This window comes from Pseudoalteromonas sp. SR41-8, assembly GCF_014163915.1.
GTDB classification, from domain to species: Bacteria; Pseudomonadota; Gammaproteobacteria; order Enterobacterales; family Alteromonadaceae; genus Pseudoalteromonas; species Pseudoalteromonas rhizosphaerae.
Genome location: NZ_JACJEE010000011.1, coordinates 115,344 through 157,157, shown reverse-complemented (window position 1 = coordinate 157,157; position 41,814 = coordinate 115,344). Strand labels below are relative to the sequence as shown.

At 40.4% G+C, this 41,814-nt stretch carries 35 protein-coding genes and 1 tRNA gene (1 of these 36 cut by a window edge); 10 read left to right on the top strand and 26 right to left on the bottom strand.

From position 1 onward, the window contains the following. Nucleotides 1–400: 400 nt before the first annotated feature. From H5162_RS09890 to H5162_RS09840, 11 genes are all read right to left on the bottom strand, one after another. The gene (locus H5162_RS09890; RefSeq protein ID WP_182778392.1) at nucleotides 401–1,339 is read right to left on the bottom strand and encodes a DUF4268 domain-containing protein; all 939 of its coding nucleotides are present in this window, start codon (nucleotides 1,337–1,339) and stop codon (nucleotides 401–403) included. A 552-nt stretch (nucleotides 1,340–1,891) separates the two neighbouring features. Beyond that, nucleotides 1,892–2,404 (bottom strand): AAA family ATPase, encoded by a 513-nt coding sequence (locus H5162_RS09885; protein ID WP_145241240.1) that lies wholly within the window; start codon nucleotides 2,402–2,404, stop codon nucleotides 1,892–1,894. A 337-nt stretch (nucleotides 2,405–2,741) separates the two neighbouring features. Beyond that, complete coding sequence (locus tag H5162_RS09880; RefSeq protein WP_145241241.1) at nucleotides 2,742–3,041, bottom strand: type II toxin-antitoxin system RelE/ParE family toxin; 300 nt, start codon at nucleotides 3,039–3,041, stop codon at nucleotides 2,742–2,744. Further along, nucleotides 3,029–3,286 (bottom strand): type II toxin-antitoxin system Phd/YefM family antitoxin, encoded by a 258-nt coding sequence (locus tag H5162_RS09875; protein ID WP_149981240.1) that lies wholly within the window; start codon nucleotides 3,284–3,286, stop codon nucleotides 3,029–3,031. Before H5162_RS09875 ends, H5162_RS09880 begins: the two co-directional genes overlap by 13 nt. Nucleotides 3,287–3,742: 456 nt before the next feature. Further along, the gene (locus tag H5162_RS09870; protein WP_182778390.1) at nucleotides 3,743–4,285 is read right to left on the bottom strand and encodes a hypothetical protein; all 543 of its coding nucleotides are present in this window, start codon (nucleotides 4,283–4,285) and stop codon (nucleotides 3,743–3,745) included. Between the two features lie 87 nt (nucleotides 4,286–4,372). Next, nucleotides 4,373–6,055, bottom strand: coding sequence for a hypothetical protein (locus H5162_RS09865; RefSeq protein ID WP_182778388.1), 1,683 nt, complete (start codon nucleotides 6,053–6,055; stop codon nucleotides 4,373–4,375). A 367-nt stretch (nucleotides 6,056–6,422) separates the two neighbouring features. After that, a complete protein-coding gene (locus H5162_RS09860) occupies nucleotides 6,423–6,974 on the bottom strand; it encodes a cytochrome b (protein ID WP_145235009.1) in 552 nt (183 codons plus the stop codon). Nucleotides 6,975–7,485: 511 nt separating this feature from the next. Continuing rightward, nucleotides 7,486–7,947 carry a GNAT family N-acetyltransferase gene (locus tag H5162_RS09855; protein ID WP_145235007.1) on the bottom strand — a complete coding sequence of 154 codons (462 nt, stop codon included), beginning with the start codon at nucleotides 7,945–7,947 and terminating at the stop codon, nucleotides 7,486–7,488. A gap of 187 nt (nucleotides 7,948–8,134) precedes the next feature. Further along, on the bottom strand, nucleotides 8,135–10,570 hold the full coding sequence (locus tag H5162_RS09850; RefSeq protein WP_182778386.1) for an ABC transporter permease: 2,436 nt from the start codon (nucleotides 10,568–10,570) through the stop codon (nucleotides 8,135–8,137). An 87-nt stretch (nucleotides 10,571–10,657) separates the two neighbouring features. Continuing rightward, nucleotides 10,658–11,395, bottom strand: coding sequence for an ABC transporter ATP-binding protein (locus H5162_RS09845; protein WP_182732533.1), 738 nt, complete (start codon nucleotides 11,393–11,395; stop codon nucleotides 10,658–10,660). 17 nt (nucleotides 11,396–11,412) lie between these two features. Beyond that, nucleotides 11,413–12,663, bottom strand: a complete 1,251-nt coding sequence (locus tag H5162_RS09840) for an HlyD family secretion protein (protein ID WP_145235000.1) — start codon at nucleotides 12,661–12,663, stop codon at nucleotides 11,413–11,415. Between the two features lie 344 nt (nucleotides 12,664–13,007). Between H5162_RS09840 and H5162_RS09835 the strand changes: the two genes are divergently transcribed. The 3 genes from H5162_RS09835 (at nucleotide 13,008) to H5162_RS09825 (ending at nucleotide 16,260) form a co-directional block, all read left to right on the top strand. Next, nucleotides 13,008–14,357 carry a sigma-54 dependent transcriptional regulator gene (locus H5162_RS09835; protein WP_182734584.1) on the top strand — a complete coding sequence of 450 codons (1,350 nt, stop codon included), beginning with the start codon at nucleotides 13,008–13,010 and terminating at the stop codon, nucleotides 14,355–14,357. Next, on the top strand, nucleotides 14,354–15,649 hold the full coding sequence (locus H5162_RS09830) for a PAS domain-containing sensor histidine kinase (protein ID WP_259398201.1): 1,296 nt from the start codon (nucleotides 14,354–14,356) through the stop codon (nucleotides 15,647–15,649). The genes H5162_RS09835 and H5162_RS09830 overlap by 4 nt, the downstream gene beginning before the upstream one ends. A gap of 227 nt (nucleotides 15,650–15,876) precedes the next feature. Further along, nucleotides 15,877–16,260 carry a DUF1842 domain-containing protein gene (locus H5162_RS09825; protein WP_145234995.1) on the top strand — a complete coding sequence of 128 codons (384 nt, stop codon included), beginning with the start codon at nucleotides 15,877–15,879 and terminating at the stop codon, nucleotides 16,258–16,260. 461 nt (nucleotides 16,261–16,721) lie between these two features. On the opposite strand, the gene H5162_RS09820 is transcribed toward H5162_RS09825, so the two are convergent. Continuing rightward, complete coding sequence (locus H5162_RS09820; RefSeq protein ID WP_182759604.1) at nucleotides 16,722–18,659, bottom strand: BspA family leucine-rich repeat surface protein; 1,938 nt, start codon at nucleotides 18,657–18,659, stop codon at nucleotides 16,722–16,724. A 296-nt stretch (nucleotides 18,660–18,955) separates the two neighbouring features. Further along, nucleotides 18,956–19,040: transfer RNA gene (locus tag H5162_RS09815), tRNA-Leu, on the bottom strand. 253 nt (nucleotides 19,041–19,293) lie between these two features. Here H5162_RS09815 and H5162_RS09810 point away from each other — a divergent pair. Next, a complete protein-coding gene (locus H5162_RS09810; protein WP_145234991.1) occupies nucleotides 19,294–19,794 on the top strand; it encodes an RDD family protein in 501 nt (166 codons plus the stop codon). A 32-nt stretch (nucleotides 19,795–19,826) separates the two neighbouring features. On the opposite strand, the gene lptG is transcribed toward H5162_RS09810, so the two are convergent. Both lptG and lptF read right to left on the bottom strand, forming a co-directional pair. Continuing rightward, nucleotides 19,827–20,894 (bottom strand): LPS export ABC transporter permease LptG, encoded by a 1,068-nt coding sequence (gene lptG / locus H5162_RS09805; RefSeq protein WP_145234989.1) that lies wholly within the window; start codon nucleotides 20,892–20,894, stop codon nucleotides 19,827–19,829. Next, nucleotides 20,891–22,003, bottom strand: a complete 1,113-nt coding sequence (gene lptF, locus H5162_RS09800) for an LPS export ABC transporter permease LptF (protein WP_182732528.1) — start codon at nucleotides 22,001–22,003, stop codon at nucleotides 20,891–20,893. The genes lptG and lptF overlap by 4 nt, the downstream gene beginning before the upstream one ends. 264 nt (nucleotides 22,004–22,267) lie before the next feature. On the opposite strand from lptF, the gene pepA reads away from it, so the two are divergent. From pepA to H5162_RS09785, 3 genes are all read left to right on the top strand, one after another. Then, a complete protein-coding gene (pepA, locus tag H5162_RS09795) occupies nucleotides 22,268–23,779 on the top strand; it encodes a leucyl aminopeptidase (RefSeq protein ID WP_145234985.1) in 1,512 nt (503 codons plus the stop codon). 174 nt (nucleotides 23,780–23,953) lie between these two features. After that, nucleotides 23,954–24,400, top strand: a complete 447-nt coding sequence (locus H5162_RS09790; RefSeq protein WP_145234983.1) for a DNA polymerase III subunit chi — start codon at nucleotides 23,954–23,956, stop codon at nucleotides 24,398–24,400. A gap of 60 nt (nucleotides 24,401–24,460) precedes the next feature. Further along, a complete protein-coding gene (locus H5162_RS09785) occupies nucleotides 24,461–27,316 on the top strand; it encodes a valine--tRNA ligase (protein WP_182734581.1) in 2,856 nt (951 codons plus the stop codon). Between the two features lie 97 nt (nucleotides 27,317–27,413). On the opposite strand, the gene H5162_RS09780 is transcribed toward H5162_RS09785, so the two are convergent. Beyond that, entirely contained in the window at nucleotides 27,414–28,676 is a 1,263-nt protein-coding gene (locus H5162_RS09780; RefSeq protein WP_145234979.1) for an outer membrane protein transport protein, read from the bottom strand. A 289-nt stretch (nucleotides 28,677–28,965) separates the two neighbouring features. Between H5162_RS09780 and H5162_RS21375 the strand changes: the two genes are divergently transcribed. Beyond that, entirely contained in the window at nucleotides 28,966–29,307 is a 342-nt protein-coding gene (locus H5162_RS21375) for a hypothetical protein (RefSeq protein WP_310736424.1), read from the top strand. Here H5162_RS21375 and H5162_RS09770 read toward each other — a convergent pair. From H5162_RS09770 to H5162_RS09725, 10 genes are all read right to left on the bottom strand, one after another. Beyond that, complete coding sequence (locus tag H5162_RS09770; RefSeq protein WP_145234975.1) at nucleotides 29,267–30,484, bottom strand: HD-GYP domain-containing protein; 1,218 nt, start codon at nucleotides 30,482–30,484, stop codon at nucleotides 29,267–29,269. The genes H5162_RS21375 and H5162_RS09770 overlap by 41 nt on opposite strands. A 193-nt stretch (nucleotides 30,485–30,677) precedes the next feature. Further along, nucleotides 30,678–31,013, bottom strand: coding sequence for a ribonuclease E inhibitor RraB (gene rraB, locus H5162_RS09765; RefSeq protein ID WP_064667208.1), 336 nt, complete (start codon nucleotides 31,011–31,013; stop codon nucleotides 30,678–30,680). Further along, on the bottom strand, nucleotides 31,013–31,726 hold the full coding sequence (locus H5162_RS09760) for a 1-acylglycerol-3-phosphate O-acyltransferase (RefSeq protein WP_145234973.1): 714 nt from the start codon (nucleotides 31,724–31,726) through the stop codon (nucleotides 31,013–31,015). The genes rraB and H5162_RS09760 overlap by 1 nt, the downstream gene beginning before the upstream one ends. 157 nt (nucleotides 31,727–31,883) lie before the next feature. Continuing rightward, nucleotides 31,884–34,175, bottom strand: coding sequence for a DNA topoisomerase IV subunit A (gene parC, locus H5162_RS09755; RefSeq protein ID WP_145234971.1), 2,292 nt, complete (start codon nucleotides 34,173–34,175; stop codon nucleotides 31,884–31,886). 10 nt (nucleotides 34,176–34,185) lie between these two features. Continuing rightward, nucleotides 34,186–35,280, bottom strand: coding sequence for a sorbosone dehydrogenase family protein (locus tag H5162_RS09750; protein ID WP_182734571.1), 1,095 nt, complete (start codon nucleotides 35,278–35,280; stop codon nucleotides 34,186–34,188). Nucleotides 35,281–35,600: 320 nt separating this feature from the next. Continuing rightward, nucleotides 35,601–37,490: a DNA topoisomerase IV subunit B gene (parE, locus tag H5162_RS09745; protein WP_145234966.1), complete on the bottom strand. Its 1,890-nt coding sequence runs from the start codon at nucleotides 37,488–37,490 to the stop codon at nucleotides 35,601–35,603. A gap of 31 nt (nucleotides 37,491–37,521) precedes the next feature. Then, nucleotides 37,522–38,082, bottom strand: coding sequence for a YqiA/YcfP family alpha/beta fold hydrolase (locus H5162_RS09740; RefSeq protein WP_145234964.1), 561 nt, complete (start codon nucleotides 38,080–38,082; stop codon nucleotides 37,522–37,524). Then, nucleotides 38,067–38,858, bottom strand: coding sequence for a metallophosphoesterase (locus tag H5162_RS09735; protein WP_145235024.1), 792 nt, complete (start codon nucleotides 38,856–38,858; stop codon nucleotides 38,067–38,069). Before H5162_RS09735 ends, H5162_RS09740 begins: the two co-directional genes overlap by 16 nt. After that, complete coding sequence (locus tag H5162_RS09730) at nucleotides 38,845–39,303, bottom strand: DUF1249 domain-containing protein (RefSeq protein ID WP_145234962.1); 459 nt, start codon at nucleotides 39,301–39,303, stop codon at nucleotides 38,845–38,847. Before H5162_RS09730 ends, H5162_RS09735 begins: the two co-directional genes overlap by 14 nt. A 44-nt stretch (nucleotides 39,304–39,347) precedes the next feature. Further along, nucleotides 39,348–39,977 carry an NUDIX domain-containing protein gene (locus H5162_RS09725; RefSeq protein ID WP_145234960.1) on the bottom strand — a complete coding sequence of 210 codons (630 nt, stop codon included), beginning with the start codon at nucleotides 39,975–39,977 and terminating at the stop codon, nucleotides 39,348–39,350. Between the two features lie 178 nt (nucleotides 39,978–40,155). On the opposite strand from H5162_RS09725, the gene tolC reads away from it, so the two are divergent. Further along, nucleotides 40,156–41,499, top strand: a complete 1,344-nt coding sequence (tolC, locus tag H5162_RS09720; protein ID WP_182778384.1) for an outer membrane channel protein TolC — start codon at nucleotides 40,156–40,158, stop codon at nucleotides 41,497–41,499. Between the two features lie 106 nt (nucleotides 41,500–41,605). Continuing rightward, nucleotides 41,606–41,814: the start of an LpxL/LpxP family Kdo(2)-lipid IV(A) lauroyl/palmitoleoyl acyltransferase gene (lpxL, locus tag H5162_RS09715; protein WP_182778382.1), read on the top strand. The gene runs 718 nt beyond the window's last position; the window shows 209 of its 927 coding nt (coding positions 1–209); its start codon is at nucleotides 41,606–41,608; the stop codon falls past the right edge of the window.

The following is a 41,814-nucleotide window of genomic DNA, read 5'->3' as shown; positions in this document are numbered from 1 at the left end:
AACGAGCAACGAGCAACGAGCAACGAGCAACGAGCAACGAGCAACGAAAAAATAAAAGTGCCGTTAATTTAAGTCAAGCATGTTTTTTTAATATAACTACAATTGGTTAAGTTAGCCGTAGCTAAATCGACTTAAATTAAAAAGTGGTCTTTTAACTTGTAAAAATCGTTACTGGAAACAAAGGGATTAGACAAGACCTCGCCCTAGCGGTTTTCACACACCAATTTTAGCCTTCAAGTTCATCCTCATTTACTTCTCATTATCTTCTCTTTGTGCAAAAGATCTTTAATTGAATTATTCACAAAGGGTTAAGAGCCGCTGCGCTTTAGAGGGCAATAAGTAAATGCTGTGCTAATAACGTCAGGATTATTGCAGAGCACTGCTTATATTTCATATGCGCCTATTTTAAGTGCTGACGAATCCTTTTACCAAACAAATGTTTAAACTTAATTAAGTTATTAATGTGCCATAATTTAATATCAGAAAGATCACTCTCATCTAAAATCGAACCGTCACGATAAACCGCTACTCTAGTGGCTCTTTTACCCTCTATTGGCTCCCATGAAAGCACATTACCAAATTCACTTTCAATACCATCTCTGCTTTCAAGTAAATAGCTCAGACATGACTCATTTTGTTCAGCGTTGCCAAAGTCAATATAAAGCTCAGTCCGCACTTTATTACCTTGACAAAAATTTGCGCCATAGTTGATACCTGAGATACCTGAAGCAAATGAATACCAGTTTTGGGGTTGGCCAGCCTTAGCTGAAGTAAACTTGTGATCGTCTCGCAACTCATTAATTAAACCTTGAAAGTATTCGCGATACTTTTCAGATTTAGCACTTGTTTTTTGAACAGACTTATTTGCAGACTTGCTCTTTTGCCACTCGTTTGGAAATACAACTGGTTTTAGGTTAAACGCGGGTTTTGAGTCATCGATTTTAATAACTTCAACAACAACGGCAAAGAATTGAGTTTGATTGTCTGTTCTGTGGTTTAGCCAGTCTAAGGCTTGTCGATGCTCTTCACGAATTGTTTCAGCAACCCAAATTACAAATGAAGCATCAAAACCAGCTGCATATGTTAGCAACTTACCTAAGTGATCATGATCAGTTTGAGAAAACTGGTTTTCGATAATAACATTTTCAGCGGAACCAAGATCCCTAGCTAAGATATCAAGAGAAAAACTCCCCACACTAGCTTCTTCTTGAATCAACTCAAGCTCCAAACCGACTGCATTACCTAGTTCTTCAATATTTTCTGCTAACCACGGAGTAAAGTCTTGCGCTTCGTGCGCCCAAATATCTCGTAAGGGAACTTTCTTCAACTCACCAAACATATATTACTTCCTATTTATCCGACTGGCATAAAACGAGCCTGTAGAATAACTCGTTTTTAATTTATTTTTATTGATGCATTAACCATAGCCGAGTTCCTATTTTGATTCAATCGACAACTGACTTTCGCGTAAAATATAAAAAAAGACTTGGTGTTGTTTTAATTGGCGTTTTGCAGGTGTTTGAGTGGCTTTTTTGAGGAGTTATGGGCTATCTTTATTAATATAATGTGTTTAACGCATGCTAACATTAGCCTTCAAGTTCATCCTCATTTACTTCTCATTCTCTGCTCTTTGTGCAAAAGATCTTTAATTGAATTATTCACAAAGAGATTAAGAGGCGCTGCGCTTTAGAGGGCTATAAGCAAATGCTATGCTAATAACGTAAGGATTGCACAGCGATCCCTTATGTATTTGCCGTAAGCTACTTGCTTAACAGCCACATCCACAGATGAAGTAAACGAATTTGTTTATTGATTTAGAATTGACCGTCACTGTATAAAAACGGTCAAAGAAAATACTAGTGCCTATTGACAGAGTTAAGGCTCATATTTGTTAGGCTTTTGTTGGCACTGATAAGCCTAGCGCATTCATTAAATCATGCTTACTTTGCTCTAAAGTTTTACCTGCTGTATCTACAACAACTCTTTCAGTCATCCATTGATAGTATTCACGTTCATAAACACTCTCCCATGTTGGAAGTTGTAAGTCAGGTATATCAGAAACTCTAGTTTCTATTCGTTGTTTATGCTCGTGCAGGTCAGAGCAGATAACTTCAATTTCGATAAATTGAGCACTTGACCTAGTTGCAGTATTTCTCCACAACTCCCGTGACTCATTTACTGGATTTGTAGAATCAGCAACAACTGATTGTCCAAGCTTTAAATTATCCGACGCTACCGATGAGGCAATCTTATATCCCTCATCGTAAATCTGATTAATACCATGGCTTTTTAAGGTTTGTTCAATCGTATCAACACGCAAATAAACAGCACCGATAGTCTCTGACAAATATTTAGATAGCTCAGACTTGCCAGTACCTGGCAAGCCGCCAAAAATATATAGCAATTTAATTTTCCCTCAGAGATCGAATAAAAAGCCTAACGAGCCTGTAGAGTAACTCGTTTTTAATTTATTTTTATTGATGCATTAACCATAGCCCAGTTGCTATTTTGATTCAATCGACAACTGGCTTTCACGTAAAATATAAAAGACGATTTGCTGTTGTTTTAATTGGCGTTTTGGAAGGTCTGACAAGTGTTTGAGTGGCTTATTTTAGGCGGTAAGTGCCTAGCCTTATCAGTACATCGTGATTACAGGAGGTGAACCGCCCACTGCACTTACTGTAAATAAAAAGCGCATATGGGTGATGTTGAAAGAGCTCAGGCTACCCGATTAGTGTAAGCTACATTTGCAACAAGAACTTACGTAAATCACGCTCTTGTCTCATTATGTGTAAAATAAAAACCTTATCATTGTCTATTTTGTAAAATATACGACAAGGATTAACTATCACTTCACGGTAATTCAGATTTGATAGTTCAATCGGTGTTTTCCCTGATTCAGGGAACTCTTCAAGGCGTTCAACTTTAGCAAAGATTTTCGCCACCAACTTTTTAGCTGACAGCAAGTTACTCAATGCAATATATTCAGCGATATCGTTTAGATCTTCCAGAGCAGGATTTGTCCAGATTATTTCAGCCATTTATTCATTTTCTCTTTAGCTTCAATATTAGACGTAGTTTCTCCTCTACTTATTGCCTGCTCGCCTTTAGCTAACGCCTCAAGGATTTGCATACGTTTTTGCATGAATTCGAAGTCATCAACATCAACAAGATACGCTGACGGTTGCCCATGTTCGGTGATTAATACGGGCTCTTTAGTTAAATGCAGTTCAGATAATATTTTCGTCGCTTGGCGTTTCAATGTTGTTACTAACTCTACTCTCATAATAACCTCCACAAAAATGTATCACTATAGTAGCACTGAGTAAGCAATTTAGGAAACACAGCTAACGAGCATGTAGATTAAAATTAGACTAAACTAGACTGACATATTCGATTGATGAAACCAGCCCTCTTGAGTAGTGCCATGATGAAGTTAACCGATGAATGTCTCGGCTCTGGCATCCTGCTTCACTCTACCTTCTAAATCCATTTAGTCGTAGTGCCCCAGCGACCCCAAAAGGATATGGGAAAAACCTGGCTGCGATGAGATCGCAATAAGCGATTACTGCGTAACGCACCTTATATGTGTTTGCCGTAAGCAATTTGCTTAACAGCCGCATCGACAGACAAAGTAAACGAATTTGTTTATTGATTTCGAATTGACCGCCCATTTATAAAAACGGTCAAATAAAATACTAGTGCCTATTGACAGAGTTTAGGCTCATATGTGTTATATGCTCTATCTGGAAAAGAAAACATATTCACCTGACTCTATTGGTGGCCCTTGCCAACCCCAATCAACTTTTATTTTATCGTTGATAATACTTGGATTGTCTCTTTCAAATTTTAAACGACAAAGATACTTAAACCATACAGATTGAATTGAACCACCCTTATCACGATTGCTAAAATAAGAAAGCATTTCCTTCAAATTAAGTGCTCTGAAGCGCTGACACTCTTCTACAAATAGCTTTTGACCTTTGGTTTCAGGATTAATCTGATTTGACGCAAGAGCGCTTAACCATGCTCCATATTTATTAATAATTTCAAGCTCGGCAAGTGTAAACACCTCTGTTTTACATTGCATGCTATACGGCTTATTAATTAATGCACGATGCTCCTTTGAATGTGAGACCTTCTCATATTTTTTCGGAGAACGAGTTTCACTTGATTCACAATTGCTAGCCTGTAGCTGATCAGGTTTGTTTTCTTTCCTCTGAATAAGAAAAAAGAAAGCAATAACGACTACAAGTACAATTATCAATGTGACTTCTATATTCATATCGAAACTCTAAGGCTATCGTGCCAACGCCGCGCTCTGCGGAAATTTAGGAGCGCCAGCGAGTAAATTTTCCGTAGCAGCGCCTTGTTATGCATCTTCAAGGTTCACTCCGAACTTCTTGACCCTTCTTTTGTTGATTTCGCTCTCAGAGGCAATTTTTCGTAGTGCCTCTGTAGCTCTATAGGCAATTTCTTTCTGTTGATCACTCGCATTTCCAAACTGACCGAATTTCAGACATGTAGTCACGAAGGATGAAAGATGTCTACCAACCTCGGTTTTAAATAAATGGTAGTAATCGTCGATAGGTGTGTTTGCTAATACCACTTCGTCGCTTTGGTTCCATCCACTTTGGCCAGCTATCCTGTCTAAGACTTGTTTCGCTGTCTCGGTAGTAACAGACTTATTATAAATGTCGTTAAATTTATCAATAACCTCTTGATCTCTAATATCACCAAAAACGTTATTCTCCTTCATATTAAAGAGCTCAGTTTCGTCTTTTCTACTTTCTATATAGATATCAATGATCTCGGTCGCTTTATCCTCTTCACCTAATTCCCGAAACAATGAAACAGTGCCATTCAAGTTTAGAGGTGTTATGTATTTACAGTTTTCCTTAAAGCTTTCATACAATCCATTAATAACCTCATCGCTATTATCATTAAAAGTATCATGATAGAGCCGCCAAGCTTCCGAGAAAGACCCCTCGGATTTAGATGCGACTACTTCCTGGTTTTTATTAGATGCTTTTTCTTTGAAATCTTCTTCGACGAAATAACCTGTTTTGACAGCTTCTGCCAACAATAAATCTAGCCCGTCGGTAAGCTGATAACCATATGCTTGTAGAGTAGTTTGCCACTTATTATGCTGTTCACTGACTTCTTCATTCCCGATACCAAGAAGCGTATAGCCCTTACTAGTTATAAATTCTAAAGTTGGTATATCTTCGTTTGAATTTGAGCAGAAATAACTCCATGCATAAAGTACTAGCGAGTGTATGACTTGATCTGTTATTTCCGGCTCAAACCCTTCTGTGAGAGGTAAAGATAAAGTAACGAGTCGTTCGATTTTTTTAAGTATACGAATATTTCGAATGCCGAGGCTAGTAGTTAACTCTCTTAGCCTTGAATAATTAGGGTTTTCGTCAGAGTACGCTATTGATGAGCACTCTTCTGGGTCTGGAGCAAAAGCAAGTTCAATATCAATTACCTTTTCACGGTATTTCTCATAATCTTCGAGACCATCTTCTCCGTCATTGAGCAGCAACACTACCTTACATTTCTTTTGCTCTTTTAGTAGTGATACCAATCCTAATACATCTTTTATTTCTAGGCCTTTTCCTTTTCTTTCTAAGTCATCTATACAGATAAGCGTGTTATTTAGTGACAAGAAAGAAATTGTCTCTATTGCAGGACTGAATGATTTAACTATTGGAGCGCCTTTTAATAAATTAAAAGATTGCCTTCCAAATGATTCTATTAGGCTCGAAGTATTTTTCTTGAAAGTCTCAATACTAGCCTCAGTACCGATAATTTCTCTCTTAACGACATTTTCAAAAATTGAATATTTAAAAGCTTCTAAAGAGTTGATACCAAAAAGGGAGACATAAGAGTAGCGTTCAAGGTTTATTTTATCTTTAGAGCTGGCATCTTTAAGAAACTTCTTCCAGCTAAAGGTCTTTCCAACTCCCCACTCCCCCTTGATAGCCATAACCTCAGGTTCACCTGAGGATAAGAACTGAAAGATTTTATCTTTGATTACTTCTACCGACATTGATAATCCTTCAAAAATGCATAACAATTTTATAGTGCGCGAAGGGCGGATCTTTCTACTCCGACCACACTCACATTAATACTTTACACAGTTTTAACAAATTAGCTAAGGTATTACTATCACTAAGTTTTCTATTATCTTTAAGCAAAGCTAAATGAAACAATATACGCGCGCCGCACATATCCTTGAATATGTGCGCAAACAACAGTTTGAGCACTTAATTAGCTATTATATTTAGTCAATTTCAATTTCCTGTGATCACTTTTAGCCAAACTTCGTCAAAGTGGCAATAGCGTTCAGTCAAACAGAAAGCAGCAAAATTAAAAAAGGGAGACTGAATCTCCCTTTTTTAAATTTTTATTCGCTGTTATTTTTTCGGCAAACGCATTCTTGCAACCGTATTATCAGATAAAACATAATGGTGGAATAAGGCGGCGGCTGCATGTAATCCAATCAAGTAATAACCAACTTCCCCTGCGGTTTCATGCAGCTCTTTGATGGTTTTAGCCAAGTCTAAATCTTTACTGGCCAATGGCGGCAGCTCTAGACCAAAAAACGGAATTGGTTTGCCTGCCGTGCTCAAAATTAACCATCCAGCAATAGGCATAGCAAACATGAAACCATACAAAATAACATGCACTAGTTTGGCCAGGTTATTTTGCCACTTAGCTGGTTCTGGTTTTATATCAGGAGCCGAGCCACCCACTACGCGAGCAATTAGCCTAACGCTTACTAAAGCTAAAACCGATAAACCAAGCATAAAATGCCACATTTTAAAGGCATCTCGGGTTGTAGTCCCTTTGTCGAATAATTCGCGCAGTTCAATGCTTGCGTAAACAGCTACAATCAATATGAACATAAGCCAATGCAAAGCAATGGAGAGCGTATTGTAATGAGTTGTCGTGTTTTTTAAATTCATAATGCCTCTCGAAAAATGAAATTATACCAATCGTGTTAAGTTACTGACCATTTATAGCGACAGATAAATACAGTGATAACAAGGCATAAATTTTGACATGTAGTTGTTCTACTTGAAAAAATCATAACGCAGTTAGCGCTTTATTTAGCTCGCTAGAATGGTTAAATATTTAAGTCGATCGGTATTACATGGCTACTCATCAACCTACCTCTTATGTTTTGAGAGCTTGAAGAGGTAACCTCTACCCTTGTACGTATTAAATACTCCACATACAGTAACCTATCGTTACTAAGTATTTAGTGATCTAAAACATAAAATTTGTATTTCAAAAATCATGTTTAAATATGGTTGGTTAAGCGTAAACAGTAAAACTTAAAATAAACTTAAGTGATTGGCATAACAAAATAACAAAATAACAACCGTTGGTTACCTTTCGATAAGTATTTGCTAGTTAAACTAATAATTGAAAAGAAATTGAATTTACAACGTTTTTTACACTGTGGCTTTTGAATCAAACAATGCCAGTTCGAATCATGGCTAGCTTTTCAATACCGTGATCGGGCGTCCATCTTTTAAACTCAACAAAGTCATGCTTTTTATATAACTTAATAGCGGGCTCGTTAACTACTGCGGTTTCAACTATCGCTGTTGATGCTGTTTCAATAAAGTTAGTTAACGCATAGCGGATTAACTTATCGGCGATGCCTTTTCTAAAATGCTTTGGGTCAACCGTTAAGCTATTAATTTCTAATCGCTCATTGATAATTACCAGTTCAATAACCCCTGCAAGCTGAGTATCGTCATAAAATCCATAAAAAAGCGTTTGCGAATTGTGTATATCATTAACAGTGCGCGATAAAGGCGGAAAATTCTGCGTACCTATTAATTCAGCTTCTATTTTATAAGAGCGTTGAAAGGTGGTGTAAATTTGCTTTGCGACTGCCTCATTTGCATTATCTAACTTTGCAATCATTGACTGAAATCCCTGTTGTAGCATTTTTAGTTGTATAGACTGCAGATAATAACATTCAGCCCGTACCATCTTTATAATTATTATTAACTTATCAACGTGCCAAATTTTATAAAGTGTTTTTAAAAGAGCTAGTTGAAGGAGCTGATTTAAGCCTTTTACTCAATCAGTCCCTCCTAAACTACACACTTTACTGTTGTGATCCTTGTACACCGTAAATTGCAGGGCGCTTTAGCTGGGCACTTAAAGGTAAATAACACGCCAGTGCGCCAAGGCTAATTACAAACAATAAAGTCATGAATAACATACCAAGCTGCATAATTTGCGGTACTCCATCCGCAATCAGTTGTAGTGGTTGTTGTAAAGCCAGCAATAACGCAATACTGAGTATTATACCCGTTACGATTGCGCTGCCATTTTGCTTAAATACTAACAAAAACAATGCCAGTGGCTTTGCGCCAACACACAAATGAATACCAATTTCAGCACGCCTTAATAACACTGAGTAGCGCATAATACCTATCAAACCAATACTGGTTAAGGCAATAGTGGCAGCAATGATCATCAGCGTTGTCGCCGATACTACATAGTGACGAAACAGTGCTGTATCGCGCTGTGCATTTAATGGCGCTAATTGATGAACTGATAAGCCTGAATCAATAGATTGTAATAAGGTGTTAAGCGTATTTTTTGTTAAGTGCTGAGCATTTTTAAACTCGATAATAAATGAATTATAACCAGCACGAGTCAAATAAGCTTTAGGCTCAAGCGACGTTTTCCCCGGTATAAGCATTGTTTTAACTATGCCTATTATTACTAAATCATTTTCGCGCCCTGAAGTTATATCAAAACTCAAATGCATGCCCAATGCATTACCATCATTTGATAATTTTTCTGCTAGTACATCATTAATAATAATAACATTCGCATTACTTTTAGTATCCTCGTTTGTAAAACCACGTCCTTGTAATACGGGTTGTTTAAGTAATGAAAAATACTGCTCATCAACTGATTTACCATAAGGTAATACGTTTTGATTGCTTGCTACCTCAACCAATGACCAAGTAATTAAATTATCGTTTATAGGTGATGATGAACGACTTACTTGCCTAACCTCTGGCAGTAAAGCAAGCTCGTTAGCTACTTGCTCTAATAGCTGATTTGCTTTGTCTCTATCAGCCGCTACATGGCTTGCTACATTAACCTTTAAACTCGTTAATTGCTCAAGTGGCAGTGTGAAAGCCTCGTCAATATTACTTTTATTAACGCTAAAAACTAAAAAGTTAATAAACAATAATGTACACGCTACAGCTACTTGAAAAGCGACCAAGCCTTGCCATACGCGCTTGCCCACCTGCACTGTCGTCCCTTTTCCTGCTGACTTTAAACTACTTATCAGTTGTTGGTAATTTACTATTCGCGTACATAAAAAAGCGAACAGCGTCGTTAATATTAAGCCGCTAACCAGTGTGATAAGGAATGATACTGCATTAATAGAAAGCTCATTGGCGCGCGGTAATATTGCCATGGCAAAATCGCTTAAGGTTGCTAAAAAAATCGCCGCTAACGCAAGGCCTATTATACTTGCTAAGCCTATTAGCAAGGCAATCTCCAGCCAAAACTGTTTAAACAAAGTAAACCGTGTTGCGCCCAGCGCCGCACTCAGTGCTAATGTGTGTTTACGCGCTGCAGTTCTTACAATAAACACGTTACTAATGTTTACACAGGCAATAATAACCAACCCCGTTACAGCTAAAATGAGCCAATAAATATTCTGCGGTGTCTCTTTTAATATTACTGTTTGCAAGGTGTTTAGCTCAAGTTCGATATGCCAACCTGCAAAGAATGCTTCGGTCGTAATATGCTGTTGCCATACATCATCCACATACTGCGATAACCTTTTACTCGCCTGCTCAATGCTTACATCGCTTGGTAATTTAGCCACAAAATGGCTGCGCGAGTAACGGTTCCACCAAAATGGTTTAGCCTCTGCAGAGGTTAAATTATAATCCCACGGCAACCATACGTCAGTGACCTGCCCTGTTTTGATAAGTGCAGGCGATTTAAAGTTGGCTGCAGCCACACCTATAATTTTGAATTGCTGAGCGCCCACACTAAGTGTTTGACCTATTATGTTTTCTTTACTGGCAAAGTCATTTTGCCATGTTCGATAACTTATAACGGCAACGGGGTTAAAACTATCAAGAGCTTCGGTTTGCGTAAAACCTCGTCCTAAATGTAGCTTAATTGCAAACATTTCAAACCACTGAGGGGTAACAAATGAGGTGTTTACTATGGGTAAGCCCGCTACATCATCAAGGCGTTGTTCACCGTAATACACCAACGCAGCTTGCTCAAATAAGTTATGATTTTTATATAAACCAATCAGTGCAGGGTAATTAAAAGCGCGGGTATTAAGCGCCCCGGTTTGGTCTATTTGAGCATATTCAGCTTTTACTAACCGCATTTGCTCAGGGTATGGCAATGGTTTTAACAGCATAATATAGGCAAGTGTTAATACAGTAATTAATGCAGCTAAAACAATACTTAACGTCGCTACAACACTTAAACTGTAAACTTTATGATTAGTTATATTAAGTAATGCATTTTTTAAATTATAAGTCATTATGGCACTCCGTTAAGTTATCCCTTAATAGCCATTGACGTTTTATTATTTTTGGATATTCCATTTTACTCTCACTAAACAGGTTATTTAAGCACTTAGCTGATCTTTTATACCCACAGCCCCTAGCATCTCACCATCCAATAGCTTTAGTTGCCTTGTAGCCATATCACAGTAACGCGGGTCATGTGTCACCATGCAAATAGTGGTGCCGGCTGCATGTAGCTCACTTAATACGTGCATAACTTGATCTCCCGATTTTGAGTCTAAATTACCCGTTGGCTCATCAACTAATAATATTGCCGGTTCAGTCACCAGCGCTCGGGCTATCGCCACGCGTTGTTGCTGTCCACCAGATAATTGGTTAGGTTTATGACTCATACGATGCCCAAGCCCTACTTTTTCAAGGCACGCTTTTACTTTTTCAGCAATCATTTGCTTGTTTGGTTTACAGTGGTGATAACGCAGTGGTAATGCCACGTTGTCGAACACACTTAACTCATCAATTAAATTAAATGATTGAAAAATAAATCCTATTTTTGCATTGCGAATTTCAGCAGCCTGATTTAGCGAAAGTGCAGAGACGTCTTTACCGTCAATTAAATATTCACCGCTGGTTGGCATATCAAGTAAACCCAATAATGAAAGTAATGTTGATTTACCACAGCCAGATGGCCCCGATATCGACAAGTATTCACCGCGATAAATACACAAATCAATACTACGCAGTGCATAGGTTTGTAACTCTTGGGTTTCAAATACCTTACTAATTCCTTTCATTGCTAATACGACATCGGCTTGGGTGTTCGTTATTTTTTGCTCTGTCATTATTTTTGTCCTGTTCATTAGTTAATTAGAATTTCGCTATTGCTGCGAGTAAGGTTGGTTAAATCTGAAATAATTAATTGCTGATCTAACTGTGCGCCGCTTAGTATTTCGATAAAGCGCCCAGCCTCGCGACCAAATTTGATATCAACCAAGTGTGCGCTTTGCTGCTGTGAGTTTACCTGATACAGATCTCTTACACTGTGCGGTTTTACGTTTGCTGGGCGCTCGATATAAGTAACATCTTTTAGCTGTGCGACCTTAATATTGGCATCGACTGTTAATTGCGGCCGAACATTTTCAGGGAGCTCTTTAGGCAACGATAACTCTACCTCTACTGTATTATTACTCACCACAGGGCTGATGCGTGACACCTTTGCCATAACAACACCGCGGCGTGTATCTACTTCTGCGAGCTGCCCTAACCGAATATCATCTACTTGATTTTGTGGTACTTGAATAATTGCAATTAACGAATCAACCGAGCCGATAAGCGCAATTTCTTGCCCTGCATTTACGCTTTGCCCAAGCTCAATCGGTAAACGCTGTAATACCCCATCCATTCCCGCTACTACAGATAGGTTGGCCAATTGTGTTTGTGCCATAACTACTAACCCTTGTTGCTGTTTAATTTGCTCAAGCTGAATGTTTTCAGATTCTATGTGTACGGCTTTTAGTTGCTCTGAACGTTGCTTAGCTATTGCTAATTGCTGGCGAAGTTGTTGCTCGTCTAACACGCTACGCTGATAATTAAGCGTTGAGACTATGCCCTGTTCAACCAAACTGGTTTCAGCTTTTAATTTTAGTTTGGCATTTTCGTAAGCGGCATGGCTTTGTGCCACATGAGAGCGCTCGTTTAATAACTCGCGAGTATTGTTTAATCTTAACTGGCGTAAGTTAGCATTGAGTTTATTAAGTTCTTGCTGCGCATTTTCGAGCTGTTGCTCAAGCGCTGGATTGGCTAACTGCACAATCACTGAGTCACTGGTCACTATTGCGCCTGGTTTTAATAAAATAGCCTGCACAGTGGCCAACGTTTTTGCCGTAAGCAATTGCTGCTGCGCAGATTTAAGTTCACCATAACCTGTAACCGTAATCGCAAGCGCGCCTTGGCGTACATCACTAATAATAATATTACTGCGCGATACTGACACACCTACTTGACTGCTGCGCTGATAAATCACTGCCACAATTAAAATAACAGCCAGTAATAAAATTAGCTTATGCCAAAGCGATAACTGCTTGACTACTTTTGTTTTTACTATGTCCATATTGCACCGCATTATGCTTTGTATATCTAAGCTATAGCGAAACACGTGCCAACATTAAAAATCAATAAATACAAGGAATTACAAGTATTTACTATTCAAGAATTCTTATTGAGCGGCGATACCGGACTCCTCAGTATCAATTTGAGACTGGCCCTAGTTAAAGGCTTTCACTTCGACAGACACGCTACCCCAAAATCGGACGCAAGCAGTCCGTAATCGGACTGGAACACCTACTGAAATCACCTTTAAATAGCTAACAAGCTGAAATACAAAAATAAAATCACTGGCATAGAAATCGCTATACGCTACAATCAACCTGTGCTTATTCACCTATTTGGAAGTTTATGCCTGCCACTATTTTGATCATTGAAGATAGCCCCGAAATCCGCCTAAGCGCGCGCTTTATTTTAGAAGATAACGGCTACCAAGTGCTCGAATGCGACTCACCTTTTAGCGCGCAAGCAGTAGTTAAAGATAGCCAAGCGATTGACCTTATTTTGCTCGATATGAATTTTACCCGCGACACCACATCAGGTGACGAAGGTTTGGCGTTTTTACAGCACTTACATAAACAACAGTTAGATATCCCTGTCATCGCAATGACTGCGTGGTCGAGCGTAGATCTAGCGGTTCGCGCTATGCAACACGGTGCGTGTGACTTTATTGAAAAGCCATGGCAAAACCAGCGCTTATTAAAATTGCTCGATCAGCAACTCACACTTAAAAAGTTAAACAAACAAAATCAAAAGTTGCTGCAACAGCTTAACGATCATGCCTCGCCTGCATTTGTGTATCAGTCACACGCTATGCAACAACTGATAAGTCAGTTAGCTAAGGTGGCTAAAACCGATGCTAACATTTTACTAACCGGTGAAAATGGTACGGGTAAGAGCCAATTAGCACAATGGCTTCATCAGCAGTCAACTCGCCATACACAACCGTTTATTGCAGTGAATATGGGGGCTATTGTTGAATCGTTATTTGAAAGCGAAATGTTTGGTCATAAAAAAGGCGCGTTTACTGATGCTAAAAATGAGCGCATTGGCCGCTTTGAACTGGCCGATAACGGCAGTTTATTTTTAGACGAAATAGCCAATATACCACTACCACAACAAGCAAAATTATTACGGGTACTCGAAAGCCAAGAGTTTGAGATGGTTGGCGCGAGTCACACTAAAAAAACCAATGTACGCTTGATCAGTGCCACCAATGGCGATATTGCCACACTGATAAAACAAGGCCAGTTTAGAGAAGATTTATACTATCGGATAAACACTTTGGAGTTTGTAATACCGCCACTACGCGAACGCATTGAAGATATAGTGCCTTTGTGCGAGCACTTTATAAATTTACATGCTAAAAAATACTCAAGCACCATACTTACATTGAGTGAATGCGCTAAACAGGAATTAAACCACTATACTTGGCCGGGCAATGTACGCGAGCTAAGCCATGTGATTGAACGGGCAATATTGTTAGCAACAACCGACACATTGACCGCCGATGACTTAAACCTGCACAGCAGTCAAATCAATAACACATTACCACTAATGACACTAGAGCACGCAGAGCGCCAATTAATTGATTTAGCCCTCAAGCAGACCCAAGGCCATATTCCTAACGCCGCTAAATTATTAGGTTTAGGTAAATCTTCTATGTATCGTCGCCTTGAAAAATACGGGATTACCGTATGAAAAGCAGTATGACACTTAGTTGTCTTTATCACTCATCGCTGGAACGCAGTTTAATTGGCTTTGCATTTTTTAGTAGCACTTTAGCAGCGTTGGGGTGCTATTTTATTGGCCAATGTTTTGCTTTATCTGTTGTTACTTCTGCCGTTATCTCAATCCTATTTTTAGCTATTTATCTTAAGCTGTTTATTCGTACCTATAAAAAAGTGATCAACAGCTTTAACCGCAATTACGCCCACCTAGATGCCATTTTAAACGAAGATTATAACCAGCTCGTTAAGCCCAGCTATCAGGCGGGGAGTATTCACCAATTACAACAAAGCTTGATTGAGTTAAGTGAAGAGTTATTTAAAAAGAAGTCGCGATACGATCAGCATGTTTTTTTGGTGTACCAATTAATTGAGCATTTTAATGTGCCGATCATGGTGCTCGATCAACATAATAAGCTCAGTTATGCCAATAATGCGTTTAGCGAATTTAAACAGACTCAATGGCAAACCTTACGCTATGCAAGCGCTGAACAATTAGGGCTTACAAAGCAAGACGCACATTGGCAATTTAGCGATGTTATTACAGCCCAGCAATGGCAAATACGCCACAGTGAATTTATAGAGCAAGGCAGCTGTCATCAACTTATTGTTATGATCGACATCACCTCAGCCCTTCGCGAAAGCCAACTGCAAGCATGGCAGCAAATTATTCGCGTACTCGGTCACGAAATTCGCAACTCACTCACACCAGTTACTGCAATGGCTGAAAATCTCGCCGTGAAGCTCACCGAGCCACGACAAATACAAGCACTTAATGTTATAAGTGAGCGCTGTAATTATCTTAATGAATTTGTCACGCGCTATGGCGATATAAATAAACCACTGGCACTTAATATAGTAGCAATAGACACCGACACATTTTTAAAACAAGTGTGCGCAATATACCCTGACGTTGCATTTAGCTGCGTAACAGACGCCGCAACTTTTAAGGCCGACCGCACGTTTATTCATCAAGTCATGATCAATCTAATAAAAAATGCCATCGAAGCAAGCACCCCGCCCGTTAAAATAACATTAGGTGTGCATAAGCAAGGAAAAGTAAGCTGCATCACCATTGATGATAACGGCCAAGGCCTTGCCAACCCCGATAACATATTCGTGCCGTTTTACACCACTAAACAACAAGGTCAAGGGATTGGTCTAAGCTTTTGTCGCAACGTGATAGAGCAGCATCATGGTAGTTTGAGCTTAGCGAATAAAGAAAAACACCAAGGTGCAGTCGCAACAATACTATTGCCAGTGTAGCTAGCTTCGAAAAGAAATACTAAAAAGAACATTTAGTTTAATCAGCGAATACTTTGTAAAAGCAGCCCCTATTCTAAAAAACAACGATAAAAAAACCTGTACGCCCTCAAACTCAACTTCATGTAATACGCTGTAATATGTCTTTTGTGGTGGTCATTCTACAATTTCACTCGGTTACTTAGTAACCATATAACAGTGCGAATGCAATCTACAAAAGGAACAAGAAAATGTCTGATGAAAGCTTATATCTCGTTAAATTACAATTTCAATCTGGTGTTGTTGGTGGTGGCTCTATGGAAATTCAGTTTGCTGTAGATCCAAAAACAGGTTCATTAAATGGTCGAGCGAATGGCAGCATCCAAGAAGGAACGCAGCATTCACCTCATTTCACCGCTAGCGCATCGGGCCATATGCATGCAACTGGCTATAATGATGTAACTAAAGTTGGCGCGCTAACAGGTCAAGCAGTGGTGTCTTTTCCACCACCTGCAATTGGTAGTTACCAGTCACCTTTTACGGCAAGCTTTGGCGTTGATAACCAATGGAATGGCAAAGGCAGTTTTTCAGTGGGTGATAATACCTACCAATGCAAAGTGACTCTAATTGACTAAATAGAACATAGTTTGCTCTACTAGATTAAATTAAGCGGCGTATAGTAACTTTGAACGTCGCTTAGCTCTCACCTGTTTAGGTTTTCTTGGCTCACGTTTTAACTAAAGCTGAAGGTAAACAAGTCCGCACGACTACAACTATATTTAAAGTATCTGTTGATTTAATACTGAGCAACTTGCTTCTATTTGATAAGTGCGCTGAAGAACAGTGTGAATTTGCTTTACGACTGTCCTTGTATGCATTACCTAGATTTTTAATCAATAAGTTAAGTTCTCTGCCAACTTGTTTTATGGCTCAACTTATCATGTATCGCGTTTTTAAAAGGCTTATTACCGTAACTCATAAACACTAGATAAATTTACACTTATATAATATAGAGCTTATTAACCATGCACTTCTGTGATGCAAGTAAATGCTGCGATGCTCTAAACATAGAACAACACAGCTTACTGGTTAAATGCTATTGTACTAATCCGCCATCAGCAATATTCCATTCATGTATGTTAGTGAGAATATCGCGTCCAGTTTTTCCAGCTTCAGAATACTGGCTATTACCAGCATGAAAACCAATTTTTAGCGGTGGAGTCGATAACTTACTCCAGCCATTGAGTAGAGCATCGTAGTTTTCAACCGACAATGCAATCCCTTCAAACATGCTACGCATATCACTGAGGTTAGAAATATCCCAATCACTTAAGTTCTGATCAAATGAAACCGCATTGCGAAACATACTGTTCATATAGGCAACGTCGGACACATTCCAGCGGCCAATGTCTTGATTAAATGCTGATGCACCATCAAACATATTGCCCATATAAAATACAAACCCAACTTTCCAATCACCTAAGTCTTGATTAAATGACACTGCATTAGCAAATAGTCCTGTCATCCTATAAACACCGCCAACTGTCCATCTGCCTATTGGTTGGTTGAATTGACTGGCATTATTAAACATGCGTATCATGTCTTTTAAGCTCGCTGTATCCCAATTGCTAATATCTTGATTAAAGTTCGTTGCACCATCAAACATATGCCCCATTCTTACGACACGAGACACATCCCAGCTTTCAAGAGCTTGATCAAATAAAATAGCACCTTGAAACATACCGGTCATATCAGTAATAGTAGAAACATCCCAATCGTTTATGTCTTGATTGAACGATTGCGCATACGAAAACATGTAAGAAAGATTCGTGACGTTTGATAAGTCAGGTGTATCTAAGGCATTAATAACAAGGTTAGAGCAGTTTATAAATGCACGCTCCATTGATGACCAACGAATATCACCCCACTGCTCTACCGTTAATAATTTGCTCCAATCAGCTTGCATTTCATCAAAGTAAAAACGTGGGAAATCACCACTTATTTTAATGGTATAGGTTCCGCTAGTTTCGTATGTGTGGGTAATTGTATTAACAACATTGCGGTCGATAGTGCCATCGCCCCACTCTATCTGGAAATTATAACCCTCGCCTTTAGTTGTAATTTTAATTGTATTAGCATCTGTTGAGAGCAGTTGTGTATTATCCGTTTTCCAGGTTGTGATAAATTCACGAGGTATAACCACCTCAACAGTGCGCTCAATACTTGCCGTGTTTCCTGCTTTATCTGTTGCAGTATAGGTAACTATGTATACACCTACGTTATTAACGTCAACCTCACCAAATACTGTCGCACTGATTGCACCATCAAAGTCATCAAGTGCCGACGCCCCTTGCTCTGAGTACTCTTCATTTAAGAATAACTTAATATACTCTTTACCAATGAGAGTAAGCAGCGGTGGCGAGATGTCTTTAGCCTCAAGTACTGTCACTTTTCGGGTAATTGAACCCGTATTACCAGCGGAATCGACTGCAGTATATGTAATTGTGTAGTCGCCGGGCGTACTTTCGTCCACTGAGCCTGAAATAGCGACACTGACTGTTCCATCCACATTGTCTTGTGCTTGCGCCCCTAGTTCTTGGTATGATTCGCCCAGCTCAAGAGAAATAGACTTTTCACCATTCAACGTTATAGTTGGCGCTTGTGTATCGTCGGGTGCAACCACTGTAATTGTTCTAATTACACTTGAAGAGTTTCCCGCGCTGTCAGTAGCAGTGTATGTAAACGTATATACACCAGCTTGATTAAGGTTCAAAGAGCCTGACACGCTAACACTTACGCTACCGTCTTTATCGTCTGAAGCAGATGCACCTAACTCTTGGTAGCTATTGCCTATATTGAGCGTAATAGCTTGCGAACCGTTTAAAGTAATAACAGGCGCTGTTATATCTAGGTTTGAATTAGTTCCTGTGTCAGATTTTTCTGCACTACCAGAGCCACCGCCACAAGCAGATAATGTAAACAGAATGCACAAAATAAAAATATGCTTAAAGATAAATAAGCGATTAGTCGTCATTTTTTTTCCTTTAAAATGCCTCAATGTACGAACTTTGAGTAAGGGTAAGTAATAAAGTAAAAATATATTTAGGGCGCGCATTCTACTATACCCACAATAGGTAATCTGTATTTATTTACCAATAGACTATTGTTGATAAGTTTTTTAATCAGCATGAGGGAAAGTTAAAACGATACGGATTGGCTAAAAAAGCTATGGTTCATCGTCAAATATTGATTTGAGTGGCGCTCGAGTCCGCATTTCACTTTTCTATAGGCATAAAAAAACCCTTGCTAAAAAGCAAGGGCTATCAAAAGTGGTACCAGCGGCCGGACTTGAACCGGCACGCCTTGCGGCAGGGGATTTTGAATCCCCCATGTATACCAATTTCATCACGCTGGCATCATTTTTCTTTAACCTTCTAACATGAGAAGATAAAGAAAAACCACTTTAGAGCTAGGACTTATCAAGCTGTCTTTGTCTCTATGCCATGCATTATACAAACAATAAGAGGAGCAGCAAGCGTTTTTTACAAAACCACGATCAACCGCTTAACAATTGAGCAACCATTAACATTCACTCATAAAAGCGACTAGCTAGTATTTGTCTCGCTATTTGCTAAACTAGCGCACATATTAACTTTGTGAGTTTATTTATGTCTGCTGAATTTCCGCGTGCGAGCTTTTGGCGTCGCTTTGCGTCGTTAGTTTACGATACGTTAGCTATTATTGCATTTGCTATGCTAAGCGTTGTTTTGTATTTGTTTGCCGTACAAGGGCTTATTTCACTTGAGGTTATTAGTTTAAATGGTGCTGAGGATGTGTCTGCGCTAATTCAAAATTCACTATTGTTATCAGGTCTTCGCAGTACACTTTTAGTCGTTGTAGCGTTAGTGTTTTTTGGCTATTTTTGGACTAAGAGTGGCCAAACGATTGGTATGCGCGCATGGCGTTTAAAAGTACAAACTCGCGATGGTAAGCTAATTAGTTGGTCACAAGCCGTTATTCGTAGCGTAACCGCATTACTTGGCTTGGGTAATTTAGTGGTATTAGTTGATTTTAAAAACAAACGAGCGCTGCAAGATTACCTGTCTAAAACCGAGGTTGTTGCGCTAACAAAAGAAGAAAACAAACGAATTTATCGTTCTTTAGATTAGCAATAAGGAGCTAGGCTGCTAGCTCCCCATTATCAATTTCGCTTATTAAGCAAGTAAGTCGCAAAACCTATAAATATTATGCTTGGTAAAGTCGCCCCGATTATCGCAGGGATTTGATACACCATCACCACAGGACCAAATATTTCATTGGTTAGGTGAAATGCAATACCGGTTACTACGCCCATTACAATCCGCGCGCCCATCGTCACTGTACGCAGTGGGCCAAATATAAACGACAGCGCCACTAATAACATCACCGCTATCGATACTGGCTGCATAATTTTACGCCATAAAGCCAGCTCATAGGTGCTGGTATCTTGCTCATTTTGTTTTAAATAACCTAAATACGACCAAAGTCCTGTGAAAGAAAGCGCCTCTGGTTTTACCGATACTACACCCAGCTTTTCAGCTGTAAGTTGTGATTCGTAAAACTCTTCATCTTGTTGCTGTGTACTGATCAACTCTTCACTGAGTTGCAGTTTACTTACATCACGAAGTAACCAACCATCTTTACGGCCTACTGCTTCGCGAGCTTTAGTAATTTGTGTAAGTTGTAGTGATTTATCAAAATGATACATGTTCACACCGTGTAATACGCCGTTTTGGTCAACATCTTCTATATTAATAAAGTTATTACCATCTTTAGCCCATACACCTTGCTGAGCGTTAAATACATCGCCACCGTGTATAGCTTGATTACGCATTTCTTTCGCTTTGAGCTGTGCGGCCGGTGCGCCCCACTCGCCTAATACCATCATACAAAGCGCCATAAATATTGCAGTTTTCATCACTGAGACAATAATTTGCAAACGCGACATACCAGCAGCTTGCATAACCACCAGTTCACTATTTGACGCAAGTGCTCCAAGACCTGTTAAGCCACCAATTAAAGCGGCCATTGGGAAGAACACCACAAGATCGCCAGGCATGCTATATAATGTATATAACAATGCAGTTGCAATATCATAGCTACCGCGACCGACTGATTTAAGCTGCTCAATAAATTTAATCAGGGTACTGATCCCCACCAAGACCATCAAAGCAAAACCAGTGGTTTGCAAGATGCTACGGCCTAAGTACCAATCAAGCATTTTCATCATGCGCCATACTCCCGCTTAGTCAACACAGCTTTTAGCCAAGCACCGAGTGGCCGCCCTTTAATGATCAAAAAGCCGCCGATAAATAACGCCGTAAAGTGGATCCACCATAGGCCAATTGAAGGCGGAATTTTACCATCCTCAACTGCAAATTTTGCTGCATTCAATAAGATGAAATAACCTAAATACAAGCTTATGGCAGGTACTAACTTGGCAAACTTACCTTGGCGCGGATTAACGACACTCAGCGGTACTGCTAATAAAGTAAGTAGCGGAATAGAAAGCGGAATAGCAAGACGCCACTGCCACTGAGCAATCGCATCAGTCGTTTTCATCGCAAACAAATCAATGGTCGGCACAGCTTCAAGTTTGCGGCGTTGATGTTCTATCTCTTGCTCACGGATTTGTACACTATAGCCATCAAATTCGGTTAAATTGAGCGCTGGCGTTTCGCCGTCAGTTTCGTAACGCTTACCGTCACTGAGCACCAATTGCTGCTCACCGCTTTCTTGCTCGACCACCACACCCCGCTGCGCATATACTAACCGTGCGAGATTGTCTTTTTCACTATCGGGTAGTTGTGCTACAAATACTTTGTGTAATTCTTTGCCGCCGTTTTCGATATTGTGAATAAACACCACCGCTTTTTCGTTCCCTGTTTGTTGAAAGCGCCCAGCACGCAGCGCTGATAACCCGGCATCCGCTTTGGCTTGTTCTTTCAATTGATATTCTTGTTCACTCGCCCATGGGGCTATATATAAAGTCAGTACTCCCGCCAATAGCGCTAGTACCACACTAGAAACTAAGGTTACACGCACTACGTACCATTCACTAACGCCACAGGCTTTGAGAACAGTCATTTCACTGTCGGCATAAATGCGACTGTAGGCGAGAATAATCCCTAAAAAGATACTTAGCGGTAGTATTAATGATGCCAATTGCGGTAACTTTAGTGCAATCATCGACAGTACTAACTTAGCAGGAATACCGCCTTCAGAGGCGTCGCTTAGAATAACAACAAACTTTTGCGACAAAAAAATTGTCATCAAAGTTAAAAATACGGCGACCTGAGACTTTAAAACTTCAGTGGTCAAATAACGGAAAATTAGCAATGATCGCCCCTGTTAAACATGATGTTTTACTTCAAGAGTAAGAAAATTTGAGTAAACTTAGGGTTTTATTATATGTCATCAACATTAAATATCATACCTAGCAACTCGATATATTGTCGCATTAGTGGTATTGATGGCTACAAAAGTATAAAGTTCAAATACACATAATGAGTCAGCGTTTATAAGCTAATATTAAGCTAGTATCTGGATTTTTATTTTATTACCCTTATTTAAGGGTTAAATGACTCAAAATTAGGAGTGACAATGGAATTTAGCGTAAAAAGTGGTAGTCCTGAAAAGCAACGTAGCGCATGTATTGTAGTTGGCGTTTATGAGCCACGTCGTTTATCCCCCATTGGTGAACAACTCGATAAAATCAGTGATGGTTATATCTCTAATTTATTGCGTCGCGGCGACCTTGAAGGCAAGCCGGGACAAGTGCTGTTATTGCATCATGTACCCAATGTGTTAAGTGAACGCATACTATTGGTCGGCTGTGGTAAAGAGCGCGAGCTAGACGACAAACAATACAAACAAATTATTTCAAAAACTATCAATACCCTAAATGAAACTGGGTCGATGGAAGCGGTATGCTTTTTAACTGAGCAACATGTTAAAAGTCGCGACACCTACTGGAAAGTCCGCCAAGCGGTCGAAACCACCCAAGACTGCTTGTACACATTTAACCAATTAAAAAGCAAAAAAAGTGACCCGCGTCGCCCGCTGCGTAAAATTGTGTTTAACGTGCCAACTCGCCGCGAACTTACCATTGGTGAAAGCGCCATTGAACATGGTCTAGCGATCGCTGCAGGTAGTAAGTTATGTAAAGACGTAGCGAACATGCCGCCAAACATCTGTAATCCTGCATATTTAGGTGAACAAGCGCAAGAACTTGCAGCTAACTTTGACAACGTTACAGTTGATATAATTGGCGAAGATAAAATGGCAGAGTTAGGTATGAATTCATACTTAGCAGTTGGTCGTGGTAGTGATAACGAATCTATTATGTCGGTAATTAACTACCAAGGCGGCGCGAAAGATCAAGCCCCAATCGTGCTAGTTGGTAAAGGTTTAACCTTTGACTCAGGTGGTATTTCACTCAAACCAGGCGAAGCCATGGATGAAATGAAATACGACATGGGCGGTGCAGCCGGTGTTATTGGCGCAATGCGTGCTTTGGTGCAAATGCAATTACCGATTAACGTAATTGGTGTACTCGCAGGTTGTGAAAACATGCCAAGCTCGAATGCTTATCGTCCGGGTGATATTTTGACCACTATGTCAGGGCAAACAGTTGAAGTACTAAATACCGACGCTGAAGGCCGCTTAGTATTATGTGATGCACTCACTTATGTTGAGCGCTTTGAACCTGAAACCGTGATTGATGTCGCTACTTTAACTGGCGCTTGTATTGTTGCCCTTGGCGCTCATGCAACGGGGTTATTATCTAACCACAACCCACTGGCACATGACTTGTTAAAAGCATCTGAGCAAAGTGGCGACCGTGCGTGGCAGTTGCCACTGTGGGATGATTATCAAGATCAACTAGAAAGCCCATTTGCTGATTTTACTAACTTAGGCGGCCGCTCTGCGGGAACGATAACAGCAGCATGCTTCTTATCTAAGTTTACTAAAAAGTATAACTGGGCCCATTTAGATATCGCAGGCACTGCTTGGCGCAGTGGTAAAAACAAAGGCGCAACAGGTCGACCGGTGCCAATGCTTACGCAATATTTACTCAACCGTGCCGGTGTAAGCGAAACCAGCCAAGATTAAACCCCGCGTTTAACAATACATTGTAAATTTAAATAAGGCGCTTTTTAGCGCCTTATTTATTCCCCACTTATTAACGTATAAATTAGCGTATTAATTGAAGCAAAACGCGTTATATGGCAAAATCCCTGCTTTGATTTAAGTATTATTTTCAATACTGTGGGAAGCCCCGATACAATGAGCATGAACGCCCAGTTTTTCGTTCTAAAGCAACAAGATGAGTCATTAGCCAAGGCTGATGATCACTTTAGCTTAGCGGCTGATATTGCTGCTGAACAGTATCGTCTTGGTCATCGTATCTTTATTTACGTTGATGATCTTGAAATTGCCCATGCCATTGATGAAACTATTTGGTCATTCGACCCCGACAGTTTTGTGCCTCACAATCTCCAAGGTGAAGGTCCAAAAGGTGGTGCGCCCGTTGAAATAGGTACTACCCCGCCAGTCGGTAATCGTAAAGTTTTAATTAACTTGGCTGCACAATTGCCGGACTTTATTCGTCGGTTTAACCAAGTTTTTGATTTTGTGCCCGTTGAAGCCACTGCTAAACAAGCTGCCCGTGAGCGCTTTAAAAAGCTACGCCAACTCGGTGCTAATATCACCACGCAAGATATTAATAGCTAACATACCTTTTGTATAAATAGCTAACTAACTCATTTAAGTACTTATTTAAGGTTCTGTGTAATGGATAAAACCTACAATCCGCAAGATATTGAACAGTCGTTATACCAAGACTGGGAACAAAAAGGCTACTTCAAACCATCAGGTAAAGGCGATGCATATTCAATTATGATCCCGCCACCCAATGTCACTGGTAGCTTACACATGGGCCACGCTTTCCAAGACACCATTATGGATACCTTAACGCGTTTTAAACGTATGCAAGGTAATAACACATTATGGCAAGTAGGTACTGACCACGCAGGTATTGCTACGCAAATGCTGGTTGAACGTAAACTCTCTGCTGAAGAAGGTAAAACACGCCACGACTTAGGCCGTGAAGCTTTCATCGACAAAATTTGGCAGTGGAAAGAACAATCTGGCGGGACTATCACAAAACAACTTCGTCGCCTTGGCGCATCGGTTGATTGGGATCGTGAACGTTTCACAATGGATGACGGCTTATCAGAAGCAGTTAAAGAAGTGTTTGTACGCTTACACAAAGAAGATTTAATTTATCGTGGTAAGCGCCTAGTAAACTGGGATCCAAAGCTACACACGGCTATCTCTGATCTTGAAGTTGAAAACAAAGACAAACAAGGCCACATGTGGCACCTACGTTACCCATTGGCTGATGGTGTTACAACCCAAGACGGTAAAAACTACATTGTAGTGGCAACGACTCGCCCAGAGACCATGCTTGGTGACTCAGGTGTTGCAGTAAACCCAGATGACGAACGCTATCAAGACTTGATCGGTAAAGAGATTTTACTGCCGATTGTTAATCGTCGAATTAAAATTGTTGCTGATGAACATGCCGATAAAGACAAAGGCACTGGTTGTGTAAAAATCACGCCAGCACACGACTTTAACGATAACGAAGTTGGTAAACGTCATCAAATGCCGTTGATCAATATCTTCGATAAAGATGCCGCGATTCTAAGCCAAGGCGAAACCTACACCTTTGATGGTAAAGAGCTTGAGTTTGATGCACCAATTCCTGAGCGCCTGCATGGTCTTGACCGCTTCGATGCACGTAAAGCAATTGTGGCTGAATTTGAACAATTAGGCTTACTTGAAAAAATTGAAGATCACGCTCTAACCGTACCTTACGGCGACCGCTCTGGTGTGGTTATTGAACCGCTACTTACTGACCAATGGTATGTACGTGTTGCACCACTGGCTGAGCCTGCAAAAGACGCAGTAAAAAATGGCGATATTCAATTTGTACCTAAGCAATACGAGAACATGTATTTCTCGTGGATGAACGACGTACAAGATTGGTGTATTTCGCGCCAGTTGTGGTGGGGTCACCGCATTCCAGCTTGGTACGACAGCGAAGGAAACGTTTTTGTTGGCCGTGATGAAGCAGAAGTACGTCGTGAAAACAACATTGCTGATAGCGTAACACTTAGCCAAGACGAAGATGTACTCGATACCTGGTTCTCATCAGCACTTTGGACTTTTTCAACCCAAGGCTGGCCTGCGAACACAGATGATTTGAAAACTTTCCACCCGTCTGACGTATTGGTAACTGGTTTTGATATTATCTTCTTCTGGGTAGCGCGCATGATCATGATGACCATGCATTTCATCAAAGATGATAACGGCAAGCCACAAGTGCCCTTTAAAACGGTTTACGTTACGGGTCTTATTCGCGATGAAAATGGCGATAAAATGTCAAAATCAAAAGGTAACGTACTTGATCCAATCGACATGATTGACGGTATCGACCTTGAAAGCTTAGTAACAAAACGCACCAGTAACCTGATGCAGGAAAAAGTCGCTAAGAAAATCGAAAAAGATACTCGTAAAACCTTTGATAACGGCATTGAAGCTCACGGTACAGATGCACTGCGCTTTACTTTAGCGGCAATGGCATCGACTGGTCGTGACATCAACTGGGATATGAACCGCCTTGAAGGTTACCGCAACTTCTGTAATAAGTTATGGAACGCCAGCCGTTATGTACTAATGAACACCGAAGAGCAAGATTGTGGCTTTACAAATGATGCAGTTAAAGAGTATTCACTTGCTGATCGTTGGATCTTAGGCCAATTTGAAGCAACTGTTAAAACCTATACTGAGCACTTAGATAACTACCGTTTTGACCTTGCAGCAAATACGCTTTATGAGTTCACTTGGAACCAATTTTGCGATTGGTACTTAGAGCTGACAAAGCCTGTATTATTCAAAGGCAATGAAGCACAACAACGTGGTACGCGTCATACACTGATCACTGTGCTTGAAAGCCTACTGCGCTTAATGCACCCAATGATGCCATACATTACCGAAACGATTTGGCAACGTGTTGCGCCACTGGCAGGTCTTGAAACAGCGAACACTAGTATCATGGTACAAGCCTTCCCTGTTTACAATGAAGCTAACGTTGATGCAAAAGCAATGGATGATTTAGAGTGGGTTAAGCAATTCATTTTAGCCATTCGTAACATTCGTGGTGAAATGGATATTAGCCCAAGCAAGCCGTTATCAGTATTACTAGCAAATGCATCTGCGGATGATGTACGTCGTATTGAAGAAAATAAATCTTTCTTAGCATCACTTGCTAAAATTGAAGAATTTACGCTGCTTGATAACAAAGATGACGCACCTGCATGTGCAACATCTTATGTTGGTAACCTTGAGATCATGATCCCAATGGCAGGTCTAATCGATGTTGACGCCGAACTTGCACGTATTGCTAAGCAGCTTGAAAAAGCCGAAAAAGGCCTAGCTCAAGTGCAAAATAAACTAGCAAACGAAAAGTTTGTTAACAATGCACCTGAAGCAGTCCTTGCTAAAGAAAATGAGAAACTTGCAGAGTTCTCAGATGCGAAAGCAAAACTACTTGAGCAAAAAGCCAAGATCGAAAGCTTGTAACTAGATGCGGGGAACCCCGCACAGCTAGACACAAAAAAAGCCGCGTTAATAAATAACGCGGCTTTTTATTTGCGCGGGATAAACCCGCGCCTACAAATTAAAACGTGTAGTTATACTGCGCACCAAATAAGTATGCATGGCCTTTTGATTCAAAGCCCCACTGCTGACCTAAGCCATCAGATTCAGTAAAGTTTTGTGTTTTACCACGGAGAATACTCATACCAATATCTAGGTTTGCTTGTTCGCTCATGGTGTAGTTAACACCAAACGAGTACCAAAAACGGTCAGTATCAGGGATAGAAATCGACAGGTGTTTTTGATCGGCTGGTGATTCATCATAAGCAATACCAGCACGTAATAGTACAGCATCGTTAAACTGATAATCGCCACCGATTGAGTAACGCATTGAGTTTGAGAAGTGCTCATCTTTAGAGAATACAGGTGTATCTTTGCCTGGAACATAAGCTTCTAGCTTTTGGAAACTATCCCAACCAGTCCATAATACACTGTAGTGTAAGCCTGTTTTCTCATCTAACTGGTGTGTACCAGAGAACTCAGCAATCGCAGGGAGAGTGATTTCAACACTTCCAGGTACACTTACGCCAGCTAGGCCACCGATTTGTGCAGGTAATTGGTTAGAAAATTCGCCATCAAATGTGATATCTGTCTCGCTACGATAGTTAAAACCAAAGCGACTATTTTCATCAATCTGATAGCTAGCTCCTAAGTTCCAACCAAAGCCAGTATCATCGCCTTCTAAATGTACTGCTTGAGTTTGTGCTGGTAAACCTAATGGATTGGCACCAAAGTTACGAATGATTTTCGCATCTGCATAAACATAGTTTAAGCCAAGGCCAACACTAAATTGCTCATTGATTTTGTATGAACCACTTACGTTCATATTTACAGTAACAATCTCTGTTTCACCAGCAAGCTGGCCTGCAGGGTAATCTGCTTCAAATTCAGTTGATAAACCAAAATTTGAAAACGCACCAAAACCAACAGCAAACTTGTCATCGATTGGCATTACAAAATAACCTGCAGGAACAAAAGCGGCTGGCGCAATACTGCTGTCGTTTAGTTGACCAGGGTTAACTGATTGATTACTAGCTTCAGTGCCACGAAGGCTGACATCTGGAATGACAGCAATACCTGCAATACTTAGCTGCTGCTCTTTAAATACAGACATAAGAGCTGGATTACGCGCAACTACAGAGGCATCATCAGCCACTGCTGCTTCACCAGCATATGCACGCCCTAAGCCAGAGGCATTTTGCTCTGCAAGCTGGAAAGCCGCTGCAAACGTATCTGCAGACATAACAGCAAGTGATGCTGCAATTAAAGTTTTTGTAAATTTCATTGTGTTTCCTTAACCAAACAAAATGCTTGGGTTCCCATGTGTTGTCTCTAATTATTAGGAGTAAGTTACTTCAAAACCTTTGCACAGTACCTTACTTTTAAATAAAAAACTGTAACAAAGCGTTAAAAAACCCCATAAAAACCATTTTTTAACAGCAAAGTAACAGTTTTTTAAAACTCATCGGATAAGCTGCTGCGAAAAACTCATTTGCAATTAATTATCATTTAGATTGACTTGTTTAATAAGCACTATTAGACTGCCAAACAGGACTAGCAAAGGAGATGAAGCGGTGGAAATAGGATTAATTATTGCTGCGTTGGCTTTTTGTGGGGTAAGTGTATATTGCTTTTGCAAAGCTAATTTTTGTGCCTGCACTAGAGCTGGTGAATGCGATAACCCTGTTAACCATTATTGGTTAGGTGCTATTGTTTGTGCTTTAGTCGCACTAGTGTGCTGCTGCAGTGCGTTACATTCAGAGAATGGGACTTTATTGTGGCTATTATTAATGGTGAGTTGCTTCAGTGGTGCGCTATTATCGGCTAAGCAATCAACTAAAAAACACTGTAACAAAGCAATAACCAAAAAACAGCTTAAACCAACAGATGCTCTTTTAACAAACGAGCCAAATTAAGCTGATAATCTAATGGTTTGATACTCGCTAAAATCTTTAAGTCATGATCTGGTGAAGTTAAATCAACATCTTTTGCCGTAATATGATGACTATGCTTAGCATTATAGAAAACTTTAACTTTAGGTTGAATGGGGTTCTGATGATTACCTTCAGTTACTAATGCCAATCGTTCATTGGTTAATTTAACAATCGTACCGACCGGATGCACACCTAAACACTTAATAAACCGCTGTACTAACTCACCATCAAACATGTGTTTATTAGCTAATAAATAGCGCAATGCGTTGATCGGTTCATCACCAATTTGATGGGGTCTATCTGCGGTCATTGCATCATAAACGTCAACTATCGCCATAATTCGCGCTGGTCGACTAAGTTTTTCGCCCTGCAGACCTCGAGGATAACCACTGCCATCTAAGCGCTCATGGTGATTAACTATCATATCAAGCATTAATGGGGTAATGCCTTTTTCGCCTTTTACCAAGCCTAAACTTTGCGCTACATGCTTTTTAATCGCTTGCATCTCAAGCTTATTTACTTTCTCAGGTTTAGAAAAAATCCCTTGTGGTAATTTAGCTTGGCCTAAGTCATGTAGCAAGGCCCCCATAGCCAGCTCTTGTACAACACTTTCTTTGTAACCTAAGTACTTGGCAAATACAGTGACAAAAATGGCGCAGTTAGTCATATGTCGCCAATTGTACATATGCTTATCTTTAATACGAGTTAAAATAGTCATTGCATTATGATTACGAAATACCGATGCCACGATATCTTTGGCAATGCCATCAAGCAATGCGATATTCATCTTTAAGCCTGAAGTAACATCGCCATATAAACTTTGTAAATTACGATTATGTTGCTCATAGCTCACACTCGCTTTGGCAAACTCTTGCTCAACTGTAATAACCTTTTTTATTTTTGATTTTTTAGGCTTGTCGGCTGCCACAGTCGCGACTTCAGGTTTAAGCTGATATTTGGCAGGAACACTCACGTCACTTTGCGTAAAATCTATCAGCAGCTCTTGCACTCCTTCTGATACCAAGCGCTTGATGATCGATTTATCGCGAACTAGGCCGCGAGTTTTGATTTTTATACTATCAACCCCCTCAAACTGCTTGCTAACACTGTCAACAAACATTCCTGGTACGAGTTCAGAAATTGGAAGGGTAATAAGCATATAAAGTGATTAATTCATTTCAAACAATAATAATTACTGATTATCAACGATCCACTACAAATGTCTATAACAAAAGTAACGAATACGAAATAAGCACTAGGAAATGGCGAGTTGGCGAGTTGGCGAGTTGGCGAGTCAATAATAGGTATGAATTACACTAGGGCCTAGTGGTTAGGACCTAGTGGATAACATATTACTCTTGAAAGTAAGTGCCCCAGCCGTCGTATTCTACGTCGGTGTCGATCGCAAGTTGTGCTAGTTTATCAACATCTTCCATTATTACGTCAACATCTAACTCAGCTTCAACAACGATGTCAAAGCCCCAAATCTTACTGCCGTCTTCAAGCTCAAGTTCTGCAGGCTCTTCAACATCATAGCCTAATTTAAACGCAGCTAGTGCAGCTTGCTCAAGCTTGACAAAGTCTTCGCAAACAAAGTGATGTTCTACTTCGTATAAGATCTCAGGATCAGAACCATCTTCTAATAACGAAGTTACAATGTCTTCACTAATTTCACGCCAATTTTCCATTACTTTTCTCTCACTTGAGCATCTAATTCAGTTATTCTAGCAGCCATTTTGCTATGAATACGCTTTGCGTGTTCACGTGCTCCAATCGTTTTATCAAGTGGCTCTGGCGCTAACATGTCTATGTAGATTATACCATTGTCCCAGCGATTTAGCTTAATGGTTTTATATGTTGTGCTCATACATACAGGTACTACAGGTACATCCGCATTTAAAGCCGTGTGAAATGCACCTGTTTTAAATGGTAATAAGCCACGTCCGTAACTGCGGGTTCCCTCTGGGAAAATCCACACTGACAAGCCTTTTTGTTTGATTTTATCGGCCGATTTAGTGATCGTGCTAGCCGCTTTAGAACGATTTCCCCGATCAATTAAAATATTGCCCGAAAGCCAATATAGCTGTCCAAAAAATGGGATCCACTTAAGACTTTTTTTACCTAAACTGACACAGTTTTTTGGTACCGCCGCCGGTAAAGTGAAAATATCGTAATTATTTTGATGGTTTGCAACATACACTGCAGGGCCACAATTTTGCGCGTCAGGATGGCGTGTAATAACCACGTTTACACCAAGCATTTTAGCCACTGTACCAAACCAACTTGAAATAATATGTACATTATTTATATGAAAAGGTTTTACTAAACAAAGGAGTAAACCAAATACACAGCTTAATAAAATAAACAATGCCATAATAACAATACGAATAATAGCTAACAAAGAAAACGCTCCAAAAATAATAACGCCAGCATTATAGCGTTATTTTTGCCGCTAAACGAGTGTTTAGCGAACACATGTAAGCTTAAAATAATTTTCTGCTTTAAAAACAAACGACCTGCAATAGCAGGCCGTTTTATTCATAGATATAAAAAAATACTTACTCGGTTTCTGTCGGCTCAATATCATCATCAATCGCCGTCAGCTCTACAACCGCTTCATCGACACGCTGTAAACCACGCGGTAGTTTGTTACCTCGACGACCACGCTCGCCATGATAGTGCTCCAAATCAGTAGGTTTAAGAGTCAGTTTACGCTTACCTGCATGCAAGGTAACACTGGTACCTTCAGGCACCACTGCCAGCACTTTAACAAACTCTTCACGCGCTTGTACTTTGGCACTTGGGATAGAGATTATCTTGTTACCCTTACCTTTACCTAGTTTTGGTAAATCACGTAATGGGAATAACAACATCCGGCCCTCATTAGATATCGCCATACAGTAATCGTTAGCAACATCATTAACCCGAATTGGCGCTAATAATTGCCCACCTTTAGGCACACTGACCAGGGCTTTACCGTTTTTGTTTTTACTTACTAGATCTACAAAATCAGTAATAAAACCATAACCTGCATCTGATGCCATTAACAACACTTGTTTGTCTTCGCCCATCACTACATGCTCAAAATTAGCACCTGCAGTAAGGTTAAACCGACCTGTCATTGGTTCACCTTGGCTTCGTGCCGACGGTAACCCATGCGCATCAGTGGCAAATGCACGCCCAGCAGAATCTAAGAACACCGCAGGTTGGTTACTCTTACCACGCGCAGAGGCTTTATATGCATCGCCAGCCCGGTAACTGAGCCCTTCAACATCTAAATCATGGCCTTTACCAACACGCGCCCAACCTTTTTCAGACAACACAACGGTTACTGATTCTGATGGGATTAAATCTTTTTCGCTTAATGCTTTAGCTTCAAGACGTTCGACAATCGGTGAACGGCGCTCATCACCATACAGCTCTGCTGCTTCTTGAATCTCTTTTTTTAGTAACGTCGACATACGACGTTCAGAGCCTAAAGTCAGCTGTAATTTATCGCGTTCTTTGGCAAGCTCATCTTGCTCACCTCGAATTTTAAACTCTTCAAGTTTCGCTAAATGACGTAGTTTTAATTCAAGGATTGCTTCGGCTTGGATGTCTGTAATACCAAAGCGTTCCATTAACACAGGCTTTGGCTTGTCTTCGCTACGAATAATCTCAATAACTTCATCAATATTTAAAAAGGCTGCAAGTAAACCTTCTAAAATATGTAAACGAGCCAATACTTTATCTAAACGATATTGCAGGCGACGGCGCACTGTTTCACGACGGAACACCAGCCACTCAGTTAAAATGGTTCGTAAATCTTTTACCTGCGGACGGCCATCAAGGCCAAGCATATTGATATTAACGCGGTAATTTTTTTCCAAGTCCGTAGTGGCAAATAAATGAGCCATTAACGGCTCCACTTTAATGCGATTAGAACGCGGAATGATGACAATCCGGGTTGGATTTTCATGATCTGATTCGTCACGTAAATCAGCGACCATAGGCAGCTTTTTGGCATTCATTTGCGCTGCGATTTGCTCAAGTACTTTACCACCAGAACATTGATGTGGCAGTGCAGTAATGACAATATCGCCGTGCTCCTCTGTATAAATAGCGCGCATTTTTATCGAACCACGGCCGGTTTGATAAATTTTACGAATATCCGCTTTTGAAGTGATTATTTCAGCTTCAGTTGGGTAATCGGGAGCTTGTACATGCTCAAGCAATTGATCTAACTCAGCTTTAGGGTTATCCAACAGCAAACAACAGGCACTGGCTACTTCGCGCACGTTGTGTGGCGGAATGTCAGTTGCCATACCGACTGCAATACCCGTAATACCATTGAGTAAAATATGTGGTAAGCGTGATGGTAATACTTGTGGTTCATCCATTGTGCCATCAAAGTTTGGCGTCCAATCAACAGTTCCTTGGCCAAGTTCTTTTAACAGTACTTCTGAGAACTTAGATAAACGCGCTTCGGTATAACGCATTGCCGCAAATGACTTTGGATCATCTGCAGCCCCCCAGTTCCCTTGCCCATCAACTAATGGGTAACGATAAGAAAATGGTTGTGCCATTAACACCATCGCTTCATAACAGGCGCTATCACCATGAGGATGATACTTACCGAGTACATCACCAACGGTACGGGCTGACTTTTTATACTTAGCCGTTGCCGATAAACCCAGTTCACTCATGGCGTAAATAATACGACGTTGTACTGGTTTTAGACCATCGCCGATATGTGGCAATGCCCTATCCATGATCACATACATGGAATAATTCAAATAGGCGTCTTCAGTAAAACGCCCCATTGTTTGTTGCTCAATTCCTTGCAATAGCAAGGTATCTGTATCACTCATCAAAGCCTACCTAATTTTTTTTATAGCTTACACGGTAGATCACATTGGCATAATCATCGGAGATCAATAAGCTGCCATCGGCAAGTTCTGCAAAAGCAACCGGACGACCCAATGTTTCTTCGTTTTTCATAAAGCCCGTAATAAACGGCGTGTATTTTATCACACGTCCTTGCTCAATAGTGGCAACTGCCACTTTATATCCAGATTTTTTACTGCGGTTCCACGAGCCATGTTCAGCAACAAATAATTGCTGCTTATAAGTAGCAGGAAATTGTTTACCTTGATAAAAATGAATCCCTAATGGAGCAACATGCGCACCCAAAGCTAAAGCTGGGGCACTGTAATCGGCAATATTTTTACCTTTACCAAATTCAGGATCTAAGATGGCACCTGCATGCACATAGGGAAAACCAAAATGTTCACCTTCGGTTGTTAAGCGGTTTAGTTCATCCGGTGGAAGATCATCCCCCATCATATCTCGGCCATTATCACTAAACCACATAGCCTGGGTGCTAGGATGAAAGTCAAAACCAACAGAGTTACGCACACCTTGTGCTAACGTGGTCATTTGTTTGGTGTTTACATCCAATGAAAATATTCGCCCATAGCGCTCATCTTCGCCGCAAATATTACAAGGTACACCCACAGGAATGATTAACTCGCCAGTTGGTGAAAAGCGTAAGAACTTCCAACCGTGGTGACTTTCTGTCGGTAATGCGTCGTATACCACTTCATATTTAGGTGCTTTTAATTGTGTATCAATATTCTTGAAGCGGATAATACGTTGTACTTCAGCAACATACAGGTCGCCATCTTTGATTGCTAAACCCGATGGCATAGTTAAACCACTGGCCACCAGTATTTGTTTATCAGCAACCCCATCACTATTGTGATCAATAAGTGCATATACGTTTCCCGCTCTGCGCGAGCCAACATAGACAATACCTTTTTTAGATACTGCTAATTGCCGTGCATTTTCCACATCACTGGCAAATATGTTTACAGTAAAGCCATCAGGAACACTGAGTTCTTTAAGGATTTCTTTTGCTGCTAAGGACGGGCTTAGCAAGCCTAAAGTTAGTAGAGAAACTAGTAATTTATTCATCGATTTTACCCTATTTGGCCATGCTGCTTCGCTGCATATAACGCTTAATCTGCTTTCTATTAAAAATCTTTGAGCGACGTTTTTTCACCACAGCAAACTTGCCATGACTTAGAACTCACCGCGAACACTGATTATACGAGCTTTAATTAAGTAATCAGGACTTTGATTACATAGTCGTTTGTCAGCAAATACCAATTGCATTAAATTAGTGAGTTATTTTACCTTAGGGGGATATAACTCACTAAATAATCATGTTTTTAATAAATTGGTATAAATCGAGTTACAGCTTTATACGATACAAGTACAAACAACTTTAAAAATCACACTTGAGCACGATTACCATGATCTTCTAACCATTGACGACGATCTGATGAGCGCTTTTTCGCCAGCAACATATCCATCATTTCCATGGTTTCCACTTCATCCTCTAAGGTTAGCTGGACTAAGCGGCGAGTATTAGGATCCATGGTCGTTTCGCGTAGTTGCAGTGGGTTCATTTCACCCAAGCCTTTGAAACGCTGTACGTTTACTTTACCGCGTTTTTTCTCTGCTTCAATACGCGCTAGGATGCCGGATTTTTCATCTTCATCAAGGGCATAATAAACATCTTTACCAATGTCGATTCTAAACAACGGTGGCATAGCTACATATACGTGACCCGTTTTCACCAACGTTGGGAAATGACGAACAAATAGTGCACACAACAAAGTCGCAATATGCAGTCCATCGGAGTCAGCATCCGCTAAGATACAAATTTTATTATAGCGTAACGAAGAGATATCAGTTGAGTCAGGGTCGATACCCAGCGCCACAGAAATATCGTGCACCTCTTGTGACGCTAAAATTTGCCCTGATTCAACTTCCCACGTATTCAAAATTTTACCACGTAGTGGCATTATTGCCTGAAACTCACGATCACGTGCTTGTTTAGCTGAGCCACCAGCTGAGTCACCTTCTACTAAAAACAGCTCAGTACGGTCGTTATCTGCAGCGCTACAGTCGGTTAATTTGCCCGGTAATGCGGGGCCTGCGGTAACACGCTTGCGCACCACTTTTTTGGCTGCGCGAAGACGTTTTTGTGCATTAGAAATACATAACTCTGACAGTAACTCAGCAGTATCGGTGTGCTCATTTAACCATAAACTGAATGCATCTTTTACCACCCCAGATACAAATGCCGAGCACGAACGAGAAGATAATTTCTCTTTGGTTTGACCAGCAAATTGTGGATCTTGCATTTTCACTGATAAAACGTAGCTACACCGTTCCCAAATGTCATCGGGGGTGAGCTTAACGCCACGCGGCAGTAAGTTTCTAAATTCACAAAACTCACGCATAGCCTCAAGTAAACCTTGTCGCAAACCATTTACGTGAGTACCGCCTTGCGCAGTTGGTATTAAGTTAACGTAACTTTCAGCTATCGATTCACCGCCTTCAGGTAACCAAACAACCGCCCAATCAGCACCTTCCGTTGAACTTGAAAACTCACCGGTAAATGGGTCTTTTGGCAGTACTTCGTAACCTTTAACAGCTTCGTTTAAGTAGTCTTTAAGGCCTGTTTCGTAATACCACTCTTGGGTTTCTTTGGTTTGTTTATTAACAAACTTAATACGTAAGCCTGGGCAAAGTACGGCTTTAGCTTTTAATAAATGATGTAATTTAGTCAACGAGAAATTAGCTGAGTCAAAGTAGCTTACATCAGGCCAAAAACGTACAGTTGTACCTGTATTACGTTTACCTACGGTGCCTATAACATGAAGATCTTCAACTTTATCACCGCTTTCAAACGCCATCATGTATTGTTGTGCATCGCGGCGCACAACCACTTCAACGCGCGTTGATAATGCATTAACCACGGAGATCCCTACCCCGTGCAAACCACCTGAAAATTGGTAGTTTTTATTAGAGAACTTGCCACCAGCATGCAGCTTGGTAAAAATCAATTCGACCCCTGGAATACCTTCTTCTGGGTGAATATCGATAGGCATACCACGGCCATCATCGCTAACTTCTAGCGAATTATCTTCATGCAAAATGACATCAATTCTAGTGGCATGTCCGGCCATGGCTTCATCGACACTGTTATCAATAACCTCTTGTCCTAAGTGATTAGGACGGGTGGTGTCGGTGTACATACCAGGACGGCGTTTAACAGGTTCTAACCCATTTAATACTTCAATGGCTTCGGCGTTATAATTTTGCTGACTCATAGTTTTTATCTTTTATGCGCTTAGCTATGTTTTACGTGATTTTAAGAAAATCTACAATACTAGCAATGGAGTCTTCAAAGCCAACAAAGCTATGATCACCACCAAATTCTATCTGTTGCTTGCATTGTGAATAATATTTAACGGCCTGCTGATAATCCAGTACTTCATCACCCGTTTGCTGTAATAAATACAGTAATGATGGGCGCTCTAAGCTAGGTATCGACAGTGATTTTAACGCGTTAATATGACTATTGTTGAGCTCGTAATGGCTATCCTGATAGGGATTATAGTTCGGCCCTAACAAAGAACTCAATAATAAATAAGGCTTAACCGCAGGGTTTATAACCACTGCTGGTAACTGATATTTTTGCGATAAATAAGTGGCGTAAAAACCACCTAAAGAACTACCAAGTAATACAGTATTTGGCGTTAATAATTGTTCAATTTGAATTATCGCATGAAACGGTTCATGGCTTAGCCGTGGCACACAATAATCAACGTCATAGTGTGCCATATACTCACCAAAGCGGACAGCTTTAAATGAATGTTCGCTGCTATTAAAACCATGAATATAAATTACTCGTTGGGCCACATCAGTTCCGAGTTAATTAATAGTTTTGCACTGTTTGTTGGCTTTGATATTGTCAACAATCGATAACCAGGCCCCGCATTATGTTGCTGCCAGTCATCGGTGTATTTAGTAAACTGCACTGAGCTTGCTGGCGTAGCAAAAATCTCAATACTTCTGAATTTAAATTGATAGTCATTATGAACATGACCATGAAATAACTGCCTTACTAGCGCGCTATTATGCAATAAATTAAGTAATTGCGGGCCATTTTCGAGCATATGCTTGTCTAGGTAACCATTAATAGGTAATGGATTATGGTGGCAAAAAGCCACGCTTGGCGACTGTGAAGTCGCTAATAAATCAGCGAGTTCATTTAAATCGGCTTCGCTTACCCAACCTGCTGGTGTTGGCCCTTTAGAGCTAATTAATAACACTTCAAACCCATCGGCAATTAACCGTTTTGCGCTATTGATTTGACCACCAGAAATACGCTGCATCGCACTGATATCATCATGATTACCTGGCAGCCAAAAGACTGGGCAAGTAAGCGCTGAATCGGCAATCAACTGAGCAAACAACAAATATGATGCAAAACTGTGATCTTGGGTTAAATCGCCACCAAAGATCACGGCGTCTAGTGACTGTTTTGCCATATCTGCAAGCGCGCGAGAAAAGTGCTCAGCGGTATTGACCGCAAAATACTCCCCTTGTGGGTCTGCAAATAAGTGACAATCGGTAATATGTGCTAAGCGCAGCTGAGTATTATTGAACTGCGCCGACTCATCAAACCAGGCCATCATTTATATCCCAGTTAAGTACTGCTCGACCACTTTCAACACACGCCACTAACCAATCATACAAAAACGCATTGAGTTGATATTTTTCATCTTTTTGATGCATTTGCGGATTAGGGTAACCATATGAAGGTTTGATCCTTTGATGGTAATCATGGTGAATTATTTCAGCAACTTTTGCATCGTGATATAAACGCACAGTTAAAAACAGCGGATTAAACCCTTTTAACATACCGGTTAATTGCGTTATTGAAATATCCATCGTGTATTTAGCACAGCCATCAACCTTAATTACAAACTGGTTATTACCCAATTGTACTTGACGTGTATTGCCTTCTTTGCGCTCATTGGGCAACAATTTTAAAGCACGTAAGTAGTTATGCTCACATAACGTCAAGTATTTAGGAAGACTCTGAATATATCGTTGTTTCACTGCAAGTGCTGTCACATTACCGCCATAAAGTTAGAGGTTAAGGGTAGTCTATTACTATTTTAGCTGCGCTGATTATTAATTATACGTTCGCGATTAAGCGCTAACCACTGCAATGAAATTACCGAGGCAGCATTATCTATCTCACCGGTTGCTAAACGCGCCATTGCATCATCAAAACTGAGAATATGCGTTTTAATATCTTCACCTTCAGTTGCAAGTCCATACACGCCACTTTGCAGCTGGCTTAAATCAGTCTTTGCAAGGTAAAGATGTAACCGCTCAGTAGTCCCACCAGGGCTTGACAGATACGATAGCATAAATTCTAATTCACTCAGTACTAAGCCCGCTTCTTCAAATGCTTCGCGCCTAACGACATCTTCATAATTAGTGCTGCCATCGGTCATGCCTGCTATACATTCTAATAACCAAGGTGACTGTTTACTTTTTATCGCGCCAATACGTATTTGTTCGATCAGCAAAATACAGTCTGTTACGGGATCATACGGTAAAACCGCAACAGCGTCACCGCGTTCAAGTATTTCACGGCGGATCGTCGCTGATTGGCCCCCCGCAAATAATGCATGTTCAAACTGATATAAGTTAATCTTAAAAAAACCGTTATAAAGTACCTTTATAGGAGCTATTATAACGTCTTGCTTGGTAAATTTTGTGAGTATTTCATCAGCCATGAAGTTTCCTATTACACATATTATTACTTGAGTTTCAACCTAGATACTTACTATCATGTCCGGGATATTATATTCTGTTACACTTGTTTACGCTGTTTTACGCAAATTTTTTTTTGTTCTTATGTAAAACAGGTTACCATGCTTTTAGAACGTAAATTGTCTAAGGACTGAACGAATAATGAAAAAGAACATTCTTGCTGCGCTGATTGGTATATCTTGCGCATTAACAGCTACAGCGTCAAATGCTGAAGACTTATTACAAGTTTATGAAATTGCCACTGCTAACGATCCTACAGTTTTAAAAGCAAAAGCCCAAGCAAATGCACAAGCTTATAACAGTGACCGTGCGATGAGCGCATTATTGCCACAAATCGGTTTTTCTATGGGGTATGAGAAAACCGATAGCACATCATTTAACGGAACTGATGCGGCAGGATATACCAAGATCGATAGCGATTCAGATACTTTCAGCCGTGGTCTTAGACTAAGCCAAACTCTGTTTGATTTAGGTGCATGGAATTCATTAGGCATTGCAGACAAACAAGCGTTGCAAGCAGCTGCTCAATATGACTTTGCCAAGCAAGACCTAATTGTTCGTGTTGCAGATGGCTATTTCAACGTATTAAGTTCGATTGATAACTTAGAATTTGTACAATCTGAAAAACGCGCTATTGAACGTCAACTTGAGCAAACCAAACAACGTTATGCTGTAGGCTTGACGGCAATTACCGATGTGCATGAAGCGCAAGCACAATTTGATAACTCGGTTGCCCGCGAAATCGTTGCCAGAAACGGCGTTGAAACTGCCCGTGAGCAGCTTCGTGAAATTACCGGTAAATATCATGCTAAGCTTGATGTATTAAATACCGAAACATTCTCTACGGTACAACCGACAAAAAAATCACCCGCTTACATTAAGCTTGCAGAACAAAATAATTTAAACCTGCAGGTCTCCAAGGTAACGGTTGATATCGCTAAAGATCAAATTGATTTAGCACAAGCAGGCCATTATCCTAAGCTGACTTTAGATGCCAGCTACGGTGATACACTAACTGATAGCAATAGCAACACTGCCCGCCCACGTGGTGATAGTACAAATATTGGCATTAACTTTAGTGTGCCAATATATTCAGGCGGTGCTACTACTGCAGCGACTGAGCAGGCACGTGCTTTTTATGTTGCTGCAAGTGAAGATCTAGAAGCTAGTCTGCGTGGCGTAACCCGCTCGGTGATCACCTCTTATAATCAAGTAGTATCAGATATTGCGACCTTTAAAGCGCTTGAACAAGCCGTAGTTTCTGCTGAAAGTGCATTAAAAGCCACTGAAGCTGGTTTTGAAGTGGGTACTCGTACTATTGTTGACGTACTGGTCAGTACACAAAACTTATTTAACGCCAAACGTAACCTCGCTGATGTACGTTATCGCTACGTTGTATCAACGCTACGCTTAAAACAAGCAGCGGGCACGTTAACAAGTAATGATTTACAAGCCATCAACCAAGGTTTAAAAGAAATCCAATAAAGATAAGCTTAACATTACTCATTTAAAAGCCAGCAACTTGCTGGCTTTTTTGTATTTTTTTATTCATCCAGTTAAACTAGCTACTTTTCGTATGTGAGATATTTCCGTGGTCAACTCTTCTGAATTTAAATGGTCCTTTCTGGGGCCTCGCTATTGGCTTACTTGGCTTGGTGTGTTCATTTTATATACAATATCTTGGTTACCTTCGAAACTACAACTTTGGCTAGGAAGGCAACTTGGCCGTTTGGTGTATCGCACTATGAAAAAACGCCGCCATATTGCCGAAGTAAATATTAAATTGTGCTTTCCTGAAAT

Bases quoted from the DNA above. Each gene is read 5' to 3' on its own strand.
- H5162_RS09890 (WP_182778392.1), bottom strand. From the start codon at position 1,339: ATGTTTGGTGAGTTGAAGAAAGTTCCCTTACGAGATATTTGGGCGCAC.
- H5162_RS09880 (WP_145241241.1), bottom strand. From the start codon at position 3,041: ATGGCTGAAATAATCTGGACAAATCCTGCTCTGGAAGATCTAAACGAT.
- H5162_RS09875 (WP_149981240.1), bottom strand. From the start codon at position 3,286: ATGAGAGTAGAGTTAGTAACAACATTGAAACGCCAAGCGACGAAAATA.
- H5162_RS09870 (WP_182778390.1), bottom strand. From the start codon at position 4,285: ATGAATATAGAAGTCACATTGATAATTGTACTTGTAGTCGTTATTGCT.
- H5162_RS09865 (WP_182778388.1), bottom strand. From the start codon at position 6,055: ATGTCGGTAGAAGTAATCAAAGATAAAATCTTTCAGTTCTTATCCTCA.
- H5162_RS09860 (WP_145235009.1), bottom strand. From the start codon at position 6,974: ATGAATTTAAAAAACACGACAACTCATTACAATACGCTCTCCATTGCT.
- H5162_RS09855 (WP_145235007.1), bottom strand. From the start codon at position 7,947: ATGATTGCAAAGTTAGATAATGCAAATGAGGCAGTCGCAAAGCAAATT.
- H5162_RS09850 (WP_182778386.1), bottom strand. From the start codon at position 10,570: ATGACTTATAATTTAAAAAATGCATTACTTAATATAACTAATCATAAA.
- H5162_RS09845 (WP_182732533.1), bottom strand. From the start codon at position 11,395: ATGACAGAGCAAAAAATAACGAACACCCAAGCCGATGTCGTATTAGCA.
- H5162_RS09840 (WP_145235000.1), bottom strand. From the start codon at position 12,663: ATGGACATAGTAAAAACAAAAGTAGTCAAGCAGTTATCGCTTTGGCAT.
- H5162_RS09835 (WP_182734584.1), top strand. From the start codon at position 13,008: ATGCCTGCCACTATTTTGATCATTGAAGATAGCCCCGAAATCCGCCTA.
- H5162_RS09830 (WP_259398201.1), top strand. From the start codon at position 14,354: ATGAAAAGCAGTATGACACTTAGTTGTCTTTATCACTCATCGCTGGAA.
- H5162_RS09825 (WP_145234995.1), top strand. From the start codon at position 15,877: ATGTCTGATGAAAGCTTATATCTCGTTAAATTACAATTTCAATCTGGT.
- H5162_RS09820 (WP_182759604.1), bottom strand. From the start codon at position 18,659: ATGACGACTAATCGCTTATTTATCTTTAAGCATATTTTTATTTTGTGC.
- H5162_RS09810 (WP_145234991.1), top strand. From the start codon at position 19,294: ATGTCTGCTGAATTTCCGCGTGCGAGCTTTTGGCGTCGCTTTGCGTCG.
- lptG (WP_145234989.1), bottom strand. From the start codon at position 20,894: ATGATGAAAATGCTTGATTGGTACTTAGGCCGTAGCATCTTGCAAACC.
- pepA (WP_145234985.1), top strand. From the start codon at position 22,268: ATGGAATTTAGCGTAAAAAGTGGTAGTCCTGAAAAGCAACGTAGCGCA.
- H5162_RS09790 (WP_145234983.1), top strand. From the start codon at position 23,954: ATGAGCATGAACGCCCAGTTTTTCGTTCTAAAGCAACAAGATGAGTCA.
- H5162_RS09785 (WP_182734581.1), top strand. From the start codon at position 24,461: ATGGATAAAACCTACAATCCGCAAGATATTGAACAGTCGTTATACCAA.
- H5162_RS09780 (WP_145234979.1), bottom strand. From the start codon at position 28,676: ATGAAATTTACAAAAACTTTAATTGCAGCATCACTTGCTGTTATGTCT.
- H5162_RS09770 (WP_145234975.1), bottom strand. From the start codon at position 30,484: ATGCTTATTACCCTTCCAATTTCTGAACTCGTACCAGGAATGTTTGTT.
- rraB (WP_064667208.1), bottom strand. From the start codon at position 31,013: ATGGAAAATTGGCGTGAAATTAGTGAAGACATTGTAACTTCGTTATTA.
- parC (WP_145234971.1), bottom strand. From the start codon at position 34,175: ATGAGTGATACAGATACCTTGCTATTGCAAGGAATTGAGCAACAAACA.
- H5162_RS09750 (WP_182734571.1), bottom strand. From the start codon at position 35,280: ATGAATAAATTACTAGTTTCTCTACTAACTTTAGGCTTGCTAAGCCCG.
- parE (WP_145234966.1), bottom strand. From the start codon at position 37,490: ATGAGTCAGCAAAATTATAACGCCGAAGCCATTGAAGTATTAAATGGG.
- H5162_RS09735 (WP_145235024.1), bottom strand. From the start codon at position 38,858: ATGGCCTGGTTTGATGAGTCGGCGCAGTTCAATAATACTCAGCTGCGC.
- H5162_RS09725 (WP_145234960.1), bottom strand. From the start codon at position 39,977: ATGGCTGATGAAATACTCACAAAATTTACCAAGCAAGACGTTATAATA.
- tolC (WP_182778384.1), top strand. From the start codon at position 40,156: ATGAAAAAGAACATTCTTGCTGCGCTGATTGGTATATCTTGCGCATTA.